Genomic DNA, 57,043 nt, shown 5'->3' on the forward strand with positions numbered 1-57,043 from the left:
GGAATCTTCTGATTCGTCAACTTCTCAGCGATCTTCCGGATCACCCACTTCGCCGGGATCCGCAACAACCGATGCGACCCCATCTCCGCCCTACGAGCCCCCACCACCTGATCGATGTCCGCATCGAAATCAAGCATCTCCACCAACTCGGGGATCCGCTCATTCGGATACGACATATCCGCATCCGTCCACACCACGATCTCACCCCGGGCCATCTTCGACCCGATCCGCCGCACCGTCCCGGCCCCACCGTTCCGGTTGAACGCCACCACCTTCACCGACGGATACTCGATCTCAGCCTTCCGCAACACCTCCAACGTCCCATCCGTGGAGGCATCATCGATCGCCAACACCTCATAGGGGTACTCCGTGGCATCCAACGCCGCGCAAATCCGCTGGATCTCCAGCAGAACATGCGCCTCCTCGTTGTAACACGGCAGAACCACACTGACATGGGGAGGAAGCTGCTCGGGCTCCAAGGATCCAGCCCCTTTCATCAGGCATGGTGCGGACTCGTCTCGAGTAGGGGAGATCAGTCTCCGCGAGGACTCTTAGAGTTTCGTGAAGCCCGTCAAACCGAAGTAAAGAACGCGTCAGGGCCTCCGAGACCGGATACCCGGTTTCGGAGGCCCTGATCACTTCGCGTCCTCAGCTGGTCAACGGCCTCTTCCGGCCAGCGCGTTTCCCGCCACGGAACGTATGTTCGTCGTCACTTCAGGCGATCACAGCTCGACGGTCGCGCCCTTGGCGGCCGAGTCCAGCGCGGCCTCGGCGACCCGCACCACCTGCAGGCCCTGGCGCATGCTGACCACGCGCTCGCGGCCGCCGTCGACGTCCAGGACCGCGTCCCGGAACGCCTCCAGCTCGGTGCGCAGGGGCTCGGGCTTCGGGATGGCGAAGCGCACCATGTCGCCCTCCGATACTCCTCGGAAGGCTTGCATCGCCTCCCAGGTGGGGATCGTCGGGGCCGAGGCGTTCGCGTAGAACGTCAGATCGGCGGCCAGCGTGTCGGCGACGAAGCAGCCCTTCTCGCCGGTGACGATGGTGACCCGCTCCTTCATCGGCGAGAGCCAGTTCACCAGGTGGTTGACCACGGTGCCGTCGGCCAGCCGGCCGGTCATCGCGATCAGGTCCTCGTGCTCGCGGCCCGAGCGGTACGCGGTGTGGGCCGAGATCGAGGTGTAGGGCTGCCGGGTCACCCAGGCCGTGGAGTCGATGTCGTGGGTGGCCAGGTCCTTCACCACGCCGACGTCGGCGATCCGGTTCGGGAACGGGCCCTGGCGCCGGGTCACGACCTGGAAGACCTCGCCGAGCTCGCCGTGCTCCAGCCGCTTGCGCAGGTTCTGCAGCGAGGGGTTGAAGCGCTCGATGTGGCCGACCGCGCCGACCAGGCCGGCCCGCTCGAAGGTCTCGGCGAGCTGGGTCGCGGAGTTCACGTCCGGCGCTAAAGGCTTCTCGATCAGGGTGTGCACGCCGGCCTCGGCCAGCGCCAGGCCGATCTCGGTGTGGAACACCGTGGGCACCGCGACCACCGCGAAGTCGATGCCCGCGGCGATCAGCTCCTCGACGTTCCCCAGCACCTGGCGGCCGTTGGCCACGCCGTGCGCGTCGCCGCCGGGGTCGGCGATCGCGACCAGTTCCACGCCGTCCAGCGAGCCCAGCACCCGGGCGTGGTGCCGGCCCATCATGCCCAGGCCGATCAGGCCCGCGCGCAGCTTCGTGCCATTCGTGCCGCTCACAGCGCGTTCACCCCGGCCACGATCCGCTCCAGCTCGTCCTGGGCCAGGGTCGGCATGACCGGCAGCGACAGCGCCTCGGCCGCCGCCTTCTCGGTCTCGACCAGCTCGCCGGCGACGCGCGAGGCGACGTCGGGGCGCTGGAAGGACGGCAGGCGGTGGATCGGGATCGGGTAGTACATCCCGGTGCCGATGCCGCGCTCCTTCAGCCGCTCGGCCAGACCGTCCCGGCCACCCTCGACCTCGTCCGTGACCCGGATCGTGTACTGGTGGTACACGTGCTCGGCCCCGGCAACGACCGGCGGAACGCCGACGCCCTGCAGGTGCGCGTCGAAGTACCGCGCGTTCTCCTGACGCTGCTTGGTCCAGGCCGCCAGCTTGGTCAGCTGCACCCGGCCGACCGCCGCGTGCACGCTGGACAGCCGGTTGTTCAGGCCGATGACCTCGTTCTTGTACCGCTCCTCCATGCCCTGGTTGCGCAGCAGGCGGACCTGGCGCGCGACCTCGGCGTCCGGGGTGACGACGATGCCGCCCTCGATGGAGTGGATGTTCTTGGTCGGGTACAGGCTGATGCACGCGGCGTCGCCGAAGGTGCTGATCGCCTTGCCGTCCAGCGTGGCCCCGACGGCCTGCGCCGAGTCCTCGATGACCTTCAGGCCGTGCTTGCGCGCGATCTCCATGATCGCGCCCATCGCGGCCGGGTGCCCGTACAGGTGCACCGGCATGATCGCCACGGTCCGGTCGGTGATCGCGGCCTCGATCGCGGCCGGGTCGATGTTGAACGAGTCCCGCTCGATGTCCACGAACACCGGCACCGCGCCGACGATCGCCACCGAGTTCGCGGTCGCCGCGAAGGAGAACGAGGGCATGATCACCTCGTCGCCCGGCTTGACGCCCAGCGCCAGCACCGCCAGGTGCAGCGCGGAGGTGCCGGAGTTCACGGCCACACAGTGCAGGCCGTCGACCAGCGCCGAGAACTCCTGCTCGAAGGCCTCGACCTCGGGGCCGGCGGCGACCTGGCCGGTCCGCATGACGCGCACCACGGCCTCGATCTCGTCCTCGCCGGTCACCGGCCGGGCCGGGGGAATGAACGGGAGCGTCATGCCTTCTCCTTCAGAACACCGTCGATCTCTACGTACTCAGAGCCGTCTTTGGGGCACACGAACAGACCGTCGCCGCGGTCCTCCAGCGGCTCGCCGGCCTTGCCGACCCAGCGCAGGCGCCTGGCCGGGACGCCGGCCACCAGCGCGAAGTCCGGGACGTCCTTGGACACCACGGAGCCCGCCGCGACCAAAGCCCAGCGGCCGATGGTGACCGGCGCGATGCACACCGAGCGCGCGCCGACCGAGGCGCCCTCGCGCAGCGTGACGCCGACCGGACTCCAGTCGTGGGCCGACTTGGGGGTGCCGTCGGCGTTCACCGCGCGCGGGTAGTGGTCGTTGGTCAGGACCACCGCCGGGCCGATGAAGACCCCGGGCTCCAGCACCGCCGGCTCGTAGACCAGCGCGTGGTTCTGGATCTTGCAGTTGTCGCCGACCGGCACGTTCGGGCCGATGTAGGCGCCGCGGCCGATCACGCAGTTACGGCCGACCCGCGCGCCCTCGCGCACCTGGGCCAGATGCCAGACGCTGGTGCCCTCGCCGAGCTCGGCGCGGTCGTCCACGTCGGCGCTGGGCAGGATCCGCACGCCTTCCCGGCTACCCTGCTTCTGTTCAGTCACTCTCGGTTCTCCGGCGATCGTACGTGCGAGCGGTCGGGTCGCGGCCCGCTGGACCGTGGGCACGGCGACCCACTATGGCTTTAGAGCGTCAGTGCTTGACCAGCCCGCGGATCTCCTCCGCGAGCTTGTCGTACGGCGAGGCCCCGGTGAGGTGCTCCGCAGCCCACTTGCGGGCGTTGTGGCGCGCCTGTTCCAGCTCGTCGTACTGCTCCGACCACCGCCGCAGCGTAGCCGACGCGGCGGCGGGGTCCGCCACCACCTCGCCCGCACCGGAGGCGGAGATCAGCTCGGCCATCCGCGGCAGCGGTGTCGCCACCACCGCCAGGCCGACGGCCAGGTACTCGTACAGCTTGCTCGGCACCGCCTCGCGGAAGGCCGGGGTGTCGTCCAGGAGCACGAGCCCCGCCCACGCGCCGTCGGCCAGCGCCCAGGCCTTCTGAGGGTCCAGACGCCCGTGAAACCTGATCCGGTTGCGCACCTGCTCGCTGGACGTCGCGTGCCAGGTGTCCAGCCAGGCCTGGTCGCCGGGCTGCACCGGGCCGACCACGTCGAGCTCCCAGGTGTAGGTGCCCTCCACCGCGGCCAGCATCGCCTGCAGGCCGCGCGAGCGCCGCACGTCGCCGATGTAGATGGCGCGCGGGGCGGAGTGGTCCGGCTCGCCGGCGGCCGGCAGGAAGGAGAAGTCCGGGAGGTTCTTCACCACCAGGCGGTTGCGGCCCTTCAGCGGCGGCACGTGGTCGTCGGCGACCACGGTGATGTTCGCGCGCTTGGTCCAGAACGTGCAGATCCGGACCGCGAAGGTGGCCGCGCTCTTCTTCCACGAGGCGCGGGCCCAGGCCCGGTCCTTGAGCAGCTTCAGGTAGTCCTCGTGGACGTCGGCCACGACCTTGCGGCCCTTGAACCAGCGGGCCAGCGTCGCGCCCGGGACCATGTCCGGGTCGACGGTCAGCAGGACCTTGCCGCGGGCCTTGAACGGCAGCGTCAGGTCCGCCTTGAGCCGCTTCTTCGCCGAGCGGGAGCCGAGGGTGCGCACCAGGCAGTCGGCCGGGCCGGCCTCGGGGAGCCCGAGACCGACCACTTCGACGCCCAGGCCGGCCCGGCGCAGCGCGGCGGCCAGGCGGTGCAGCCGCGCGTCCGCCACGTCGTGCCCGCCGGTGATGATCGACACGTCAATACTGCTGCTGTTACTGCTGCGGTCAGCGGCCATGCCTTGCTCAGACGTCCTCTCCGATGGCCTTCTGCAGCGCTTCCTTGGTCTTCTCGGCCTTGGCCGCGAGCGCCTGGTCCTCCTGGACCTCCTTGGCCTCGGCGGCGGCCTTCTTGGCGTCGGCCGCCTCGCGGTCCTTGCGCTGCTGCTCGATGTAGGCGTCGATGACCTCGTCGGGGTCGCCGCTCTGCACCAGGTTGCCGTGGTCCATCCAGATGCAGTGGTTGGACATGTGGCGGACCGTCTCCAGGCCGTGCGAGACCAGCACGATGGTGCGGGCGTTCTCGCACAGCTCCAGCATCTTCTCGGTGGCCTTCTCCTTGAACCGCGCGTCACCGGCGGACAGGGCCTCGTCCACGAGCAGGATGTCCGGGTCCATGTGCACGCCGACCGCGAAGGCCACGCGCGCGTACATGCCCGAGGAGTACGTCTTCATCGCCCGGTCGATCGCGCCCTCCGAGAGCGTGTCGAGGTCGGCGAAGTCGATGATCGCGTTTTCCTTCTCGCGGATCTGGTCCTTGGACCAGCCCTGCGCCAGCCCGCCCAGGACGATGTTCTCCCGGCCGGTGAGGTTCTGGTTGAAGCCGACGCCCAGGGCCAGCAGCGTCGACACCCGGCCGCGCACCTCGACGCGACCCTGCGTGGGGGGCAGGATCCCGGAGAGCGCGCGCAGCAGGGTGGACTTGCCGGCGCCGTTGTGGCCGATGACGCCCAGCACGGTGCCGTGCGGCACCTCGAAGGAGACGCCGTTGACCGCCTTGATGACCTTCTGCTCGACCTTCTGGCGCTTGGCCTTGCGGATCAGCGCGGCCTTCAGGGTCGGGTTCGCCTCGGCCTTGGTGCGGTAGTACAGGTGGAGATCCTCGACCTTGATGGCCAGGCGGGGCTCCAGCTGCTTGTCGACGAGCTTGGCCGCCGGCTGCTCGATCGGTGCCGGGGTGGCCTCGGCGGACTCGGCAGACTTGGCGGTGTCCACGGTCTCGACGGTTTCAGAGGCGGACAGCGAACTCACGCTCCCTCGACATGAAGTACCAGGCGCCGACGACCAGGGCGACGATCGCGAACACGGCGCCGACCAGGATCTCGGTCAGCTGCGGGTTATAGGAGGCGGCGGCGTAGAAGTGGCCGTTGATCGTCCCGCCCTTCCAGAACGGCCGCGGCCCGTCGCCGACCAGCGCGGTGTTCCAGGAGTTGATGATCGGCGAGAACGGGTCCCACTTGTAGACGGCCTCGATCGCGTGCGGCAGCTTCCCGGCCGCGACCTCCGACTTCACGTAGGACAGCGAGAACAGCACCGGGGTGATGTACATCCAGATGCGCAGCACGTAGGGCAGCAGCGTGGACATGTCGCGGAAGTACAGCGTCACGGCCGCGAACAGCAGCCCCAGCCCGAAGCTGAAGACCGTCTGGATGATGAAGATCGGGATGATCCACAGGATCCCGACCGCCACCGCATGATGCACGAAGATGTAGAAGCACGCGTAGACCAACAGCGTCGGGAAGTACGTCAGCATCGCCGTGAACGTCGTCGACAGCGGCAGCAGGATCTTCGGGAACGACATGTTGATGATCATCTTGCCGCCGCCGGTGATCGAGCTGGCGGCGAACTGGATGACGTTGCGCGTGTAGAAGAACGCGAACAGGCCCGTCAACAGCCCGACGAAGTGGTTCATCGCGCTGGTGCCGGCTCCGCTCTGCCCGCCCAGCACGCTGGTCAGCAGGAAGTACACCAGCGCCAGCAGCATCGGGTTCAGCACCAGCCAGAACTGGCCGAAGAAGCTGTCGAAGTGCTGGCCCTTCAGGGTCGAGGACGCCATGTGGGTGGCGAACTGACGCCGGGCCCAAACGTCCCGGAAGTACGGTCCCAACTTGGGCAGCGCGTATCGGTAGGGCTCGAAGACGTGAACCTGCTCGGTCGCGCGCGGAGGCTCGGGGGTCTTCGTCCGGGTCTCCTCCACGGATCCCGTCTCACTGGTGGCGGTCGCCACTCTCACACTCCACTTGCTTTAGGTTGCACCTGTTTGGGGGGTCAGGGTTGTGCTGTAGATCGGTCACACTATCGGGCAACGCTTTGCGGTCCGCCGAATGTCCCCGTGGTTACACCCTAAGCGTTCGGCTCATCCGTCTCACCGAACGCCCGGACCCCCGTCCGCGGTTCCGGTTCCCGCCCGAGCAGTCGCGCGTAGACCCCGCCCAACACCTCGGCCTGGCCCTCCCAGGAGTTGGCCGCCAGCAGGTCGTCAGTGTAGCGGGACGCGTAGGCGGGCCGGTCGGCGAGAACCTTGGCGACCGCCTGAGCGTACTCGTGGGCGTCCTCGGCGGTGAAGACCTCGCCGTTGCCCAGCTCCCGGGTGAAGTCGGCCATGGCCTGCACGTCGGAGACCACGATCGGCAGCTTGGCGTGCATGTACTCGTAGTACTTCGTGATCAGCGCCACCTCGTGGTTCGGGGTGTGCAGGATCGGGATCACGCCGATGTCCGCGGAGGCCAGGTACTGCGGGACCAGGTGCGGCGCGACGTAGCCGACCATGTGCAGCCGGTCGGCTACGCCGAGTTCCTCGGCCTGCTTCTGCAGTGCCCGGGTGAACTCGGTGTCGGCGCCGCGGACCACGGCCACGTGCACGTCCGGCAGCTCCGGCAGGCCGGCCACCATGGTCGCGATGCCGCGCATCGGCGAGACCGCGCCGGAGTAGACGAGCAGCGGGACGTCGTCGGCCAGACCGCAGGCCTTGCGCAGGCTCGGCGCCTCAGCGGAGTCCGTATCGCCCGATTCGCCATGTTCGTCACCGGGGACGTGCAGCATCGGCGCGTTGGCCACGACGCCGGGCGTCTCGGTGAGGTGGTAGCGCTCCTGCAGCCACTGCGCGAGCAGCGGGGAGACCGTGATCACCGCGTCGGCCTTGCGGACGTACTCGCCCTCCAGGCCGACGTAGGCCAGCCGGCGCTGCTCGGGCATCGAGACGCCGGCCACGAACTCGTGGGCGTCGTAGAGCACCTTCGGCCGCGTGCCCTTGCGCCCCAGCTTGTCGGCGACGCGCACCGCGATGCCGGGGGTGTGCATGTCGTGGGCGTGGATCAGGTCCGGCTCGAACTCCTCGATCAGCGCCGACCAGCTCGACTCCAGCCACAGCAGGTGCCGGGCCGTGCGCCGCCAGTCGCCGTCGCGGAAGTAGACCTTCCAGAGCATCTCCTTGGCGCGGTGCTTCATGCTGCCGTCGCCGGTGCCGGGCTCCTTGATGCGCTGCACGATGCGGCGCCGCGCCTTGTAGTCCAGCGACGACGCGAACGACAGCGCCCGGAACGGCATCAGCCGCAGGCTCGGCGCGCCGTCGTCCTTCAGCGGCCACTGCGCGATCTGCCACTTGTTGTGCAGTCCGGTGCGCACGACCTGCGCCGCGCCGATGTAGGCCGGATCCGATGGACGCCCCTTGCGGTTCGGCTCGTAGCCGAGCAGGAGGACGTCGTAGCCGGCCTCCGCGGCGCTGTATGCGGCTTTCTGCACCCGCGAGTCCAGACGGACGTCGTTGGCGACGAGCATCGCCAGGCGTGGGCGCCGAGCACTGGGGCGGCGGTCGTTTGTCACATGGGAATGCTAGTGGGGCGGCGCCCCGGGGCGGGAAAGCCGCCACCATGCCGGACGGGTGACCCCGGCTACCCGCGGCTCACGGGCGTCTCCCGGGGCACGTAGACGTCGATCCAGGACCCGGCTGTGAATCGTGCCGCAAGTCGGTAACGGCTCATGATCGCCCGGTACGCGGCCGCCTCGCCCGGGTGGTGCGCGGGATCGGCGAGGAAGCGGCCGGCGGCGTGCTCGGTGAGGATGAGCGCCCGGGCCCGGACCCCCGGCCGGTCGGTCGCGAAGGTGAGCGGCACGAGGTGGTAGCGCGCGGGGTCCAGCCAGGGGCCGTAGCTCTCCACGGCGACCGGCGCGTGCCCGGGGACGTGCGCGGCGACCCACGCCGCGGCCTGGACCCGCGAGTGCTCGTCGAGGCGGGGGTAGAGGCGGACGGCGGAGGCGAGCGGGAGGAACGCCGCCGCCACGGCCACGGCCCCGGCTGCGGCGCCGGCCGCGGCGCCGACGACCCGCCGTCGCGTCCACGGGGCGGCAGCCGGGACGACAGCCGGGACGACAGCCGAGACGACGGCCGGCACGGCCACGCCGGCGAGGACGGCGAGCGCCGGGGTCAGCGGGACGAGATTGCGGTCGAAGCGGACGGTCATCACCGCCAGGAGAAGGAACTGCGGAATCACATAAGCGAAGACGATGATCAATGTCCTGCGAATGAGCTCGGTCGCGCGGAACAGCGCGACGAGTGCCACCGCCACGGCGGCCAATGGCAATGGCTGATCGCGGAAGAGGGCGCCGAGGTAGTAGCCGGGTGCGCCGCCCTGCGCACCGACGTGGCCATCTTGATAATGGACGGCTTCCGATCGCACGCCGTCCAGAACGGAGAGGGGGTCCGTGAGGATCCCCGGCGTGGTCAGCGCGAACACCGCTGCCGCGACGGCGGCGGCTTGCGCGATTCGGATCACCGGCTTGTCGCGCCGGGGACTCAACACATAGGCGACAACTACCGGAAGAGCTGCGACGGCCGCGTATTTGGCGCCTAATGCGATCCCCACGCCGAGACCGCAGAGAAGGTCTCCATAGCGCGCGTCACGGAGAACCCGAGTAGCGCCGTACAAGGTAAGCGCTACGGCGAGCCCGACATATACGTCCGGCGTCGCGTAAACACTGTTGGCTGCCGCTAAGGGGGAAACCGCTACGGTCGCCGCAGCGACGGCGGCAGCGATACGTCCCCATCGCTCCGGCAGCTCTGCCGCCTTCAGTACTTCCCGTACGGCGGCCCACACCAGTAAGCAGGTGGCTACCGCGGCGAAGACTCCGACGAACCGGACCGCCACGATGAACGCGCGGGCGTCCGTGTGGGCCACGCCGAGGTTCTCGATGCGCATCGCGCCGTGTGCCGGTACGTGGATCCCTACCGCGCGGAAGGCGGTCGTCACTCCGGCGATCACCTCATAGAGGAGTCCCGGGTAACGGTAGGTGTGCGCGTTCAGCATCCCGTCCGACGCCATGCGCAGCCCGACGGAGATGTTCAACGGCTCGTCCGAGTTCCCGTCTCCCGGCAGCGCGGCCATCACCAACGGCACCCGCAGCGCCAGGGCGAGCACGGCCACCGCCGCCGCCAGGGGGTCGATCCTCCGCAACGCCATTCGCATGTCGGGTCAACGATCGACCGGGGTGGTCGGAAACGCACTGACGGTCACATATGGGTTCACAACGCACAAGAGGTGCGCTCCACATATAAGAGGTGCACCCCGCTGAGAGTTTCAGAGGGGCACACCTCCTACAGCCGGGTGCCGGGCCGGCCACACACTCAGTTGTGCAACGGACTCCGGCGGTCCTCGAGGTCGTCGAGCCCACCCAGGAGCTCGTACCCGTAGGGGCCCTCGACCCAGTCCACACTCCAGTCCTCCAGCATCGGCGAGGTGGTCAGGGCGCGCCGCACCAACGCGGTCGCGGTGTCACGGACCGAGTACGGAACGTCCGGATCGGACGCGAGGTACAGTCCGGCCACGAGGCGGGCCGGGAAGACGCCGGCTTCGTCGACTACTACGTGAGCGTGCTCCAGGGCGCGGGGAGAGTCGCCGGAGACCGCCTGCAGGGCGTAGCGGAGAGTTGCCGCTGCCAGACCGCGGTCTCCCGCGAAGCCGGCGCGCTGCACCGCAACCATGATCAGATCCATGATCTTCCTTTCTCCTTTTCAGCTTCCGCCGAGCTCCCAGCAGCCCCCACAGTCCGTCGTGACGACCCCGGCGGCCGTGGCGGCCGCGCTGGTGACGGAAGCGGTGGGGGCGGCGGTCTGCCGGGCGAGAGCAGGGACGGCCGGTACCGCGACAAGGGCGACCGCAGCCGCGGCGCCCATGAGGGCATGCTTGAATCGAGACACGGCGAATCCATTCTTCGGGGCGGGTTTTCAGGGCCCGAACAGATGCGTGGGGCGGGCCGTTGCGCCTGGATCTGGCGCCGGTCTGAGTCTCGCCCGGGGCGGGTGTCGCGGGGAATGGAGCAGGCCCGTCCGCCTTAGGACAGGCCGGTCCCGGCCAGAGTCCGGCCACAGCCCGCCCGAAGCGCGGCCACAGCCTGTATCCGGAATGGTGCGGTATCCCCCTTGATCGCCAAGGGTCCTGCTGCGAGCATGGGTCCGGCACGGGAGACCGGATATTCCAAAGGGGGTGTGCCGTGCTTGGTTCGCTGGGGCTCGATCCGCTTGCACAAGCGGTCTACAGCGCGATGCTCGCCGACCCTTCAGTAGGTGTCCGCGAGCTGAAGGAGCGTCTGGGCCAGGAGGAGGACCGGATCCGGGACACCCTGGACCGGCTCGTCGAGCTGGCCCTGCTCCGCCCTTCCCGCGATCAGCCCGGCGAGTTGTACCCGGTTTCGCTGGTGGCCGGGATGCAGCGGCTGGTACAGCGGCAGGAGGAGGAGCTGGCCGCCGGGCGCGACGCCGTGGCGGCGGGCCGGGCCGCGGTGGCGGACCGCCAGCCGGCCCAACAGCTGCTCGGGCTGGACGCGGTGCAGTCCGAACTGGAGCAGCTACTGGCCGGAGCCACCGTCGAGGTGCTCTCGATGGTCCCGGGCAGCGCGGTGCGAGCGGCGACCCTCAAAGCGGCAGAGTCGCTGGACGAGGACATGACCCGCCGCGTCCGCTCCCGCATCCTCTACCACTCCACGGTCCGCCAGGACCCTGCCACCATCGCCTACGGCCGCTGGATGGCCGAGCGGGGCAGCGAGGTCCGGCTCTCCCCCTCCGTGACCCGCCGCCTGCTCATCGTGGACGGCAAGACCGCCGTCGTCCCGCTCAAACCGAACGAAACCAGCGTCGGCGCCCTCTGCGTCCGCGAACCCGGGCTGATAGACCAACTCACCGCCCTGTTCGAACTGATCTGGACCGACGCCGTCCCGCTGGGCATGCCCGCCAAGTCCGATTCCCCGGCCGGCCTGACCCCCACCGACAACCACCTCCTGCGCCTGCTCGCCGACGGCCTGACCGACGAAGCCGCAGCGAAGCGCCTGGGCATCTCGGCACGCACGGTGCGCCGCATCATGGCCGATCTGATGGTCCGCCTCGGCGCCGAGAGCCGCTTTGAGGCCGGGGTCGAGGCGGCGCGGCGCGGCTGGCTCTGAAAAATCGGCGCTGCTGACCTGTGTGTGGGTGCTGGTGGCTGGGTGTGGGTGGCTGGTGGGTTTATAAGAGCCTTTTTACGGCTTCGCCCAAGGTTTGGTGACCTCGCTGGGTGGCGGCCCACGACACGCGACCGCCGCCCGCCCGCCTGACGCGTGCGCAGTGACTCGGACCCTCGCGCGGTCGTGAACGCCCCAACCAGAAGCGCCAAAAAATCCGGTCACCAGATTGCGGCTTCCGTAACCGCCCGGATACAGCTCATGAGCGGACGTGAGACGTCCGCCGCACTCACATAGAGTTGGCGCGACGCTGCGTCGCTTCGGCGGCGCGTGGCGGGATTCGACGGGATTCGACCAGACGGAGTCATCATGCACGTAGTCGTCGCCGGCCAGGGGTACGTCGGCCTGCCGCTCGCGGTCCGCGCGGCCGAGGTGGGGCACCGGGTCGTGGGCTACGACGTGGATCCGCACCGGGTGAAGCAGCTGGCGGCCGGCGAGTCGTACGTCGAGGACGTCGCCTCCGAGCGGATCCGCGCCGTGCTGGACTCCGGTGCCTACTCCGTCACCTCCGACGCCGCCGCGCTGGCCGGCTTCGACCTGGCCGTGATCACGGTGCCGACGCCGCTGCGCGACGGCGTGCCGGACCTGAGCTACATCGAGTCCTGCTCCCGCACGCTCGGCGCGCATCTGCGTCCCGGGGCGACCGTGGTGCTGGAGTCCACGACCTACCCGGGCACCACCGAGGAGCTGATGGTGCCGATCCTGGAGGAGCTCTCCGGGCTGGCCGCGGGCCGCGACTTCCACGCCGGCTTCAGCCCCGAGCGCATCGACCCGGGGAACCAGAACTGGCCGTTCGAGAAGACCCCGAAGGTGGTCTCCGGCGTCGACGCGGACTCGCTGGCGGTGATCAAGGGCTTCTACGACGACCTCGTCGAGACCACGGTCCCGGTCTCCGGGCCGAAGGAGGCCGAGCTCGCCAAGCTCATCGAGAACACCTTCCGGCACGTCAACATCGCGCTGGTGAACGAGATAGCGATGTTCGCCAAGGCGCTGGACGTGGACGTCTGGGAGGCGATCGGCGCCGCGGCGTCCAAGCCCTTCGGCTTCATGAAGTTCACCCCCGGCCCCGGCGTCGGCGGGCACTGCCTGCCGATCGACCCGTCGTTCCTGTCCTGGAAGGTGGAGCGCACGGTCGGCGTCCCGTTCCGCTTCGTGGAGCTGGCGAACGACGTGAACAACCACATGCCGGACTACGTCGTGCGGCGCCTGATGGAGGGCCTGAACGCCCGCCGGCAGACGGTCAACGGCTCGCGCGTGCTGTTGCTGGGCCTGGCGTACAAGCCGAACACCTCCGATGCCCGCGAGTCGCCCTCGACCCGGGTCGCCGAGCTGCTGCTGAACCTGGGCGCGCAGGTGCGCGGGGCGGACCCGCACGTGGTCGACGACATCCACGCCGACGCCCGGCTGGTGCGCGTCGAGGCCGGCGCCGAGGAGATCGCCGCGGCCGACGCGGTGGTCCTTCTGGCCGACCACGCAGAGTTCGATTACGACCTCGTAGCGAAGCACGCGAAATATGTCCTCGACTGCCGGAACCGGATGGCCGGCCCGAACGTCGAAGTGTTGTAGGACGCGCGACCGCGCCGGCGTTGTGGGGCGCCGAACCGGTCGCCGTGACACGGGTCGAGGCCCGGCTTCCCCAGTGGGGTGGGGGGCCGGGCCTCGACGCGTTTTCCGTTGTCCTTCCGGTGTTTTCGACTGGTCAGCGTTCTTGGCTGGTCGTGTTCTCAGCTGGTCAGCGCCTCACTTGGCGGCGGCCAGGCGCTGCACGGCCTGGTGCGCGATCTGCCGCACCCACGCGTCACCGCCGGGGATCGGCTGGTCCGCCGACGAGCCGCCCGCCAGCACGTCGAAGGTGATCAGCTTGCCCCCGACCCGGATGGCGACCGTGACGCCGCCCCGCTCCCCGGCCCAGTGCTTGATCCAGGCCTGGTCGCCGAGACCGGACAGCGGCTCGGACTTGGCCTTCGTCTGCTGCGTGGACTGGTCGTAGGCGGCGAGGCCGGTCTGCGCGGCCGAGGCGTCGGCGAACGTGTAGACGCCCTCGTTGACCAGGAACTCGCCGTCGCCACTGGAGATCGTGCCGCGGAACATCATCCCGGAGACCGCCGTGGCTCCGATGATCTGGCTCTGGCCCGACTGCCAGGCGTCCTGGGTGTCCGCCCCGAAGGACGGTCCGAGGTCCGCCGGGGCGAACAGGAAGCCGTCCACCGGCTGCGAGACCGGGAGCGGCGCGGACGAGGGCACGGACGAGGGCACGGACCCGGGCGCCGAACCGCCGGTCGGCGGGGAGGTCGGCTGCGTGGTCGCCGGCACCGGCTCCGGAACGTCGGTCCGCGGCGCGTTCCGCACCCGGTCCGCAGCCTTCTTCGACACGGCCGTCAGCCAGTCGGCGGACACCCCCCACACCGCCTCGGCGGACTCGGGCATGAGCTCGTTCACGACGACGACCTGTCCTTCGAGGACGACGGCGCTGACGGCCATGGTCGGACCCCCGTAGTTCCGCTGCGTGAACATCGCGTCCCCGGCGCCGCCGACGTCCTGGAAGGACGACACGGCTCCAGCCCCGTCCCGACACCCGCCGGCCTGCGCGGCCGACCGGACCTCGGAGAAGGCCGCCTTCGCCGAAGCCGCGTCCGGGAACTGGTACAGATGCTCGCTTTCCACGATCCCGTTCTCCTTCGAAGAGGGGTGGGCGAACTCCCGCTGGGCCGTGGAGCCGACGACGGAGACCGGCGCGATCGGCGCGCAGAACAAGCCCCGGAAAGGCCCGGGCGGCCCGACGGTCCCCGCGGTGGTGTAGTCGGGGCCCAGATCAGCGGGCTGCATCAGGGCCTCGCTCACCTTCACGTAGCGGCCGGGCGCGGCCGTGGTGGACCGGCCGGCGGTGACCGCGCCCGGGCCGGGGGCCGACCTCCCGGTGGCCAGCCCCGCGCTCGTCGCGGCGACCGCCGCCGCCACTATCGCGACGCCCGCGGCCGACGTCGCGGCCACCCGCCGGCGCCGCTGGTGGCCGCGCCGGCGCACGGCCGCGCCGGGGCCCGCGTATCCGGCCCAGGCGCGGCCGTCCAGCACGTCGGCCAGGACGCCGCGGAAGTCGTCGTTCATCTCGTCGCCGATGGTGCTGACATCGCCGGTGTCGCCGGCGCCGATGCCGCCGATGCCGCCGACACGGCCGATGTTCGTCTCGCCGATGTTCGTCTCGCCGCCCACACCGTCGTTCCTCATCGCGTCCCTCATCTCAGGCATGCGTCATCTCCCAGCCCTCGGTCCCGGCCGGGTCGGCCAACAGCCCGGCGAGCGCCGCCCGGCCCCGGGCCAGCCGGGCCTTGACCGTGCCCTGCGGTATCTCCAGCGCCTCCGCGACCTCGGCCACCCGCAGCCCGCCGAGGTAGTACAGGACCAGCGCGGCGCGCATGCCCTTGGGCAGCACGGCCAGCGCGTCGCGGACCGCGATCGCGTCCGCGGACGGCGGCGGCAGGTCCGGCGGCACGCCGTGCCGGGCCATGGCGCGCAGGCCCGCGGTGTAGTGCCGCCAGCGCGAGATCGCCAGCCGGTAGGCGGTGGTCTTGACCCAGCCCACCGGGTCGGCGCCGTCCCGGGTCAGCCGGTCCCACCGGGTCCAGGCCCGGGCATAGGCCTCCTGGACGCAGTCCTGGGCCTCCGGCAGGTCGCCGATGACCAGGTACAGCTGGCCGATCAGACGCGGCGCGGTGGCCGCGTAGACCTCGTCGAATTCACTCGGCGACGCCAAGTGCCGCTCCCCTCGGTGCGATCTTCGGGCAGCCACGATGCTCGTGCCCGCCCCCGGTTCCGAGCACTGCACGCGCTCAGCCCCGATCGGGTTGCATGCGGGCATGTTCTACAGTTGCCGGGTCAGGCAGCGGAACGAGCATGGACGGCGGCAGCCTTGAGGATCATCTGCGTGGCGGGGGCCCGCCCCAACTACATGAAGATCAAGCCGGTCATGGACGCCCTGGAGGCGCGCGGGGCCGAGGTGGTGCTGGTGCACACCGGCCAGCACTACGACGAGGCGATGAACGACGTCTTCTTCCGCGACCTCGGGATCCGTCCGCCGGACCGCTACCTGGGCGCCGGATCCGGGAGCCAGGCCGAGCAGACCGCGCGCATCATGCTGGCCTTCGAGCCGGTGGTGGCCGAGCTGGCGCCGGACGCGGTCGTGGTGGTCGGCGACGTCACCTCCACCGTGGCCTGCGGCCTGGTCGCAGCCAAGGCCGGGACGCTCCTGGCGCACGTCGAGGCGGGCCTGCGGAGCCGCGACTGGTCGATGCCCGAGGAGGTCAACCGGGTCGTGGTGGACCGGCTGTCGGACTACCTGCTGGCCCCGTCCCCGGACGCCGTGGACAACCTGCGCGCCGAGGGCTACCGCGAGGACCAGGTGCACCTGGTCGGCAACGTCATGATCGACACCCTGTTCGCCAACCGCGACCGCGCCCTGGCCGCCGGCGCCCTGGAGCAGCTGGCCCTGACCCCCGGCGGCTACGGCCTGGTGACCCTGCACCGCCCGGCGAACGTCGACTCCCCCGAAGCCCTGGCCCCCCTGGTCGGCGCCCTGACGAAGGTCGCCGAGGAACTGCCGCTGATCCTCCCGGCCCACCCCCGCGCCGCCACCGCGCTCCGCGAGCTGGTCACGACCGACCGCATCCGCCTGATCCCCCCGGCCGGCTACCTGGACTTCGTGGCCCTGCAGGCCGGGGCCCGCATCGTGCTCACGGACAGCGGCGGCGTACAGGAGGAGACGACGGCCCTCGGCGTCCCCTGCGTGACACTGCGCGACAACACCGAGCGGCCGATCACGGTCAGCGAGGGCACGAACATCCTGGCCGGGCTCGACCCCACCCGCATCGTCGAGATCGCCCAGCGGGTGCTGGCCGACCCGCCGCCGCCGCGGCGCCCCGCGCTGTGGGACGGGCACGCCGGGGACCGGATCGCCGAGGTGCTGTTGAGCGGCGGGAGCGCCGCTACGCGGCTGCGGCCCACGGATCTGGCGTAACGCGCTTCACAAGAACACAGCAGTCCCCGCCACCCGACCTGTGGCGGGGATTTCGCGTTTGCGGGGGCCGTACCGCACCAGTCAAGGTTCTGCTTCGAAACCGCTTTATTGTTGACTTGTCGCGAATATGCCGCAATCTTTGATATTGCTCGGCAATACACGGGGAAAGAGGCGCCGCCGAGGCGCCAACGGGGGTGAGCACACGTGTCCAGCACGACGTTCGACAATTCCGTCTGCCCTGTCTGTCTGGCCATGGGGGACGAGCACGACCGCTCGGAGCGTCCTGCGGAGCTGTCGCAGCGTGAGCAGGAGGTCTTCGCACTGCTGGCGTCCGGGCCGTCGAACAAGGACCTCGCCGAGGAGCTGCACCTGACGGAGCGGACCGTCAAAGCGCACATCGCCAGCATCCTGCGGAAGCTGGCGATGTCCCGACTCCAGGCGTGCCTGCTGGCACAGGCCTACCGGCACGCCCGGGTCTGCCGATCGGAGGACTGAACCGGACTCAGCTGTAGTAGAACGCCGGCCCGCACGCGTAGTACGCGGACAGGTCGGGAGTGACGAAGCAAGCCTGCAGGCTGTGGACGCCGTCACCGAAGTACTCGGAGGCGCCGGCCGGGAAGATCTTCGAACCGCCGCTGTTGTGGTTGATCTGCAGGATGCCGATCCCGCCGCCGCCGCAGCCGCCGTATCCGGTGGCGTAGGCGTAGTTACTGCTGGTCGCGACCAGGTAGGCGTCCCCGCCGCAGGCGTAGACGTCGCTGCCGGAAAGGTAGCTGCCGGCGAAGGCGTCGGTCGTCCCCATCGCCAGGGCCCCGGCCGCCGCGGCGGCGACGATACCGCCCTTGACCTTCTTGCTGATCCTCATCGTGTCTCCCCTTGAACGAAGTTCGGTGGTCGACTTCCAGGACCATTCCAGCCGAACCGCGCCGGGACGGATATTGTCCTCGGGGACATAAATCAGGGCCCTCATTCGCTCACGAGGACCCCGGATCCGCGCGACGTCAGGCCGCCGACCCGCCGCCGGCGTGGGGCTCCACCACACACAGCCGTCGGCCGTCCCGTTCCGGGGAAATGAGGATCTGGCGTATCGCCTGGTGACACGACGTGTACCGGACGCCGTCCCGGGCAACCCTGGTCGGCCGCGTGACGATCCATTCCCAGCGGCCGTTGTTGCCGATGCCGTGACACCGCTCGTTGCCGTGTTCGTCCAGCTCCATTCCCATAAGCTCGGCGAAAGATGCTGTGACTAGACGGCCGCCGCGCCGTCGCTCAGCCGCTACGGCTTGCCGGTCAAAGCCGCTACCCCTTGCCGGTCACCTCGCGGTACAGCCCGAGCATCGTCTCGGCCTGCCCCTCCCACGAGTACTGGCGCAGCGTCTCCTCGCTGTAAGCCTTCGTGTACGCGGCCGGGTCCTTGAGCACCTTGCGCGCCGCCTCGACGAACGACGGCACGTCGCCGGCGGTGTAGACCTCGCCGTTGCCGAGCTCGCGGGTCAGTTGCGAGGTGGCCTTGACGTCGCTGGCGACCACCGGGAGCCCGGCGCTGATGTAGGACCAGAACTTGGTGGTGATGGTGAGCTCGTGCAGCGGGATGTGGAGCAGGGTGTCGATGCCGACGGTGGCCGAGCGCAGGTACGCGGTCAGCTCCTCGCTGGGGACGTAGTCCAGGAGGTGGAAGCGGTCTGCGACGTCCAGCTCCCGCGCCCGCGCCAGCAGTTCGGCGACGTAGCCGTCGCGGCGGCCGACCAGCAGGGCGGCGTGCACGCCTTCGAGCTCCGGCAGGGCCTCGACCACGGTCTGCAGGCCGCGGACCTTGGTGACGCTGCCCGGGTGCACCAGGAGCGGGACGTCGGCGGCCAGGCCGAGGGCGCCGCGGACGCCGGGCACGTCGTCGCCGGAGGCGGCCAGGTCGGCCAGTGCCGGCATGTTCTTGACCAGCACCGGGGCCTTGCGGCCGGGGAACTTCGCGATGCCGTGGAACTCGACCATGGCCTCGGCGTAGCCCTCGATCGGGCTCATCACCGCGTCGGCCAGCGGCAGGTACTTGGCCTCCTGGGCGGCCATGGCCGGGGCCCAGGTCGGGTTGTCGCGGGTGTCGCCGGCGAAGAACTCGTGGGCGTCGTATATGACCTTCACCGTGCGGCCCCTGGCCTTGGCCCGGGCCGCCGCACGTACCGCGACGCCGAGCATCTCGGCGTCGTTGGCGTGTATCAGGTCCGGCTCCAGCTCGTCGGCGGCGCGGCCGAAGGAGTCCTCGAAGTCGACCAGGCGCGGCTGGGCGTTCCACACCGCGCCCTCGCCGCCGCGGCGGACCCGCAGCTTCTCCAGCGAGGTGCTCGGCGAGTCCTGCACGATGTTGTAGTTGTGGTCCAAGGCCTGCTTGCGGGCCGAGATCCAGTAGCCGGCGGCCTTCACGCCCAGCGACTTGGCCGCCAGCACCGCTCCGTCGACCAGCTTGGCCGCCGGGTTCAGGCCGTCGGCGGACCGGCGGGACAGCAGCTCGCGCTCGACCGCCAGGTTGGACTGGCGGATGCGCTGGCGCTGGTGCTTGACCTTGCCGAGCTCGACCGTGGAGTAGGCGATCAGACCGCTGACACCGCTGCGGCGCGGGTGGTAGGTGCGGTACTTCGTGGCCGCCATGCTCTCGGCCGGGCGCAGGATCGTCACCTCGCCGAACTGGGACTCCTCACGCTTGCCGCTGCGCGAGCGTCCGACCAGGTAGGTGTCCCAGCCGGCCTCCGCCGCGGAGCGGGCCTCCTTCTGGACGCGGGAGTCCCCGTCTATGAAGTTCCCGACCAGCATGACAACGCGTGGGCGCACATCAACGCGGCGCTGGTCGGGAGTGGTCACTGTTCCTCCGGGGGCAGGTGTGGACTGGCTCGGATTCTAGCAACGGTAAATATGACCTTCACCCCGACGGGGATATGGCGGGATGCGGCCGGGACACGTCCTCAGCCGCGCAGCCACGGCTCCAGCGCCGCGGCGGACTTGCGGCCGTCGTGGTACTCGCGGACGAACGCCCGGCCGGTCGCGGCCACGGCGCGCGCCTTGTCTCGGTCGGCGAGCACGCCCTCGATGACCTCGGCCAGGGAGTCCGGGTCGGCCTGGAGCGTCGGGATCTCGGCCGGGACCCGGTCCCGCACCCGCTGGTCGATGTTGGCGATGCTCACCCGGCCGGCGGCCATCGCCTGGCAGGTCATCACCCCGTAGTTGCCGATCACGAAGTGGTCCAGCACGATGTCCGCGTCCTGCACCACGCCGACCAGCTCGGCCTGCGGGATGTGCTCCAGCCGCCGGTACTCGATCAGGCCGCGGGACTCCAGGTCGCGCAGCGTCGGCTCGATCAGGTCCGAGCCCTTCATGAACGGCCGCGACGGCGCGTGCACGACCACCGGCACCTCGCGCTCCAGCGGCGTGCGCGTCCCCTCGGTCCACTGCTCCAGGTCCACGACCACCGGCAGCCAGGTGGCGCGCGGGACGTCGTCGATCAGGTCCGGGGTGGAGACGAAGACCGGGCCGTCGAACTCCTCGACCCACTTGGCCATCTCGGCGGTCTTGCCCCGCAGCACCTCGGTGAGCTTCTGGTCCTCCTCGCTGACCGGTGCGCGGAACGGCGAGAACTTGTAGAGCTCGATGTGCCGGTCGGGCGAACGGATGTCGGAGCCGTGGAACAGCAGCGCGGTCCGGATCCCGGCGCGCCGCAGCTCGGGCAGGTCGTCGGCGAGCTGGCCGCCGTTGAGCCGGCCCAGGACCGCCAGGCCGCTCTCGGACAGGACGTGCGTGACGGTGTCCAGGGTGTCGGCGACCCGGCCCAGGCCCCACACCGGGTCGACCCAGTCCTTGTCCTCGGCCTTGATGTCGGAGCCGTAGGCGAAGGCGTAGCTCTTCTTCTGGAGGTTGCGGGACGGGATCCCGGCGTGCTCCCGCACGGCGACGGCCCAGGCGTGGCCCATGCCGGCGTTGTTGTTGGAGCCGATGAGCAGCGAGGTCTGCGGGCTCTTGGCGGCCGGCTGCGCCTGGCCCGGCGCCACGGCGGCGCGGCCGAGCTTGGCCACCGCCTTCTCGGCGGTCTTGTCGCAGGCCACGACGACGTCGGGGGCGAAGGCGTCGAGATACCGGCCGATCTCGCCGGCGACGTCGGCGGCGGACCAGGTCGCGGCCGGGTTGCCCAGGGCCTTGCCGCGGGCGTTGCGCGTGGTCAGGACGGCCTTGCGGCCGAGCTTGCCGAGGGCGCCGGGCGCGGAGTCGAAGGAGGTGCCGACCCGGACCTCGACGACGTGCACCCCGCCGCGCGACGGATCGGGCTTCCGCTTCCCGAACGCCGGCGTGAGGAACAGGACGCTGTACCCGGCGGCGAGGAGCCGGTCGGCCTCGGCGCGCGCGGCCGTGGCGGCGGCCGCCGGGGCCGCGGAGACGACGGCGGCGCGGCTGCGCGCGGCGGCGGGCTGGTCCTGCTCAGACATGGCTCGGCGGCTTTCTGGTGGGGCGGGCTGGGGCGCCGCGCCGTGGTACGGGTCGCACGAAGCAGCGCCGCCACGTTAGCCGATTCGGGTGAGGCGGGTGGGGTCGACGGCCGGTCCGCGGCGGCCGGATGGGCGAGTGCACGCCGGGGCTTGGCTCGCCGCAGTCGGCCAGCTCGCTGCCGGCTGCCCGCCGCGCAGGAGCCAACAGCCCTGCACCAAGCCGTTCGCACGCCGCCGCCGCGCACCAGCGCGCCGCTAGCCGCGGGCGACGCTCCCCGCCACCTCGGCGGGGTCCGGGCGTGAGGTCGGCACCCGGCCGCCGCCCTCGCCGTCCCCGTCCTCCTCGTCCTCGCCGCTGTCGCCTCCCGCGCCTCCCGCGCCGCCCGACACCGGCCGCAGCCCGCTCACCCGTTCGTACACCTCCAGCAGCGCCGGCACCTGCCGCTCCCAGCTGTGCGCCGCCAGCATCTCGTCCGTGTAAACCGCCGCGTACCGCTCCCGCTCCGCCGCGACCTTGCGCACCGCCGCCGCCAGGCCGTCGACGTCGTCGACCTCAAACACCTCGCCGTTGCGCAGCCGGCGGGTCAGCTCCCCGGCCGCCTTCACGTCGCTGACCACCACCGGGAGGCGGGCGCCGATGTAGGACCAGTACTTGGTCGTGATCGTCAGTTCCTGCGTGGGGATGCGGCGCAGCGTGTCGACGCCCGCCGTCGCCGAGGCGATGAAGTCGGTGAGCTCCTCGACCGGCACGTAGTCCAGGACGTGGAACCGCTCCGCCACGCCGAGGCGGGCCGCCAGCTCGGCCAGCTCCGCGACGTGCCCGGCCCGCGAGCCGACGAGCAGGGCCAGGTGCGCCTCCGGCAGCTGCGGCAGTGCGCGCACGGCGGTGTCCAGGCCGCGGATCGGCGTCACCGAGCCCGGATACACCAGCAGCGTCGCCTCCGGCCCCAGTCCCAGCCGCCCGCGCAGGCCCGGGCCCCGGCCGCCGGGCACGCTGAACGTCGCGGCCTCCGGCATGTTCCGCACCACCGTCGGCCGGACCGCGAGGCCGTGGTGCTCGACCAGCTTGTCGGCGAAGTTGTCGACGGCGGTCACCACCGCGTCGGCCATCGGGATGTACTTCGCCTCCTGGGCCGTTATCACCGGCGCCCAGGTGACGTCCTCCGGCCGGATGTCGCCGGCGGTGTACTCGTGCGAGTCGTAGACCACCGCGACCCGTCGCCCGGCGCCCCGCGCCCGCACCGCCGCCCGCACCGCGACACCGAGCATCTCGGCGTCGTTGGCGTGCAGCACGTCCGGCATCAGCTCGTCGGCCATCCGCCCGAACGAGTCCTCGAAGTCCGCCAGCCGGGGCTGCGCCGCCCACGCCGCCGCCTCACTGCCCCGCCGCACCAACAGCCGCTCCAGCATGCTGCTCGGCCCGCCTCCGGCCGCCGCCGCGTAGTTGCGGTCGAAGGCCTGCTTGCGCACCGCGATCCAGCGCCCCCGCAGCCGCACGCTCAGGACCCGAACACGCAACACCAAACGCGCCCCCAGCACCTCGAGCGCACCGGCCCCGTCCGCGACCCGCCGCGCCAGCAACTCCCGATCCGCGCCCAGATCCCGCTGCCGCAACCGCTGCCGCTGATGCCGCGTCCGGCTGAGCTCCGCCGAGCGATACGCGACCAGGCCCCGAACGCCCCGCCGATGCGGATGCGAGGCGCGATACCGCGTGGCGGTCATGGTCTCGGCGGCGCGCACGACGGTCGCACCGCCCAGCGCGTACTCCTCCCGCCGCCCGCTCGGCGACCGCCCGACCAGATACGTGTCCCAGCCTGCGGCAGCGGCGTACCGCGCCTCCTTCTGGACGCGCGAGTCGCCGTCCACGAAGTTGCCGACCAGCATGACGACGCGGGGTTTGTGGTCGCTGGGAGTCATCGTGCCATTGCATCATGGTGACGCGGGAAGGTTCGGGGACCGGCGCGCGGGTTGCTCAGGGCTTGCCAGGGAAGATGGTGATTACTCGTTCGAGCGGAGCTCATGGGCCGAACGGGTGAATTAGAGGAAAAGAAAGGGGCTGATCCCCGATGGGTTCACCGGATGATGGCAGGCGAACCGAAGGAGGTTTCGACTTGAACTCCATCTTGTACACCTCCGATCCATTCACCACCAAAGAGTTCTTCGCCCTCGATGTGGACGAGAAGCTCAAGGTGGAGCTCTTCGGAGGTGCACTGGCCGTGAGTCCTTCACCAAAGCATTGGCACGGGCTTGTCTCGCTCAAGCTCCGTGATGCCTTGACCACAGCGCTGGGCGAGTCATTTATTGTCTACCTCGACCTCGACGTCATCGTGGATGAGGAGAACGTCCCCCGCCCAGACGCCTTCGTCGTACGCTCCGAGCCGTACGACCCCGATCGCGTCACGGAAGCCGCCGACGTACTGCTGGCCGTCGAAATCATGTCGCCGGGCTCACAGGTGAACGACCGCCGTATCAAACCCTCGCTCTACCGCGACGCCGGCATCCCGTCATGGCGCATCGAGCGCAGCGGAAAGCACCTCGTGCTCTTCGAAATCCCGCTCAGTGGCGAAGAAGTAACTCACCTCGACCAGGTCACCCTCAAAGTCGCGGGTATCGATGTCCCGATCGACCTCGAAGCCATCGCCCGCTACGCCCTCGGCGGATAGCCCTACTTCAGCTTCTTCCGCAGCCCGCGATAAGCCCGGTCCGCCTTCCGCACCGCCAGATGCAGCCCCGGCCGCTCCTCCAGCCGGTCCCGCCGCGTCAGCCCGGGCAGCGGCTCGCCGTTCGGGCCCAGCTGCGCGCGCAGGCGCTCGATCTCGGCCTCCAGCTCCCGCACCCGCTTCTTGCCGGTCGACTCCGGCCACTCCGGGTACGCACTGACCACACGCCCCCGCTCACGCGTGTACGCGGCCAGTAGCTGCGCCGCCACCACCTTGCTGTCGTGGCGCTGCGTCACCCAGGTCAGGCCCTCGGCGCGCAGCCGCGTGCGCTCCGCCGGGTCGCCGGCCAGTTTGCGGACCACCTCGGCCAGCGTGGCGCCGGTGGCCTCGACGATCGGCACCTCCGACACCGGCGCGCCGGGCATCGTCTCGCGGGCTCGGACGCGCTCGTGGATGTGCGCGATCGCGATCGCGCCGCTGGCCATCGCCTCGCAGGAGACCACGCCGTGGTCGCCGATGGTCAGCGAGTCGACCACCAGGTCCGCCTTGGCGAACTCCGCCTTCACCTGGTCGCGGGTCAGGCCGGACAGCGGGCGGTAGACGATCACGCCCTCGTCGTGCAGCGGCCGCAGGGCGGCGTCGACCAGGTCGGAGCCCTTCGTGGCGCGGCGGGAGGGCATGTGCACCACGACCGGGACGGCCGGTTCGGAGCCGCGCGCGGTGTGCCAGGCCGCGACGTCCAGGGCCAGCGGCACCAGCTCGGCGTCCGGGACGTAGTCCGGCAGGCCCGCGGTGGAGACGAACATCGCGTCACAGAAGCGGCGCGCCACCGAAACGCGGGCCAAGATGGCGTCCTCGTCGACGACGGCGCCGGCCAGATAGGAGTCCGCCTCCCGCTCGGCGTGCACCGACGGCAGCCGCACGTCCGAGCCGTGCCAGTGCATGTAGACCCGCTTGCCGAGCGAGCGCAGGAGCGGCAGGTCCCACAGCTCGGGCAGCACCGGCTCCCTGGCGTCCAGCAGCCCGCGGCCGTACTGCAGGTGGAACACGTCGAACCCGTGCACCGCCTCGTCCAGCGCCTGCCACCGGTACATCGGATCGGCCAGCAGCCGGTCCTGGTCCCACTCGCGGTCCGGCCGCAGGCCGAACGCCGGCTCGCCGAACGACCACACCTGCGCGTCCACGCCTTGCGCGCGCAGCGCCTTGGCCCACTCGGACGGCTGGCCGGCGATGTCCCTGGGGGCGTACAGGACGCGGAGCTTCGACACGGACCGACCCTACTGCTCCGGCCCGGGCCGGAACCACTCCGGAACCACTCCGGAACGACTCGTCAGTCGCCGCGCGGGGTCAGGCGCCCGTAGATCCCCTTCAGCACCTCGGAATCGGCCTCCCAGCTCAAGGCCGGGGCGGCCGCGCGCACGTTGACCGCGTAGGTCGCGTAGTTGTCCGCGACCTCCTGCAGCGCGGCGGCCAGCGAGGCCGCGTCGCCCGGCGTGTACAGCGCGCCGAGCTTGTGCTCCTCGACCACGCGCCGCAGTTCCTGCACGTCGGTGCCGACCACCGGGACCCCGGCGCGCACCGCGTGGAACAGCTTGTTCGGCATGGCCAGCCGGTGGTTCAGCCACTTGTCGGAGTGGGTGACAAGCGAGATGCCCAGCTCCCGCAGCAGCGCGTCCACCTCGTCCACCGGACGCGCGCCGACCACCTCGGCGGCCTTGGAGTCGTAAGAGCCCAGATACGTGTCGTCGGCCGGGCCGGCGATGACGATCCGCAGCGGCTTCACCAGCTCCGACGCCCCGGCGATGGCCTCCAGCTCGCGGAACGGCGCGATGCGGCCCGCGTATACGGCTCCTGACACCGACTTCGGCGGGTCCACCGGACCGCCGGCGGGCATCGGGAAGGTGTTCCGGACGACCTCGACGTGCCGCCAGCCGTACGCCTCGTGCAGCGCGTCGGCCACGCCCTGCCCGACGGTGATCACGGTCGCCGCCCGCGCGCCCCACGCCTGTTCCTGCCTGGCTTCCCGGCGCTTCTGCAGCGGCGTCGGCCGGCCGACGCGCGGTCGGCCCTGCCACAGCTCGTGCGTGTCGTAGACGAGCGGCACGCGGTGCTCCTGCGCCAGCTCCACGCCGAGCGGCAGGGTGTTGAAATCGTGCGCGTGCACGACGTCGAACTCCTGCCCGGCGGCCAGCTGCCGGGCGTTGGCCCGCCACCCGGCGAACGCCGAGTTCCGGTGCTGCGGCAGCAGCAGCCAGCGCGCGGCCCGCAGGTGCGGCGGCAGCTTGCGGCGCGCGCCCAGCGATTCGGCGCCCTCCTTGCGGAACGCCGACCCGGCGCCGACGCTGGCCACCGTGACGCCCTCCGGCGGCTCGTAGCCGGTCGAGACGTCCTTGCCGATCACGTGGACCGCGTGGCCGGCGCCGGCCAGCGCCGCGGCCTCGCGCATCACCCGGGTGTCGGTGGCGACGTTGGAGATGACGAGCATCAGGATGCGCATGCGCGGCTACTTCTTAGGGGTCTTGGAGGATTTGCCGGTGGCCTTGGCCAGCCGCGCGGGGGAGGTGAGGAAGCCGTAGCCCCAGGAGCCGTGCATGGTGGCCAGCACCAGCGGCAGCCGGGCCCGGACGCCCGCGGGCAGGCCGCGGGACTCGTAGAGCGCGCCGGCGGTCAGCGCGCCGAAGTAGCCGGCGGGGATCACGAAGCCGAGCGCGGCGATCCCGGGACCGCCGGTGACGCCGGCCAGCCCGACGACCGTGCCGGCGGCGACGGCCAGCAGCGCGCCGGGCGGCGCGAGGTAGCGCAGGCTGGCGGTGCCGGCGTGGGTGCGCATCACGACGCGGCGCCAGCGGCCGTACTCCTTGTACTGCTTCGCCAGCGCCTTCAGGTTCGGGCGCGGCCGGTAGGTCACCGACAGGCTCGGGTCGAACCAGATCAGCCGGCCGGACTCGCGGATCCGGTGGTTCAGCTCCCAGTCCTGGGCCCGGGTGAAGTGCTCGTCGTAGCCGCCGAGCTCGTCGAGCACGTCGCGCCGGAAGACCCCGAGGTAGACGGTGTCCGACGGGCCGCTCTGGCCGCCGGTGTGGTTGGGGGCGTTGCCGACGCCCAGCTTGCTGGTCATGGCGCGGGCCACGGCCTGCTCGAAAACGGTGACGCCCTCGGCGCGCATGACGCCGCCGACGTTGGCCGCACCGGTCTCTTCGAGGAGCCGCACCGCGGTCTGGACATAGCCGGGGACGAGCTCGCCGTGGCCGTCGACGCGGACCACGATGCCGTGCTTGACCTCGGCCAGGGCCGCGTTCAACGCGGCCGGGGTACGGCCGGTGGGGTTCGGCACGCTGCGCACCCGGGGGTCGGCGGCCGACAGTTCGTCGGCGACCTCCTGGGTGCGGTCTGTACTGGGGCCGATCGCCAGGATCAGCTCCATCTCGCCGGGGTAGCCCTGGGCCAGGACTCCGTTGACGGCGAACGCGAGGTGGCGCTCCTCGTTGAGGACCGGCATGATCACCGATACCGGGGGCCAGGCGGTCCTGGTCTCCTCAACGGATCCCGCGGTGGGTGCGGAGGGTTCTGAGACGTTCATCGTCGGTCAGATTACCGGCCTACTCTGAACCCTCGGGGCAGATGCACGGACTGCGACCATCCGGTGACCAAACAGATCTTCAGTCGACGGCATGTCCGGCCGCCCGCAACGCCGCGACCGCCCGCTCGGTGTCGGATTCGGGCACCAGCACCAAATCGGCGTGGAACGTGGAGGCGACGAACACCGGCACCGCTGCCGCCGCCAGCGGCTCCAGCAGCGCGGCGAGCATGCCCGGCAGGTTCAGGCCGTGCGCCGTGTCGCCGCCGTAGAGGGCGCGCCACAGCTCGGCGTCCGCGCTCTCGTGCTCGACGACCTCGCGGACCACGGTCAGCCCTTCGGGGGCGCGGACCTGCGCGATCCAGCCGCTCGGCGGCGCGACGGCGGCCGGCAGGTGCTCGACCGCGAAGCGTCCGGGCACCAGGCGCAGGCGCTGGGCCCGCTGGCCGGCGGCGCTCACCGGGCGGCCTCGGGGCTACTCGCCGGGCCGCTCGCCGGGCCGCTCGCCGCGGCCAGCGCGGCCTCCTCGGCGGCCCGTCCCGCCTGGTCCCGCCCGGCCTGGTCCCGCGCGGCCTGGATGGCGCGGCGACGCGCCAGCCGGTGGCTGCGCCGGATCTCGGCCTCGCCGTGCCGGCGCCGGTCCAGATCGGTCTCCAGCACCAGCGGCGGCACCGAGCGCGGCTGGCCCTTGTCGTCGACGGCGACGAACACCAGGTAGGCGCTGGCCACGTGGCGCGGCGCGGTGCCGGCCTCGTTCCAGGGCTCGGCCATCACCCGGACGCCGACCTCCATCGAGGTGGCGCCGACCCAGTTCACCTGCGCGTAGGCGTGGACCAGGTCGCCGACCCGGACCGGGTTCAGGAACTGCATCTCGTCCATGGCGGCGGTGACCGCCGGTCCGCCGGAGTGCCGCCCGGCCACGGCCCCGGCGACGTCGTCGACGAACTTCATGACCACGCCGCCGTGCACGGTGCCCAGAAGGTTCACCTCGGTGGGCCCCATGATGTGGGACAGCATGGTCCGCGAGGCGGCGGTGGTGCGGGGCGCGGGCCCGGGGGTGCTGCGCGAGGCGTCATCGGTCACCCCTTCAGCGTAGATCGTCCCGGGACGTGCCTCGATCCGGGCATCGGTCCCGAAGTGCGACCGGACGATAGCGCCGGTGAGACCCGGGTAAGGGGGCTATCCACGCCGCGCTCCCAGGGACAAAATCGCAGGGAGCGGATACTAGACAGGGGGCGTCCGGCATGACACACAACATCTCCGCGAGACGCGGGGCGAAGATAGCGGTTTTCCCGGCACTGGTGCTCTTGATCCTCGTCGCCGCCTTCGACAACCAGTGGACCCGCCACTGGCGCGACGGCAGGTCGGCCGAGGGCGGCAACGCGATGCACAGCTGGATCGCCGGTCCCGTCAGAGGGCTGAGCGCGCTGGCGTGGCGGGCGACCAAGGAGGCCGGCGAGCCGGCCCGCGTCTTCTTCGGCATGATGGCCGAGCCGGTGATCACCGTGGTCCTGACGTTCCTGCTGCTGATGGTGGTCTGCCGCGGCGTGGCCGCCCGGCGCGGACGCTGGACCCTGTTCCTCGGCTCCTGGTTCGTCACCGGCCTGGCCGCGGCCGTCGCGCTGATCGCCGGTTCGGCCATCGCCGGCACCGGCATCGCCAACGGCGTCACCGACGGCACCGGGAACACGCAGTTCGGGCGCGGGGACACCTACTACACGCTGATCGCGATGGGCCTGGCGTTCGGGCTGTTCGCGGGCTGGCTGGTCGGGTTCGTGGCGGTGCTGGTCTACGGGTCGACGGAGCTCTCGGAGCCGATGAGCACGACCCAGGAGTACGAGGCGCCCTCGTACGCCGACTACACGTCGTCGGCGATGTCCTCGGCGGCGCCGTCGTTCGGAGCGAGCTCGAGTGAGGACTACTCGTTCACGCCGACGTCGCCGTACTCCTCGGGTCCCCCGGTGCCCACCAGCGGGAGCGGGGGCTACGGCGGCTATGAGTCGGAGCCGACGAGCACCACGACGGAGCTCACGCCGCCGCACGAGAGCGACCCGTACGGCGGCGCGCGGCCCTACTGAGCGCTCTCTAAGTGCTCTGAGCGCGCTGACTGCTCAGTCCTCGGCCGGGCCGTAGACGACGTGCAGGGTGCCGGACTTGAAGACGTCGCACTTGATCAGCCGCAGCTTGATCGGCTCCTCCAGGTCCTCCGGCCACACCCGGAGGCCCTGGCCGAGGGCGATCGGGTGGATGAACAGGTGCAGCTCGTCCAGCAGTCCGGCACCGAGCAGCTGCCGCACCACCGAGACCGATCCGGACACCGCGACCGGGCCGCCCTCGCCGGCCTTGAGCTCGCGGACGAAGTCCAGCAGGTCGCCCTCCAGCTGCTCGGAATTGCGCCAGGTGAGCTCCAGCTTCTCGTGCGAGACGACGATCTTGCGCGCGTCGCCGAGAATCCTCGCGAACTCCAGGTCCTGACCGGCCTCCTCGCGGGCCGGCCACGCGGCGGCGAAGCCGTCGTAGGTCGTGCGGCCGAACAGCAAGGTGTCGGTGAGCTGCTCCGTCACCGCGGCGCCGAGCTCGTCGCTGAAGTACGGGAAGTGCCAGTTCTGGGGCTCGGCCACGACGCCGTCGGCGGCGGAGAAGAAGCCCGCGGTGATGGTGCGCATGATCTGACTCCTGTGAGGTCCTCGGTGCCTTCGACGGGCTCCGTGTCGGTCGCTTCACAGGGTCAGACGGAGGCGCGGCGCCGAACTCATCGCCGCCCGGCGCGGATTTTCCGCCACGTTTTCGCCGCGACGATGAATCGCGGCGCCGGAGCGGGTCTGTCATGGCGTGGGACGCATCGAGCGGTACGACGTGTCGTCGATCGAGCAGCCGACCAGGGCGGACCTGGAACGGCTGGCCCGGCGGCGGCTCGAGGCCCGGCGCCGGGGCTGCCGGCTGGTGCTCGTCGGGGTCGGCGAGCGGCTGCGGCTGCTGTTGGCGCTGACCGGGTTGGAGGAGGTGTTCGTGATCGGCGGCGCGGCTCCGCCGGAGGAAGGAGCGGAGCTGGAGCCTGACCGCTGAGACTGAGCCCGACAGGCGGGCTCAGGCCGGCGTGCCGTCGGCCCGGAGCCGCGCGGGCATGCCGAACAGCGGGAACAGCCGGTCGGTGTCCAGGTAGCTGCCGATGCCGGCCAGCCGTCCGTCCCGGATCTCCAGGATCATGATCGCCCACGGCGTGAACCCGTCGCCGTCCTCGGCCGGACGGTACTGCGCGAACGCCGGGGACCCGTTGGCCTCGACGGCGAACAGCCGCGAGCCGCGGCAGCCGCCGCCGGCGCCGTTCCACCAGGCGCGCAGTTCGTCGACGCCCCGGAGCCACAGCTGGTAGGGCGGCATGTTGAGCGAGACGTCGGCGCGCAGGAGCTCGGTCAGGCCGTCGATGTCGAAGGACTCGAAGGCCTTGACGTACTTGCCCAGGAACTCGCGCTGCTCCTCGTCCAGCGGCTTGGCCGTGTCCCCGCCGGCGGCGCCGTCCTCGGCCAGCGTGGCGCGCGCCCGCTGCAGCGCGCTGTTCACCGAGGCCACCGACGAGTCCAGCAGTTCGGCGGTCTCCGCCGCCGACCACGCCAGCACCTCGCGCAGGATCAGCACGGCCCGCTGCCGGGGCGCGAGCTTCTGCAGCGCGGCGACGAACGCCAGCCGGATGCTCTCCCGCCCCACGGCCACCTCGGCGGGGTCCCCAGCGAGCACCCGCTCGTCCGGGATCGGCCCGACCCAGATGTTCTCCTCCAGCTGCGCCAGGTTCGGCGCGGTCGCCGACCCCGGCGAGCACAGGTCCATCGGCCGCGCCCGGCGCTGCGCCGCCGGCGCCATGTCCAGGCACACGTTCGTCGCGATCCGGTACAGCCAGGTCCGCAGCTGCGACCGCCCCTGGAAGCCGTCGAACTTGGACCAGGCGCGCAGCAGCGTCTCCTGCACCGCGTCCTCCGCCTCGAAGGCGGAGCCCAGCATGCGGTAGCAGTAGGCGGTCAGCTCGCGGCGAAAGGGTTCGAGCTGGTCGGCGACGGCGTCGCGGTCGATGGTCGTGGACACGCTTTTCACCCTAACCCGGGGTTCTGACAGCCGGGGCGGTCCTCGACGAATCCGGGACGGCGAAACGCGCTGATCACGGGCCCGGCAGCGGATGGCCACGGGCCCGAGGGCGCCGCGCTCACGCCTTGTCGAGCAGCCCCGCGTCCCGTCCCACCAGGGCCGCCTGCACCCGGTTCGCGACGCCGAGCTTCGCCATCACCCGCGACACGTGCGCCTTCACCGTCGCCTCGCTCAGATACAGGTTCTTGCCGATCTGCGCGTTCGACAGCCCGCGCGCCACCTCGGCGAGCACGTCGCGCTCCCGCGGCGTCAGCTCCGCCAGCAGCTTCACGGCCTGCTCGGCGCGGTCCGCGACGCGCAGCCCGGTGTAGTGGTCCAGCAGCCGCTTGGTCACCGGCGGCGACAGCATCGCGTCGCCGCGCGCCACCACGCGCATCGCCGAGATCAGGTCTCGCGGCGGGGTGTCCTTGAGCAGGAAGCCGGTGGCACCCAGGCGCAGCGCCTCGAAGATGTACGCGTCCAGGTCGAAGGTGGTGAGCATGACCACCGGCGGCGGGTCCGGGGTGGCCTGCACGCGGCGCAGCGCCTCCAGGCCGTCCACCCGGGGCATGCGGACGTCCATCAGGACCACGTCCGGGCGGTGCGCCGCGAGGGCGTCGACGACCAGCGAGCCGTCCTCGGCCTCGGCGACCACCCGCAGGTCCTCGGCGGACTCCAGGATGGTGCGCAGGCCGGCGCGGACCAGGCTCTCGTCGTCGACGAGCAGGATGCGGATCATGCGGCGGGCTCCGGGGAGGGGATCAGGCGAGGGGCGTCCGGGTCGGCGGTGCGGCCGGCGCGGTCCCTCTCATCATCGGTGACGCAGGCCGTTCCGGCAGTCGGCCCCGTGCCGCGCTCGCGGCTCGCCGGGGACACGATGACACCGTAGTCCGCCTCGTCCTTCGCGTCGGCCTGCGGCCACGGCAGCCAGGCCAGCACCAGGAAGCCGCCGCGCAGCGTCGGGCCGGCCTCGAACGAGCCGCCGGCGACCTCCACGCGCTCGCGCAGCCCGGCCAGGCCCGAGCCGGCACCGGGCAGCGAGGTGCCCACGACCCGCGGCGCCTGGTTCTCCACCCGCACCTCTAGGCCGATGTCGGGCGCGCCGGAGAGCCGGACCGTGGTGGCGGCCGAGGCGGCGTGCTTGTGGATGTTGGTCAGCGCCTCCTGGACCACCCGGTACGCGGCGCGGCCCACCGCCTCGGGCACCGGGGCGTCCAGGCTCAGGCTGCTGTTCGGGACCAGCCGCACCGACACCCCGGCCGCGGCCGAGCGCTCGACCAGCTCGGCGATGTCCGCGAACCGCGGCTGCGGGGCCAGCGGGGCCGAGGTGTCACCGCTGGCCAGCACGCCGAGCACGTCGCGCAGGTCCTCCAGCGCCGAGCGCGCGGTCTCCCGGATCAGGCCGGCGGTCTGGCGGGCGGCGGCGGGCTCGGGGCGCTCGGTGATCTCCAGGCCGCCGGCGTGCAGCGCGATCAGCGAGATCCGGTGCGCCAGGACGTCGTGCATCTCGCGGGCGATCCGGGTCCGCTCGGCCAGCCGGGCGGCCTCGGCCCGGACCTCCTGCTCGGCCTCGGCCCGCTCGGCGCGCTCCTGCAGGCCGACCAGCCGATCGTGGCGTGCGCCGAAGTAGGCGCCGAACAGCACCAGGACCAGCACCCACAGCACGTTCACCAGCACGTCGGTGAAGGTCAGGTCGCCGTGGTTCTCGATCGCGGTCTGGGCCAGGAAGGCGGCGCCGCCGAGCGCGGTCAGGCCCCACATCACCCGGTCGCGGCGCTTCACCGCCAGCGCGAACAGCATCATCGCCAGCGGGACCGACACCTGGCCGATCACGGCCAGCGGCATGGTCAGCACGACGACGCGCTCGGTGCGCGAGCGCCGCCACCACAGCGCGACGGTCCCGATCAGCGCCATGGAGCCCTGCAGCGCGGCCATCGGGAGGTCGTGCTTGTCCACGCCGTCCGTGTACAGGTCCGTCAGGCCCTCCAGCAGGGCCAGCGCCATGACCGCGATGTCGCGGGCGCGCGGGAGCCAGGCCGGGGATTTCACCCCTTCAGCGTAGGTCGGGTGCGGAACGGCGCACGTCCGACTTTCGTAGGGGAACGATGGGGAACTAAGGCATCATGACCGCGGACTCGGCCGGCCGGCCCACCGGCGCGTATCTCGGCGCCACCGCCGCGGAGCTGGGGCACACCACCCCGCAGGAGACGGCGCAGGCCGGGTCGGCCAGCGCGCGCAGTTCCGGCGGCGCGGCGTGATCATTCTCACCCCGCGCGAGCTGGTGCTTTCCGGCTGGTCCGGGCAGTGCCGGGAGGAGGCCCTGCGGCTGCGCCGCGAGGACATCGTGAGCGTGGACGCGCGGTACACCGAGCTCTATGGGAGGTTCGTCGGCGGGATCCTCAACGCCGGAAAGCCTTTGATCCTCAGCACCCGCACGGAGGGAGTGATCTACCTGTTGATCGACTGGAAAGAGTTCACCGAGACGACGCGCGACCGACAGTGGGCGGCGGATATAAAAGCCTGGCTGGCTTCCGATCCGCTGGACACCGCTGCGAAGGGCACCGCCGATGGCGACTGAGGAAGGCGCGGCGGTCTCGATCGACGACATCGCCTACGACGCGCTGCTGGAGTGGATCGCCGACGAGGTCGCGCCGTTCGTCGGCCAGGGCCGCGTCGCCGACTACATCCCGGCGCTGGCCCAGGTCCCGCCGGACCGGTTCGGGATGGCCCTGGCCACGGTCGACGGGCACCTGTACGGCGTGGGCGACTTCCGCGAGCGCTTCTCGCTGCAGAGCATCTCGAAGGTGTTCACGCTGGCGCTGGTAATGGCCGGCGACGCCGGGGCGCTGCGCGGCCGGGTCGGGGTGGAGCCCTCCGGCAACGCGTTCAACTCGCTGATCCAGCTGGAACTGGAACGCGGGATCCCGCGCAATCCGTTCATCAACGCCGGGGCCCTGGTCGTCACCGACATCCTGCAGACCCAGACCGGCGACGCGGCCGGCGCGGTCCTGGACTTCCTGCGCACCGAATCCGACGACCACACCGTCACGATCGACGGCGTGGTCGCGGCCTCCGAGGCCGAGCACGGCGATCTGAACCTGGCACTGGCGCACTACATGGCCTCGTACGGGAACATCGAGAACCCGGTCGGTCTCACCGCCGAGCACTACTTCCGGCACTGCTCGATCTCGATGAACTGCGCCGAGACCGCCATGGCCGCGCTGTTCCTGGCCCGGCACGGCGTGCGCGCCGACGGCACCCGGCTGCTGCCGGTGCTCGGCGCCAAGCGGGTCAATGCCCTGATGATGACATGCGGCGCGTACGACGCCGCGGGCGACTTCGCGTTCCGCGTCGGGCTGCCCGGCAAGAGCGGGGTCGGCGGCGGGATCGTCGCGGTGGTGCCGGGGCGGGCCGCGCTGTGCGTGTGGTCGCCGGCGCTGGACCCGCACGGGAACTCGGTGGCCGGGGTGGAGGCTTTGGACCGGTTCAGTGCGGCCACCGGGTGGTCGGTGTTCTAGGCGTTACCCCGACGACAGCGGCGCCACCGGATCCGCAAGGACCCGGCGACGCCGCTCCGCTGAAGAGAACGCGGCCCGGGCTAGCCGAACCGCCCGTTCACGTAGTCCGAGGTCCGCTCGTCCCGCGGGTCCTCGAACAGCTGCCGCGTCGGCCCCGCCTCCACGATCCGCCCCGGCGTGTCGTGCGTGGCCAGGAAGAACGCGCAGTTCTGCGACACCCGCGCGGCCTGCTGCATGTTGTGCGTGACGATCACGATCGTCAGCCGCCCGCGCAGGTCGGCGATGGTCTCCTCGACCCGGCGCGTGGACGTCGGGTCCAGCGCGGAGCAGGGCTCGTCCATCAGCAGCACGTCCGGCTCCACGGCCAGCGAGCGCGCGATGCACAGCCGCTGCTGCTGGCCGCCGGACAGCGCGCCGCCGGGCGAGCGCAGCCGGTTGCGCACCTCGGTCCAGAGCCCGGCCTGCGTCAGGCTGGTCTCCACCAGCTGGTCGCGCCGCGCCTTGCCGGCCTTGATGCCGGCCAGCTTCAGGCCGCTGACCACGTTGTCGTAGATGGACATCGCCGGGAACGGGTTCGGGCGCTGGAACACCATGCCGACCCGGGCCCGGACGTCGGCCGGACGGCGCCCCGGCGCGTAGATGTCGTCGCCGGCCAGCAGCACCTGCCCGGCCAGCTGCGCCGACTTCACCATCTCGTGCATGCGGTTCAGGATCCGCAGGTACGTCGACTTCCCGCAGCCGGACGGCCCGATCAGCGCCGTCACCTCGCCGGGCTCCATGGCCAGCGACACCCGCTCCAGCACCTTGTGGTCGCCGAACCAGGCGGACAGGTCGCGGGTCTCCAGGCCGACCAGCCGGCCCGGGCGGCCGGCGCCCGGGTCCCGGCCCGCGCCGGGGTCGTCCGGACCGCCCGGGACGGCCGGCAGCTGCTCGGTCGGAGCGTCCGCGGTCGAGGCCGTCGCCACGCCGCCGTACTCGTCTATCTCGGTCATCGTGGTCCCAGATTCAGTAGAGGTTCGGCAGCAGGACGGTGGCGTTCTCGTACACGCACCACAGCAGCGCGGCCAGCACCGGCGCCATGGACAGGTACGCGGCCCGCCGGTTCCACACCACCGCGAGCGCCACCGTGGCCACCACCGCCAGGGCCAGCGCCAGCGCCCACAGCTGCAGGGCCGGCCAGGCGTCGGTGTCGGAGGCCAGCGGCTTGTCCAGGTCGGTGCGGGCCCCGGTCTGCCCGGAGCCGGCGTCGGCCGGGCCGTCCAGCCGCGCGCCGACGTAGACGGCGTGCGTCGGGATCCACGTCGAGTCCCCGGTGGCCAGCACCAGCCGGTTGGGGAAGGTGTCGGCGACCGGCTTGCTCCCCTGCCCGAACGCGTTGACGGTGTAGGTGTAGGTGCCCTCGCCGGTGGTGACGGTGATCTTGTCGCCGATCTCCAGCTTCGGCAGCCCCGCGAACGGCGCGCCGAACGTCCCGCGCCGACCCATCAGCACACTGACACCGGGCTGCCCGGGCAGCACCGTGTACCGCACGTGCCCCGGCCCGCGCGCCAGATCCGCGCCGGTGGTGCCCTCGACGACGACCGTCTGGTGCAGCCCGAGCCGGGGGATGTCCAGGATCATCAGCGGTGCGCCGTCGGGCGCCGGCCCGGTCGGTGCAGTGGCCTGGGCGAGCTCGCCGGCGAGCGCCCGGTACAGGTTGGCCTGGCTGTGCTGCTCCTGGAGCCCGCTCAGGCCGAACGCGTAGACGCCCCAACCGAGCAGCAGCACCGCCGCCAGGCTCGCGGCGGTGGAGGCCATCCGGACGGCGCGCAGACCCCGGCCCTCGCGCAGCCCGGCGCGCAGCGCGGCGAGCGACGGCCGCGGCACGGCCGGCTCCGCAGCGGGCCGCGGCTCGGCGGCGGCGGCGCCGACCTCCGGAACGGTCTCGGTCTCGGACTCAGACTCGACCTTCGGGACCGCCGGCGCGATCGGCTCCTCCGCGGCCGGGTCCACGGCGGGTTCCGCGGTGGGCGCGGTCATCTGCCGCGCCCCTTCTCCTCGCCGCCGGACTGGGACACCCCGGTCATGAACGCCGCGTCCCGCTCCGCTGCCGCGAGCTTGCGGCGCCGCACCAGCATGCTGCCGAACACCGGCGGCACGATCACCACGGCCAGCAGTTCCAGCGAGGTGAGGCCGGCCATCAGCTTCGGATCACGGTGCTGGGGCACGTCGGCGACCACCGACGCGGCCCCGCCGACGGACCCTCCGCTGTCACCGCCGGTGCTTCCCGAGCTGTCGGTGGGCAGCCCGGTCAGCGGGTCGACCCCGCCTGCCGTGCCGCCGCCGGTGCCGCCGGCGGTCCCGCCGGTGGTGGTGCCGCCGGTGGTGGTGCCGCCGGTAGTGCCACCCGTCGTCCCGCCGGTGGTCCCGCCGCTCGACCCGGACGAACCACCGCTGGACCCGCCGGACGTCCCACCGCTCGTGCCGCCGGTGGTCCCGCTCTTCTTACCGCCCGACCCGCCGGTGGTACCGCCGGTCGACCCGCCCGAGGTGCCGCCGCCGGTGCCGCCGCCGACCGTGCAGTTCAGCGGCGCGCCGGCCTTGTCGCACGGGCTCGGCTGCGGGGCGTCGACCAGCACGGTCAGCTGACCGGCGGAGTTGAACGTGGGGTTCTGGCAGTTGGCCAGGGTGTTGGGATCCACACCCGTCGCCTGTCCGGGGACGTGCGACAGCTGCAGCATCCCGCCGCGCACCAGGTTCCGCGGGATCGGCGAGTACCCCAGCCGGTCGGCTTCGGCCTGGCCGGCGCACAGGATGTAGGCGGCGTACTTGGACAGCGCGGCGCCGTGGTCGGTGCTGGCGCGGGGCAGTGCGGGCAGCGTCCCGGTGTCCCTGGGCACGATGATGTAGCTGTAGCTGGAGATCGGGTAGGACCGCGGGTCGGTCATCGTGTAGACGCCGTCGAGGTTCTGCTGCAGGTAGTTCGGGTCGCTCGGCGACGTGGTGTCGTCCACGCCGCGGATCTTGGCCGCGGTCAGCGCGATCGCCACGTTCGACGCCGTCGGGATCGTGTAGTACCCGGCCGGGTTCAGCACCTTGACGACCGGCCAGTTGTTCAGCTTGGCGTACGCGTACTCGTCGTAGCCGATCGCGCCCTCGCCGGTCGGGGACATGATGAAGTTGGCCACCACGTCCGAGCCGTTCTCGCTGTGCATGTTGCTGGTCGGGGGCGTCGGGAAGAACTCCGTGTAGTCGCCGCACGGGACGCCGTTGATCGAGGTGCAGTAGGCGTCCCACTGGGCCTTGTGCGTGTGCTCCATGTACCGGGTCCACTGCGCGGTCGCACCGGAGCCGTCGGAACGCACCACCGGGGTGATCGGCTCGTGCGGCAGGTTGCCCGGGTACTCGGCCTTGATCCGCGGGTCGTCCCACATCGTGATCTGGTTGGTGAAGATGTCGACCAGCACGTCCGGGGACAGCCGCAGGTTCGTGACCTGCTTGCCGCCGATGTGCAGGTTGTACATGAAGGTGGTGCCGCCGGCGGTCACCGGCACGTAGGAGTAGCGCCACGTCGGGTTCTCGACGGTGCCCTGGCCGTTCGAGTGCTGCGACTGGCTCAGGCCGGCGTCGTCCACGCTGCGGAAGGGCACGTCGGTGGCGGTGAAGTCGTCCAGGCCGTTCGTCCAGTCGGTGCGGCCGGCGGCCGAGCCGTTGGGGGCGTAGTTGATGTTGATGCCCAGCGGCAGCACGTCTCGGCGCCACTGGTCCAGCGCGGGCCCGCTCCAAGAGGAGCCGGAGCCGCTCAGCGCGGTGTCGGCGTGCGCCGGGGTGGCGGCCGGCAGCCCGGCGGTGGCGGCCAGCGCCGCGACGCCGACGGCGGCCGCGAACAGAAGCGGATTTCGAAATCTCAAGGCACGTACTGTCTTCACGAGGCGGGCTCCGGTTCCGGATGGATGACGGCTGGGGCGGCGGGCACGGGGCGCTCCGCCGGCGGCCGGGACTCGACAGTCACCGCCGCCACGGCCCGGTCGCGGGCCATCTGCCGCAGACGGCGCCGCGACAGCTCTCCGGGCCGGCGGCCGCCCGCGATGCGCGCGGCGACGAACAGGATCATGACGATCGTCATCAGCGCCAGCGCGGCGCCGAAGGCCCGGACCTTCATGTCGGCCTGCGGGTAGCGGACGTAGTTCCAGACGTACAAAGGCAGGCTGATCTGTGCACCGCTGAAGGGATTCGCGTTCTTGCGCGGGGTGAAGCCGGCGGTCAGCAGGACCGGCGAGGTCTCCCCCACCGCACGCGCCATGCCGAGCAGGATCGCGGTGGTCAGACCGGAGCGCGCGGTGGGCAGCACCACTTGCCAGACGGTGCGCCACTGGCTGCCGCCGAGCGCGTAGGAAGCCTCGCGCAGGGTGTTGGGGACCACCCGGATCACCACCTCGGAGGCGCGGGTGACGATCGGCATCATCATCACGGTCAGCGCCAGCGACGCGGCGAATCCGCTGCGGTCGAAGCCGAAGGCCAGGATCCACGCGCCCAGGACGAACAGGCCGGCGACGATCGACGGCAGCGCGGTCATCGCGTTGACCACGGTGCGCACCGGCTGCGCGAGCCGGCCGCCGATCTCGGACATGAACACCGCGGCCGAGATGCCCAGCGGCACCGCGAACAGCGTCGCCAGGCCCAGCTGCTCCACCGAGCCGATCATCGCGTGCAGCACACCGCCGCTGTTCAGGCCGTCCAGCGGCCCGGTCTTCTGCATGTCGGTGGTCAGGAAGTTGCCGTGTCCCAGCACGTCGGACCCGCGCCAGGCGACGTAGGCGATCTGGTCCGCCAGCACAGCCAGCACCAGCAGACCGGCGCCGGTGAACACGGCGGACGCGAGCTTCTCGCGCACGTGCCGGGCCTCCCACTGGGTCCGGGCGATCCCCCAGTAGAAGGACAGGAACGCCAGGTACCAGCACAGCCAGAAGCCCAGGGCGCCGGAGAAGGGCATGATCCGCTCGTACACCAGCCAGACCAGCCCGAGCGCGCCGGCCGCGGCACCGGCCAGGGTCCCGACATCGGCCGCGGTGACCGAGCCGGGCCGGACCTGGACCTGGCCGGCGTTGTCCAGGTAAGCGGTGCGCGCGCCGGAAGCGGTGGGGTCCACAGTGAAACTCCGTCCGGCGGAGTCGACGTACGTCATGGCGGCGTCAAACCTCTCACTCATTGGTCGCGGCGCCGGAGCGCGAGCGCGAGATGACCGCGGCCGCGACCAGGTTGACCAGCAACGTGATCGCGAACAGCACGAGCCCGGCGGCCATCAGGGCGGACAGCGCGAGCTTGTCGGACTCGCCGTAGCGCAGCACGATCAGCGAGGAGATGGAGTTGGCTCCGGCCTGCAGCGGATGCGTGGTGATGACGAACACCGGCGAGATGATCAACGCCACCGCGATGGTTTCACCCATGGCCCGGCCGAATCCGAGCATCACCGCGCCGATCACACCGCCCTTGCCGAACGGCAGCACGACGGTCCGCACCATGCCCCACCGCGTGGATCCCAGGGCGTACGCCCCCTCGCGCTCCCCGACCGGCGCCTGCGAGAAGACCTCGCGCGACAGCGAGCAGACGATCGGTATCACCATCAGGGACACCACCACGCCGGCGATGAACGCCGACTGGGTGTAGGAGGCCGCGATGCCGCCGTTGCGCACTTTCAGGAACGGCAGCACACCGCCCAGATGGGTGGCCGCCCAGCGCTCGATCCCGATGATGCGGGGCGTGAGGAAGAACAGCCCCCACAGGCCGTAGACGATGCTCGGGACCGCCGCCATCAGGTCGATCAGCGAGATCAGGGCCCGGCGCGCCCCGGAGGGCGCGTACTCGGAGATAAACACCGCCGCGGCCAACGCCACGGGCACCGCGATCAGCAGCGCGATGCCCGCGATGATGATCCCGTCCAGCAGCACCGCGCCGACACCGAACCGGTGCGCCGCTGTCTGCCACCGCTGCTCGGTCAGGAACGACCAGCCCGTGGCGTGCAGAGCCTGCGCACCCCGGGTGGCCAGGAACAGCGCGATCAGGCCCATGATGGCGAACACGGACAGACCGGCGGCCCGGAAGACCACCCGGAAGATCCGGTCCCCCCGGGAAACCCCGGGGATGATGTGGATCGGCGTCTGGTCCCCGGCGGCCGGATCACTCCCGGAGCCGGGATCGGACGGCGGCACGGGCGGTGCGCCGAAGATCTCGTCGACGAGGCCCTCGGCCCCCGCCGGACCGGCGCCGGCCATCGCCGGCCGGCGCCCCGTCGAAGCCTGCACCGCGCTCACTTCCCGAAGCGGCGCTTGGGCCGCGGCAGTCGCAGACCTCTGACCCGCGCGCCGAGTCCGCCCGGCGCCGACAGGAACAGCGCGGCCGGACCCGCGGCGACCAGCACCAGCCCGATCACGAGCAGGATCGGCAGGACGAGTCGGCCCGGCCCGGCCTTGTCGGCGGTCGCGTTGCCCACCGCGGCCGCCGCGGTCGTGGAGCCGCCCAGGCTCCGGACCGGACCGCTGCTGCTGACGGCGCCCTTCGAGGAGGAACCGGTCAGGCCGCTGGTGACGCCCCCGCCGCCGGCACCGAGGGTGCTGGTGAGGTAGGACACCGAGGGCGTGCCGTTCTTCGTGACCGTGACCGGCGTGACCACCAGGCTGCCCGAGGTGGTCGGCGAACCCGTCACCGTCGGACCGGAGCCCGTCACCGTGGTGGTCGGCCCGGGGCCTCCCTTGGGCCGGATCGCGGCGATCGCGACCCCCGCCTGGTTCTCCTGGGTCGGGGTGTTCGCCACGTAGCCGGGCGCGAGCTGGCCGGGCGCGGTGCCCGGCGACTGGCCGCTGCGGTTGTCGGTGACCGCGGCCAGGAAGTCGGCGATGTGGGTGGCCTTGGCGTCGGAGACACCCGAGGTCGGAGCCATCGCGTAGGCCGGCATGGTCAGCGGGTACGCGGCGGTGTCACCGGCGTAGGCGGTGTGGGCGACACCCCACGGCAGCGACTGCGTGCCGGTCTTGGGATCGGTCACGTAGTCCAGGGCCGCGGACGCCATACCGGGAGCGGTCGGGCTCACGTAGGACCCGGCGTCGTTGAGCAGGGACGCGGTCGGCAGGCTGAAGGCGGCCGCGCGACCGGTGTCCATGATGGCGATCACGCCGCGGGAGCCCAGGTTCTCCGCCGCGCACTTGGGGTGCCCGCCGGTCACGTTGGACAGGTAGCCGGCACCGACGCACGTGGGCGTGGCCGCGAGCAGGTGCCGCAGCACGTCGTCGAGCCCGTCCTGGATCGGGTTCCACTCGAAGCTCTTGAGCACGCCGTAGTCCCGGGAGGTGCCCTGGGGGTCGACCGGCTGTCCGGTCGCCGGGTCGATCGCGCGGCCCGTGGTCGGGTCGATCGGCTCGCCGGTGGAGTCCTGCGGAACCAGGTTGTCGATCGGGTAGGGGTAGACCGACGTCCGGTACTTGGTGTCGACGTGCATGCCCCACTGGTCGGGCGTGCCGCTGAGGAAGTCCCGGGCGTTCTTGTCGGACATGATCCAGGTCGTCAGCTGGTGGACCATGTCGGTCTTGCCGCCCATGACGATCGGCAGCGTGTCCGGGCCGGACAGCCCCGGGCACACCGGCCAGGAGAAGGCACCGCCGGTCGGGTTCAGGGCCAGGAACTCGGGGTCGTTGTACAGGCACGTGGGGTTTCCCGCCACCGACTGCACGTCGGCCTTCTGGCCGGTGAACGCCTCGAGGTCGTAGGACTGCGTCAGCAGCTTGGCGAGCAGCCGGGCGTTGAGCTTCATGTTCCTGATGGGCAGATGCGTCACCGGATCGTCGACGGCGAATGTGATCGCGATCCCGTCGTTGGCCAGCGGTACGTAGGTGTAGGGCCGCGCGCTGCTCGCCGCCGGATCGGCCGGCAGCGACGTGAACGCCACGTCGGCCCCGGGACCGCCGGTGAGGAAGTCGGTGCGGGCCTGCGGTTCGGTGAGACCGCTGGCGTAGTTGACCGTCACCGGGTTGTTCCCGGCCAGGCAGGAGCCCACCACCCACTGCGTCAGCGCGCGGTCGAGCATCGGCATGCCCTCGGCCGAGATACCGGTCGCGCTGGCGGCGCAGGCGCCGGGCACGGGGGCGAAGGAGATCGGGACGACCGTGCGGTTCTGCCAGGCGCACTGCTCGCCGCCGGAGAAGTTGAGACCGTCGAGGGAGTCGAAGGTCACGTCGGACGCCTCGTTGCCGCCCTGGACGGAGCTGGGGACGTCGAAGTCGTGGGCGTGCGGCCCGTTGCAGTTCGGCGAGAAGTCGGGGGTGCCGTTGCCCAGCGGGTCGCCGCCGTAGTTCGGCTCGACGACGATCGAGCACTGATGGGTCGCGTCGCAGCCGAGGGTCGGGCTCTGGCTCGCGGTGTAGACCTCGAAGTCCAGGCTGCCGGTGCCGTCGCCGTTCGTGACCGCCGCCAGCTCGTTGTTGGGGAAGTCCGGCGCGTTCAGCCCGGTGGCCACCGCGTTCTGCTCGAAGCCGTCGACGGTGCCCGGGGCGGCGGTCTGGCCGTAGTGGTTGGACCCGTAGCAATCGGTGATCTTCGGGTTCGTGCCCTTGCATTCGTAGACGACCACCGGATAGGCGACCGTGTTCCAGCCCGGGGCCGCGCCGACGACGACGTACGAGCCGCCGGTGCTGGGGGTGAACCCGGTCCAGGACACATGGACCACCTGGTCGACCAGGTTCTGCGTCTGGGAGACGGTCACGGTCCCGTCGGGACCGGTCGTCTGCGTCGCCGGGAGCCACACCGGCGGTCCCTGGACGGTGACCGACGTGGCGTCGGCATGCGCGACGGCGGTGGTGTGCGCACCCGGAGGCAGCAGTACCAGGGCGGTCATGAAGGTGACCGTCCAGGCGAATACCGCGACGGAGTAGGCCCTCAGGCCTTTGCGACGCCGGGCTCCCGCTTCACGGGGCGACATAGGGAGGTACCTCCGAGATCGAAAATCAGGGGACGCACATCATTGGCTCGCCCGAGGGCGACCAACGCCCGGCCACAGAGCGGCCAAGGCGGAAACGCTGGCCGACCGCGAGTCGGCGCCGAGGGGAAAAAGCGGCGCTCGGCCCGCGGTCGGTGACGGGTGGGGCGTCTTCAGGAGGCCGGCGTGTAGCTGACGTTCAGGGAGCCGACGGTCTGCCCGGCGGTGAAGAAGGTGGTGTGCAGCGCGCTGTCCAGGTACGCGGCGCCGGCCGAGTCGAGGACGGCGTCGCCGTTCAGCGTCTGCGGCGTGGTGCCGATGCCGCTGCCGATGGTGTTCAGGCCCAGGTCGAACAGGGCGACCGGCGCGGTCGCGCCGTCGGGAACCGCGGCCAGCGCCTCGGTGTCGCCGCCGAGGGTGACCTGGTGCAGGCAGACGATCCGGCCGGTGCGGGCGTCCGCGAACGCCAGCCCGCCGCCGAGGGTGACGGTGCCGGTGAACCGCGCCAGGTCGGCGTTGCCGCCGGTGACCGGGAAGGTCACGGTGGCGCCGGTGGTGCTGTTGTAGCTGCCGGTGGCGGACGGGAGCGGCACAGCCGCGATGCCGGACTGCAGCGCCGAGGTGATGAAGGCGTTGGAGGCGGTGAGGGCGACGGTGCCGGAGGCCGGGGTGCCGGTGGCGCTGGCGGCCGGGAGGGCGAACGCGGTCGCGGCGAAAGCGGCGGCGGCGGCGAGCGAACGCACGGCGATGCGGTTCATGGGAACTCCTTGATTCTGGGACGGGAAAAGGAAAGACCGGGCCCGCCAGCTCGTCCGCGGACGGTCCGACGGGCCCGATCGTTACTTCAGGTACTTCGGGTGTTTCAGGTGCTTCAGGTGCTCAGATCAGTACGGATCCGATGCTCAGTCGGGCACAGAGCCCTGCTGATGTCAGATACCGGCCTGGGGCGTACCGCAGCCGCTGCCCAGCTTGTGGAAGCCGAAGCTCGTGACCACGGCCTGACCGGTGGTGCCACACAGCCAGCCGCCGGTGGTGCCGTTGTTGCGGCCCAGCAGGCCCTTCAGGCGCGGGCCCTCGGTGGCGTCGGACCAGTCGCTCTGACGCACGACGTGGTAGACGCTGCGGGTGTAGGTCCCCGACAGAGCGCTGTTCCAGTCCTGGCTCGCCGTCAGGATCTGCGCGGTGGTGTCCAGGGTGCGGACGGGGGACAGGTAGCCGGGCAGGTCGCTGCCGCCGCCCTTGCTGTCGTAGGCCTGGCCGACGTAGTGGCTCAGGGAGTACGGGTAGATGACGTCGGGGTCGTTGAACACCGCGTCAGTGCCCTCGTTCTCCTCCGGGCCGTAGGACTCCCAGCACGGCTCCGTCGTCGCCGTGATGCCCAGCGCCTTCAGGAAGAACGCGCGGGTGCCGGAGCTGGCCTGCGGGAGGTAGACCTTGATGGTGTCGGTGGAGGCGGTGTGGTTCGTGGGCAGGCTCGCCCACGTGGTGTAGGTGCAGTTGTAGATGCCGGTCAGCTCCGCGCTGGTCAGCGTCTTCGGCCCGTTGGTGTCGGCCGGGGAGGTCGAGGTCGGGGTCTTCGACGACCAGCCGACGCCGTCCACCGCGAACGGGATGAACCAGTCGGTGGAGCCGGTGTTCGGGCCCCGCGAGGAGCGGGCGATGTCGACGGTGGAGTTGGTGGTGGCGTTCAGCTCGGTGATACCCGCACCGGAGCCGTTCGGCCGGGCGATGCTGCCGGCGCCGGACTTCGGCGTGATCGAGGCGGAGCCGGTCGCGTCCCAGCTGTAGTACTTGCCGGTGCCGTCGGCCAGGCCCGGGTAACCGCCGGTCCGGTCCGACGAGATGCCGTTGTCGAGCGCCTGGATGGTGTCCGAGCCGACCGACACGATGTCGGTGGAGTTCGGGGTGACCGTCGGGTCGGCCGAGGCGGTGCCCATGGACGCCGCGACGACGCCCAGGCTGACCGCGGCGACCGCCGAGGTCATAGCAAGCTTACGGGTGACAGAGCGCATTACTTTCCTCCTGCAAGGGGGACTGGTCCTTGCGGGAATGACATTCGCCGAACGGCTCCGTCCCGACCAGGGTTCAAGGTCTTTACGGCCCGCGGCCGAGCGCGCCGCGCCCCGCACAGATGTGCTGCTGAGGGGGTGTGTGAGGACCCTGAAACACAGCGGGGCGGAACCCGGTGTGCTTCCGGCAGTGGCGCGGTAGTGCCGTCTTCGGGGCCCCGCGTTCATCTCCGGACGTGCCGGTAGCCGCACTCGTCGGTGATCTGGTTCCATCCGCGCACGGTGCCGTCGAAAATGCGCTGAAGGTCGGCGGGGCTCAGAACGCGCGGGGCGTCGCCGCCGGCGTACGCTGTGGGCCCCCGCATTCCGGGACGTATTCAGTCATCCTCCGATGAGTCGGTAACTGCGTACCGACCACCATCACCGAAGGCGACTGATCGTCACAGCCCCCTCACCCACGGTCGCGGAAGCGCGCAAAGTCGCGCACGGGTACCCGCGAGCGGCGAACGGGCAGACCACAGCACACCCGCCGACCGCTCCCCCGCGGTGTCGCCCGCACCACGAGTGTTTCCCTCAGTACCGTCCCGGCGCCGTCCTGGACACGCCTCGTTCATCTCCCGCGGCGGGCGAATCCCGACAGGGCGTTCAGGAATCCGGTCGCTCCGCCGCGGCACTGGTCCGGGCGGAGGTAGCCGCGGGCGCTGCGGGCCACGATCACGCCCGCGCTCATGCCGGTGCCGGTCACGCGCACCGGCAACGCCGCCGACCACCACCAGTCCGGACCGTCGGCGTCCCGGCCCAGGCGGATGCTCAGGGCGTCCCGGTCGGCGACCAGTTCGCGCCAGGCCGCGTCCAGGGCCTCGTCGCTGCGGTAGGCGCCGGCGGAGCGGGCCAGGGGGCGGCCGTTCGCCGCCAGCAGGACCCAGACCAGCTCGCCGTCGCCACCGCGCACCACCAGCGCTCCGGGCATCTCAGCCGTCGGCGGCCAGCAGCGCCAGGAACTTGGCGACCGCGATCTGGCAGGTGGCGTAGCGCTCGTAGGACCGGATCGACCTGGCCAGCGGGGTTCCGCTCGGGGACTGCAGGACCCAGGTCCAGCCGGCTCCGTCCTTCACATGACTGATGCGCGCCGACAGGTTGGGCGCGTCGCGCCGTAAGCGGGAGTAGGCCCGGCGTGCCTCGTCCGCGGCGGAGTACGCCGGGGCGGAGATGGCCACGATCCGTCCGTTGCTCGCCTTCGCCCGCCAGCGGTAGCGCCCGTTCTCAGCGCGGTCCACCAGCACCCGTCCGCTCTCGTCCCGAACAGTGTCCATGGCATTCCGCCCAACACTCGAGCTCAATTTTGAAGGTTCTCGAGCGATCAATCTAGGCGTGCTAAGCAAACCAAGCGCCGGGAAACGTCCGACCATGGACATCTGTTCGCCTACCCGTTGCGCCTTAGTCGCTTACGAGGCGTGATCACCTGTCAGAGCACTGAATCACCGGTGAGGAGCGCCCGGCCCGCGAGCCCCAGTCAACCGCTTCAGCAAACCGCCCGCCACCCGCCGTTCGGCCGTTCACAACCAGCCGAACCGGCGGACACCGAGCGAAGCCGGGCGCACACCCGGCGCGACCGATTGCTCGGCTCGATCACGGGTATGGCGGCATACCCGCAAAGAATTGGTGCTTTCACGGGACCGTTCCTCATAGCATCGACGTCTACGCTGGCTTGGTTCGACAGGACACCCACCAGATCGGAGACACACGTGCGGATCACCGTGATCGGCACCGGCTACCTCGGTGTCACCCACGCCGCCTGTATGGCCGCCCTCGGCTTCGAGGTGATGGGGCTGGACGTCGACGTGGAGAAGGTCGCCGCCCTGGCCTCCGGCCACGTCCCGTTCTACGAGCCCGGGCTCGAGGAGCTGCTGCGCGAGCAGATCGCCGCCGGCCGGCTGTCCTTCACCTCCGACTACACCGAGCTGGCCGAGTGGGCCGGCGACGGCGCGGTGCACTTCGTCAGCGTGGGCACACCGCAGAAGAAGGGCGAGTACGCCGCCGACATGGTCTATGTCGACGCCGCGTTCGAAAGCCTCGCCCGGGCGATCGCGCACCAGGGCCGCTCGCTGCTGGTCGGCAAGTCCACGGTCCCGGTCGGCACGGCCGGCCGGATCGCCGAGCTGGTCGCGCAGCTCGCACCGAACGCCGAGCTGGCGTGGAACCCCGAGTTCCTGCGCGAGGGCTGGGCGGTGAAAGACACGCTGCACCCCGACCGCCTGGTCATCGGCGTGCGGTCGGAGCAGGCCGAGGCGGACCTGCGCCAGGTCTACGCTCAGCTGCTGGCCGAGGACGTGCCGCTGATCGTCACCGACTTCCCGACCGCCGAGCTGGTCAAGGTCTCCGCCAACTCCTTCCTGGCGGTCAAGATCTCCTTCATCAACGCCATGGCCGAGGTGTGCGAGGCGGCCGGCGCCGACGTCATGCAGCTGGCCGAGGCACTGTCCCACGACCCCCGCATCGGCGGCCGCTACCTGGTCCCCGGTCTCGGCTTCGGCGGCGGCTGCCTGCCCAAGGACATCCGGGCGTTCATGGCCCGGGCCGGCGAGCTCGGGGTGGACCAGGCGCTGGCCTTCCTCAAGGAGGTCGACGCCATCAACATGCGCCGCCGGGCCCGGACCGTGGACCTGGCCCGCGAGCAGTGCGACGGCTCGCTGCTCGGCAAGCGCGTGGCGGTCTGGGGCGCGGCGTTCAAGCCGGACTCCGACGACATCCGCGACTCCCCCGCCCTGAACGTCGCGGCGTCCATAAACCTGCAGGGCGCGCAGGTCACGGTCTACGACCCGAAGGCCACGGACAACGCCCGGAAGATGTTCCCGACCCTGTCCTACGCCGACTCGGCGATGGAGGCCGCGGACCAGGCGGACGTGATCCTGCACCTCACCGAGTGGCAGGAGTTCCGGGACCTCGACCCGGTGGCGGTCAGCGCCCAGGTGCGCCAGACCAGGATCATCGACAGCCGGAACGCGCTGGACGCGGCGGCCTGGCGGACCGCGGGCTGGACCTACCGGGCCCTGGGCCGGCCCTAACGGACCAGCTCGGACTCACTAGCCGATCAAGGGCGGGCGCCGCGAGGCGACCCGCCCTTCTTTACATCTCTTTCACCGCGGTCCCGCGTTGTAAGACATCCGAGCAATCCCACTACCGCTTAGAGAAACTTACCCGCCGTAGCATTGGTAGTGCGCGCAACCTAACTTCTCACAACAGGGCGGGTTCCCCATGACCAAGCAGGTTGAGAAGGTAGACCGGGTCATCATCCGTTTCGCCGGCGACTCCGGCGACGGTATGCAGCTCACCGGTGACCGGTTCACCTCCGAGACCGCGGCGTTCGGCAACGACCTGTCGACGCTGCCCGACTTCCCCGCGGAGATCCGGGCCCCCGCCGGGACCCTGCCCGGCGTGTCCGCGTTCCAGCTGCACTTCGCCGACCACGACATCCTCACCCCCGGCGACGCGCCGGACGTCCTGGTGGCGATGAACCCGGCGGCGCTGAAGGCGAACCTGAAGGACGTCCCGCGCGGCGGCACGATCATCGTCAACACCGACGAGTTCACGCCCCGCGCGCTGACCAAGGTCGGCTACCCCGCCGACCCGCTGGAGGACGGCTCGCTGGACGGCTACAAGGTGCACAAGGTCGCGCTGACCACGCAGACCGTGAAGGTGCTGGAAGGCCACGACATCTCCCGCAAGGACGCCGAGCGGGCCAAGAACATGTATTCGCTCGGCCTGCTGTCCTGGCTCTACCACCGGCCCACCGAGGCCACGGTGGCGTTCCTGGAGAAGAAGTTCGCCAAGAAGCCGGCCATAGCGGCCGCCAACGTGGCGGCGTTCCGCGCCGGGTGGAACTACGGGGAGACGACCGAGGACTTCGTCGTCTCCTACGAGATCGCCCCGGCCCCGATGCCGAAGGGCACCTACCGGAACATCCACGGCAACCTGGCCCTGGCGTACGGCCTGATCGCGGCCAGCCACCAAAGCGGGCTGCCGCTGTTCCTCGGCGCCTACCCGATCACCCCGGCCTCGGACATCCTGCACGAGCTGAGCAAGCACAAGAACCACGGCGTGCGGACCTTCCAGGCCGAGGACGAGATCGCCGGCATCGGCGCGGCACTCGGCGCCAGCTTCGGCGGGTCGCTCGGGGTCACCACCACCTCCGGCCCCGGCATCGCGCTGAAGGGCGAGACCATCGGCCTGGCGGTGAGCCTGGAGCTGCCGCTGGTGATCTGCGACATCCAGCGCGGCGGCCCGAGCACCGGCCTGCCGACCAAGACCGAGCAGTCCGACCTGCTCCTGGCCATGTTCGGACGCAACGGCGAGGCCCCGGTGCCGATCGTGGCGCCGCGCTCCCCGGCCGACTGCTTCGACGCCGCGGTCGAGGCCGTGCGGATCGCCGTCACCTACCGCACCCCGGTGTTCCTGCTCTCCGACGGCTACCTGGCCAACGGCTCGGAGCCCTGGCACATCCCGGACGTCGCCGACCTGCCGGAGATCGCCCCGAACTTCGCCGCCGGCCCGAACAAGGTGCTCGAGGACGGCAGCGAGGTGTTCTGGCCGTTCCTGCGCGACCCGCAGACCCTGGCCCGGCCGTGGGCCGTCCCCGGCACCCCGGGCCTGGAGCACCGGATCGGCGGCATCGAGAAGCAGGACGGCACCGGCAACATCTCCTATGACCCGGCGAACCACGACCTGATGGTCCGGACCCGCGCGGCCAAGGTGGCCGGCATCGACGTCCCCGACCTGGAGGTGGACACCGGGCCCGATGCGAATTCAGGCTCCGGCGAGGCGAAGGTCCTGGTCCTGGGCTGGGGCTCGACCTACGGCCCGATCCAGGCCGCGTGCCGCCAGGTCCGGCGCGACGGGCAGGCCGTCGCTCATGCGCACTTGCGCCATTTGAACCCCTTCCCGGAGAATCTCGGGCGCATACTGAAGGAGTACGACAGAGTGCTCATCCCCGAGATGAACCTCGGGCAGCTCTCCATGCTCATCCGCGCCCGCTACCTCGTGGACGCGGTCGGCTACAACCAGGTGCGCGGCCTGCCGTTCAAGGCGGCCGAGCTGGCCGGAGTGATCAAGAACCTGATCGGGTCGGACGCGGTTGCCCAGGAAGAAAAGGCGGGGGTCTGAATGCCGGAACTTCTGAAACTGACCACCAAGGACTTCAAGACCGACCAGGAAGTGCGCTGGTGCCCCGGCTGCGGGGACTACGCGATCCTGGCGGCGGTCCAGGGCTTCATGCCGTCCCTGGGCATCTCCCGGGAAGACATCGTGTTCGTCTCGGGCATCGGCTGCTCCTCGCGCTTCCCGTATTACATGAACACCTACGGGATGCACTCCATCCACGGCCGCGCCCCGGCGATCGCCACCGGGCTGGCCGCCTCCCGGCCGGACCTGTCGGTGTGGGTGGTCACCGGCGACGGCGACGCGCTGTCCATCGGCGGGAACCACCTGATCCACGCACTGCGCCGGAACGTCAATCTGAAGATCCTGCTGTTCAACAACCGGATCTACGGCCTGACCAAGGGGCAGTACTCGCCAACCTCGGAGCAGGGCAAGATCACCAAGAGCACGCCGTACGGGTCGCTGGACGCCCCGTTCAACCCGGTGTCGCTGGCCCTGGGCGCCGAGGCGACCTTCGTGGCCCGGACCATCGACTCCGACCGCAAGCACCTCACCTCCGTGCTCCAGGCCGCGGCCGAGCACCAGGGCACGGCGCTGATCGAGATCTACCAGAACTGCAACATCTTCAACGACGGCGCCTTCGAGAACCTGAAGGACAACTCCGTCCGGGACCGGCACCTCATCCGTTTGGAGCACGGGCAGCCGATCGCGTTCGGACCGGACGACGAGCGCTACGGCATCGTGCGGATGCCGGACGCCACGCTGAAGGTGGTGCCGCTGGAGCAGGCCGGGGATGCCGTGCTGATCCACGACGCCCACACCCCGGAGCCGGACCTGGCGTTCGCGCTGTCCCGGCTGCCGGACCCGGCGACGCTGTCCCCTACGCCGATCGGGGTCTTCCGGGACGTCACCCGGCCGACGTACGACCAGCTGATGGCCGACCAGCTCGACGACGCCGCGCGCACCCTCGGCTCGGGCAAGCTCGACGAGCTGCTGACGGGGTCCGACACGTGGACGATCTCGTGAGAGGTCGATGACACTCCCCCGTTCGGCCCTGCCGAGCGATGAGTTCGACCGTGATGCGACAGTCCTGGTCGCAAACGCAGAGCTCATGATCGTGAACGCCCCTTCCCGCGTGCGGGCAGGGGCGTTCACGCGGGCGCAAACGAAATGCAAACGCCCTCAAGTTGGATGATCTGATCTCCGAGGTGATAGGACAGACCTTCGGCATGGGCATAGGGACCATGTTGGTCCTTTGTATCCCGCCGAGATGAGGCAACTTGCGATGAGCAGAACCAGCACGGCCGCGCCGAAGCCGGCCGGCGCGGGGGCGAGCGCGGTACCTGTCGCGGCGCCCGGGGCCCTGGCCCCGGACGTCAACCTTCCCGAGAGTCTCAGCTACCGCGTCAAGAAGCGTCTGCTCGGCCAGCCTCTGGTGAACGACCAGCTGCACGGCGAGAAGCTGTCCAACCCGGTGGCGCTCGGCGTGCTGGCGCCGGACTGCGTGTCGTCCTCGGCGTACGGCACCGAGCAGATGCTGACCCAGCTCGTGCCGTACTTCGGCACCGTGGGCTTCATGCTGGTCATGCCGGTCACCGGGGTGATCCTGGGACTGCTGCTCCTGCTCACCCTGTGCTACCGCGACGTGGTGCGGCACTACACCAAGGCCGGCGGCGCGTACGTCGTGGCCCGGGAGAACTTCGGGCAGAAGGTCGCGCAGATCGCCGCGGTCGCGCTGCTCATCGACTACATCGTGACGGTGGCGGTGCAGATCGCCGCCGGCACGGACGCCATCGCGTCCTGGATGACCTTCACCTTCCATGTCAACATCGACAACTGGAAGATCTACATCTCGGTCTTCGTGATCATCCTGCTCTGCTTCGGCAACCTGCGCGGCATCCGCGAGGCGGGGCGCTCGTTCGCGGTGCCGGCGTACTTCTACATCGTGATGGCCGGCGTGACCGTGCTGCTCGGCCTGGTCAAGCTGGCCACCGGCAACCTGGCGCACTCCACGAGCGTGCACGACCAGGCGAACGGCGCGCTGCACCTGGGCGGCTACACCGGAACGCTGTTCCAGGTCACCGCGATCCTGTGGATCCTGAAGGGCTTCGCCAACGGCGGCTCCTCGCTGACCGGCCTGGAGGCCATCTCCAACGGCGTGTCGGTGTTCAAGAAGCCGGCCGGCAAGAACGCCGCCAAGACGATGATCTGGATGTCCACGGCGCTGGGCTCGCTGGTGCTGGGCATCTCGATCCTGGCCTGGCAGCTCAAGACCGACCCGTACAGCAGCGGCAACCCCACGGTGCTGGCCCAGATCACCAAGCTGACCTGGGGCGGGCACGGCTTCGGGACGGTGATGCTGACCCTGGTGCAGCTGGCCACGGCGCTGATCCTGTACACCGGCGGCAACACGTCGTTCAACGGGTTCCCGTTCCTGACCTCGTTCGTCGCCGAGGACAACTTCCTGCCCCGGCAGTTCCTGGTCCGCGGGCACCGGCTGGCGTTCTCCAACGGGATCATCGTGCTGACGATCCTGTCGCTGGCGCTGCTGATCGGCACCGGCGGCAACCTGACGTCGCTGGTCGCGCTGTACGCGATCGGGGTGTTCACCGGCTTCGTGATGGCCTCGGCGGGTCTGTTCAAGTACCACCTGTCGCGCAACGAACCGCACCGCCTTTGGAAGATGTTCGTGGCCGGGTCGGCCTGCGTGATGTCGTTCGCGGTCGTGGTGATCTTCGCGACGGTGAAGTTCACCGAGGGCGCGTGGATGGTCGTCATCGTCTTCCCGCCGGCGGTGTTCGGCCTGATCCAGCTGAACAAGCGCTACCGCCGCGAGGCCGAGGCACTGGCCAAGGCCCCGGCCTCGGCGGAGCTGCCGACCCGCACCCAGACCTCGATCCTGGTCCTGGTCGACTCGGTGGACCTGGCCGTGATCAAGACCCTGCGCTACGCCCGCTCCCTGCGCCCGACCGAGGTCCGCGCGGTACACCTGATGGTCGACAACCTGTACGCCGAGCAGCTGCGCAACCAGTGGGACGCCTCCCAGGCGGCGGACATCCCGCTGGAGGTCATCGAGGTCCCGGACCGCCGCATCCGCCGCGCGGCGATGGAGCTCGCGGCACGCGAGACCTCGGACAGCTACGAGGTGACCGTGCTGCTGCCCCGCCGCACGTACTCCCCGGTCGTCGGCCGCCTGCTCCACGACCGCACAGCCGACCGCCTGGCCGAAGTCCTCTCGACCCTGCCGCACGTGGTGGCCACGATCGTGCCCTTCGACGTGGTCGAGGCCATCGAGGAACTGGAACTCGCCGAGAAGGGCCGCAAGAGCAAGGTCCGCGAAGCCGAGGGCACCGGAGCCGCCAAGCCCCGCTCCACGAAGAAGATGCTCCTCGACGCCGAATGCGCCAGCATCCCCGACCCCGGCCACGGCGTCCCGGTCCCCCTGACCCCGATCGGCACAGTCCAGTGGCGCCAGCGCGCGGCGGTCGAGGGCCGCATCCGCTCGGTGGCGGTGTCCCCGGTGAAGGGCTCCCCGGCACTGGAAGCCGAACTCTACGACGCCTCCGGCGGCATCACCCTGGTGTTCTACGGCCGCCGCTCCATCCCCGGCATCGAGCCGGGCGCGAGCATGCGCGTCGAGGGCATGGTCGGCGAGATGGAGGGGCACCTGGCGATGGCGAACCCGACATACAAGCTGCTGCCGCGCGAGTACGGGGATGACGAGTAGCGGGTGGTTGTGGTGAGGCGCCCTTCGGACTTCGGTCCGGGGGCGCTTTGCTTTGGGGCGGGGCCGGCCTAGCTGCCGCGGGCGGCGGGGGGCGGCGGCATGAGTGCAGCTCGACAGCACGGCAAGTGCACGGCAGCAGCTGGCCAGCCACCGAGCACACAACCCTGGCATGGCGCGGCGGCACTCGGCAGCGCAGCGGCACTCGGCAGCGCAGCGGCACTCGGCAGCGCAGCGGCACTCGGCAGCGGCTGGGCCGGCCGCCGAGCGGGGGGGCGGGTGTGCGTGTGCCTTGGCGGTTGCGTTGGCGTTGGCGTTGGCGGTTGGCGTTGGCGGTTGGCGTTGGCGTTAGCGGCGGTACTCGGCGTCGGCGGCGCGCAGCAAGTTGTCAGCGGGCAGGCCGCGCGCGGCCGTAATAGCCCAACCCCTGATCCACCTGTGACAGGAGCAGTTAGCCGCCCTATCCTTCCCTCATGGCAGAGAGCGGGAGCGCCGCTGAGCAGCGGCTCGGGGTGGGGTTCGGGGTCGCGGCTTATGGGGCGTGGGGGTTGTTTCCGCTCTACTGGCCGTTGTTGGAGCCGGCGGGGGCCGGGGAGATTCTGGCGCACCGGATGGTGTGGTCGTTGCTCGCTGTGGTGGTACTGCTTGGTGTGCGGCAGGTGCCGGGGGGCGCTGCGAGGTGGGGGTGGGTGCGGGAGTTCGTGCGGGCGCCTCGGAAGGTGGCGATTCTTGCCGGGGCCGCCGCTGCCATTTCTGTCAACTGGTTCGTCTACATCTGGTCCGTGAATCATGGGCACACCGTTGACACCGCGTTCGGGTACTTCATCAATCCGCTGGTGACCGTGCTCTTCGGGGTCTTCCTGCTGCGGGAGCGGCTGCGGCGGTTGCAGTGGGCCGCGGTGGGGGTCGGTGCGGTCGCGGTGCTGGTGCTGGCCGTCGGGTACGGCAAGGCGCCGTGGATCGCGCTGGTTCTGGCCGGGAGCTTCGGGACGTATGGGCTGCTCAAGAAGGTCGCGGCGGTGCCGGCCGCGGAGGCCATGGCGGTGGAGTCCGCGCTGCAGTTCGTGCCCGCCGTCGGCTACCTGGTGTGGCTCGGGACGCGGGGCACGCTCGACTTCGGGCACCACGGGGCCGGGAACACCGCGCTGCTGATGCTCGCCGGGCCGGTCACGGTGGTGCCGCTGATCTGCTTCGGGGCGGCCGCGAACCGGCTGCCGCTCTCGGTGGTCGGGCTGCTGCAGTTCCTGGCACCGATCCTGCAGTTCCTGTGCGGGGTGCTGGTGCAGCACGAGTCCGTGCCGCCGGCGCGCCTGGCCGGGTTCCTGATCGTCTGGCTCGCGCTGGTGCTGCTGACGGTCGACGCGCTGCGCACGGCCCGCCGACGGCCGGCTCAGCCCGCTCAGCCCACGTCCATGTCCACGTCCACGTCCGACAGCGCGTCCAGCATCCGCGACAGCACCTTTACGCAGGCGTCCACGTCGGCCTGAGTCAGGTCGCCGCCGCCGATCTGGCCGAGCAGCCCGTGCTCCCGCGCGATCACCGCCTCGATCGCGCCGCGGCCGGCGTCGGTGAGCCGGATCAGCGACGACCGCCGGTGCGCCGGGTTCGGGATCGCCTCGACGAACCCGTGCTCCGCCGCGTCGTTCACCATCCGCTGCACGAACTGCCGGCTCAGCGCCTGCGCCCGCCCCATCTGCGGCACGGTCATCGGCCCGCCGAGGCGCAGCATGTCCAGCACCGCGCGCACCCCGGCGCCGACGCCCTCGACCGCGTCGCCGAGCTCCACCTTGCGCAGCACGCGCCGGTACAGCGGCCCGACCAGCAGGTACACCTCGGCCAGCCGGGACGCCAGTTCCTCGGGCGGGAGCGGTTCGTCGGTCATGGCTCCAGTATGACACCTAGGTTGCCAACCTCCAGAGAGAATGGCACCTTAGGTGTCATGAACGAGATCACTT

Annotated in this window: 55 protein-coding genes (1 of these 55 cut by a window edge); 16 read left to right on the top strand and 39 right to left on the bottom strand. The window is 70.9% G+C overall.

Annotated elements, in window-relative coordinates; all coding sequences use genetic code 11:
• From ABH920_RS03605 to ABH920_RS03655, 11 genes are all read right to left on the bottom strand, one after another.
• Positions 1–497, bottom strand: a 497-nt coding sequence (locus ABH920_RS03605; RefSeq protein WP_370346752.1) for a glycosyltransferase family 2 protein, incomplete at its 3' end; no start/stop codon positions are given.
• Between the two features lie 225 nt (positions 498–722).
• Entirely contained in the window at positions 723–1,739 is a 1,017-nt protein-coding gene (locus ABH920_RS03610; protein WP_370346754.1) for a Gfo/Idh/MocA family oxidoreductase, read from the bottom strand.
• Complete coding sequence (locus ABH920_RS03615; RefSeq protein WP_370346756.1) at positions 1,736–2,839, bottom strand: DegT/DnrJ/EryC1/StrS family aminotransferase; 1,104 nt, start codon at positions 2,837–2,839, stop codon at positions 1,736–1,738. Before ABH920_RS03615 ends, ABH920_RS03610 begins: the two co-directional genes overlap by 4 nt.
• Positions 2,836–3,456, bottom strand: coding sequence for an acyltransferase (locus ABH920_RS03620; protein ID WP_370346758.1), 621 nt, complete (start codon positions 3,454–3,456; stop codon positions 2,836–2,838). The genes ABH920_RS03615 and ABH920_RS03620 overlap by 4 nt, the downstream gene beginning before the upstream one ends.
• Before the next feature lie 88 nt (positions 3,457–3,544).
• On the bottom strand, positions 3,545–4,663 hold the full coding sequence (locus tag ABH920_RS03625; RefSeq protein WP_370346760.1) for a glycosyltransferase: 1,119 nt from the start codon (positions 4,661–4,663) through the stop codon (positions 3,545–3,547).
• Positions 4,664–4,670: 7 nt separating this feature from the next.
• Entirely contained in the window at positions 4,671–5,675 is a 1,005-nt protein-coding gene (locus ABH920_RS03630) for an ABC transporter ATP-binding protein (RefSeq protein ID WP_370346762.1), read from the bottom strand.
• A complete protein-coding gene (locus tag ABH920_RS03635; protein WP_370346764.1) occupies positions 5,653–6,651 on the bottom strand; it encodes an ABC transporter permease in 999 nt (332 codons plus the stop codon). Before ABH920_RS03635 ends, ABH920_RS03630 begins: the two co-directional genes overlap by 23 nt.
• A gap of 116 nt (positions 6,652–6,767) precedes the next feature.
• On the bottom strand, positions 6,768–8,246 hold the full coding sequence (locus ABH920_RS03640) for a glycosyltransferase family 4 protein (RefSeq protein ID WP_370346766.1): 1,479 nt from the start codon (positions 8,244–8,246) through the stop codon (positions 6,768–6,770).
• Between the two features lie 68 nt (positions 8,247–8,314).
• Positions 8,315–9,880, bottom strand: a complete 1,566-nt coding sequence (locus tag ABH920_RS03645) for a glycosyltransferase family 39 protein (protein ID WP_370346768.1) — start codon at positions 9,878–9,880, stop codon at positions 8,315–8,317.
• Positions 9,881–10,044: 164 nt separating this feature from the next.
• Positions 10,045–10,413, bottom strand: coding sequence for a hypothetical protein (locus ABH920_RS03650; protein WP_370346770.1), 369 nt, complete (start codon positions 10,411–10,413; stop codon positions 10,045–10,047).
• 18 nt (positions 10,414–10,431) lie between these two features.
• Positions 10,432–10,593 (bottom strand): hypothetical protein, encoded by a 162-nt coding sequence (locus ABH920_RS03655; RefSeq protein ID WP_370346772.1) that lies wholly within the window; start codon positions 10,591–10,593, stop codon positions 10,432–10,434.
• Between the two features lie 317 nt (positions 10,594–10,910).
• Here ABH920_RS03655 and ABH920_RS03660 point away from each other — a divergent pair, with 317 nt between their 5' ends.
• Together ABH920_RS03660 and ABH920_RS03665 are read left to right on the top strand one after the other, a co-directional pair.
• Positions 10,911–11,855: a LuxR C-terminal-related transcriptional regulator gene (locus ABH920_RS03660; protein WP_370346774.1), complete on the top strand. Its 945-nt coding sequence runs from the start codon at positions 10,911–10,913 to the stop codon at positions 11,853–11,855.
• Positions 11,856–12,221: 366 nt separating this feature from the next.
• Positions 12,222–13,478, top strand: coding sequence for a nucleotide sugar dehydrogenase (locus ABH920_RS03665; protein ID WP_370346776.1), 1,257 nt, complete (start codon positions 12,222–12,224; stop codon positions 13,476–13,478).
• A gap of 174 nt (positions 13,479–13,652) precedes the next feature.
• Here the strand turns inward: ABH920_RS03665 and ABH920_RS03670 are convergent, their stop codons facing one another.
• Positions 13,653–15,158 (bottom strand): hypothetical protein, encoded by a 1,506-nt coding sequence (locus ABH920_RS03670; RefSeq protein ID WP_370346778.1) that lies wholly within the window; start codon positions 15,156–15,158, stop codon positions 13,653–13,655.
• Positions 15,151–15,663 (bottom strand): SigE family RNA polymerase sigma factor, encoded by a 513-nt coding sequence (locus ABH920_RS03675; RefSeq protein WP_370346780.1) that lies wholly within the window; start codon positions 15,661–15,663, stop codon positions 15,151–15,153. The genes ABH920_RS03670 and ABH920_RS03675 overlap by 8 nt, the downstream gene beginning before the upstream one ends.
• A 114-nt stretch (positions 15,664–15,777) precedes the next feature.
• Between ABH920_RS03675 and wecB the strand changes: the two genes are divergently transcribed.
• Both wecB and ABH920_RS03685 read left to right on the top strand, forming a co-directional pair.
• A complete protein-coding gene (gene wecB, locus ABH920_RS03680) occupies positions 15,778–16,923 on the top strand; it encodes a non-hydrolyzing UDP-N-acetylglucosamine 2-epimerase (RefSeq protein ID WP_370346782.1) in 1,146 nt (381 codons plus the stop codon).
• A 204-nt stretch (positions 16,924–17,127) separates the two neighbouring features.
• Positions 17,128–17,418: a LuxR C-terminal-related transcriptional regulator gene (locus tag ABH920_RS03685; RefSeq protein ID WP_370346784.1), complete on the top strand. Its 291-nt coding sequence runs from the start codon at positions 17,128–17,130 to the stop codon at positions 17,416–17,418.
• Between the two features lie 7 nt (positions 17,419–17,425).
• Here ABH920_RS03685 and ABH920_RS03690 read toward each other — a convergent pair whose 3' ends face one another.
• The 5 genes from ABH920_RS03690 to ABH920_RS03710 form a co-directional block, all read right to left on the bottom strand.
• Positions 17,426–17,788 (bottom strand): hypothetical protein, encoded by a 363-nt coding sequence (locus ABH920_RS03690; RefSeq protein ID WP_370346786.1) that lies wholly within the window; start codon positions 17,786–17,788, stop codon positions 17,426–17,428.
• 136 nt (positions 17,789–17,924) lie between these two features.
• Positions 17,925–18,140: a hypothetical protein gene (locus tag ABH920_RS03695; protein ID WP_370346788.1), complete on the bottom strand. Its 216-nt coding sequence runs from the start codon at positions 18,138–18,140 to the stop codon at positions 17,925–17,927.
• An 82-nt stretch (positions 18,141–18,222) separates the two neighbouring features.
• Positions 18,223–19,773: a glycosyltransferase family 4 protein gene (locus tag ABH920_RS03700; protein WP_370346790.1), complete on the bottom strand. Its 1,551-nt coding sequence runs from the start codon at positions 19,771–19,773 to the stop codon at positions 18,223–18,225.
• A 101-nt stretch (positions 19,774–19,874) separates the two neighbouring features.
• A complete protein-coding gene (locus tag ABH920_RS03705) occupies positions 19,875–21,386 on the bottom strand; it encodes a glycosyltransferase (protein ID WP_370346792.1) in 1,512 nt (503 codons plus the stop codon).
• Positions 21,387–21,641: 255 nt separating this feature from the next.
• On the bottom strand, positions 21,642–23,303 hold the full coding sequence (locus ABH920_RS03710) for a glycosyltransferase family 4 protein (protein ID WP_370346795.1): 1,662 nt from the start codon (positions 23,301–23,303) through the stop codon (positions 21,642–21,644).
• Between the two features lie 194 nt (positions 23,304–23,497).
• Between ABH920_RS03710 and ABH920_RS03715 the strand changes: the two genes are divergently transcribed.
• Positions 23,498–24,049, top strand: a complete 552-nt coding sequence (locus ABH920_RS03715; protein WP_370346797.1) for a Uma2 family endonuclease — start codon at positions 23,498–23,500, stop codon at positions 24,047–24,049.
• A 2-nt stretch (positions 24,050–24,051) separates the two neighbouring features.
• Here the strand turns inward: ABH920_RS03715 and ABH920_RS03720 are convergent, their stop codons facing one another.
• The 5 genes from ABH920_RS03720 to ABH920_RS03740 all read right to left on the bottom strand — a co-directional run bounded on the left by ABH920_RS03720 (position 24,052) and on the right by ABH920_RS03740 (position 28,706).
• Positions 24,052–25,314 (bottom strand): glycosyltransferase, encoded by a 1,263-nt coding sequence (locus tag ABH920_RS03720; RefSeq protein WP_370346799.1) that lies wholly within the window; start codon positions 25,312–25,314, stop codon positions 24,052–24,054.
• Positions 25,315–25,376: 62 nt separating this feature from the next.
• Complete coding sequence (locus ABH920_RS03725; protein ID WP_370346801.1) at positions 25,377–26,543, bottom strand: glycosyltransferase family 4 protein; 1,167 nt, start codon at positions 26,541–26,543, stop codon at positions 25,377–25,379.
• Positions 26,544–26,549: 6 nt separating this feature from the next.
• Positions 26,550–27,626, bottom strand: a complete 1,077-nt coding sequence (locus ABH920_RS03730) for a glycosyltransferase family 2 protein (protein ID WP_370346803.1) — start codon at positions 27,624–27,626, stop codon at positions 26,550–26,552.
• A 79-nt stretch (positions 27,627–27,705) separates the two neighbouring features.
• Positions 27,706–28,083 (bottom strand): ACT domain-containing protein, encoded by a 378-nt coding sequence (locus ABH920_RS03735; protein ID WP_370346805.1) that lies wholly within the window; start codon positions 28,081–28,083, stop codon positions 27,706–27,708.
• On the bottom strand, positions 28,080–28,706 hold the full coding sequence (locus ABH920_RS03740) for an acyl-CoA thioesterase (RefSeq protein WP_370346807.1): 627 nt from the start codon (positions 28,704–28,706) through the stop codon (positions 28,080–28,082). The genes ABH920_RS03735 and ABH920_RS03740 overlap by 4 nt, the downstream gene beginning before the upstream one ends.
• A 161-nt stretch (positions 28,707–28,867) precedes the next feature.
• On the opposite strand from ABH920_RS03740, the gene ABH920_RS03745 reads away from it, so the two are divergent.
• Positions 28,868–29,701, top strand: coding sequence for a hypothetical protein (locus ABH920_RS03745; protein WP_370346809.1), 834 nt, complete (start codon positions 28,868–28,870; stop codon positions 29,699–29,701).
• A gap of 33 nt (positions 29,702–29,734) precedes the next feature.
• Here the strand turns inward: ABH920_RS03745 and ABH920_RS03750 are convergent, their stop codons facing one another.
• Positions 29,735–30,289: a dihydrofolate reductase family protein gene (locus ABH920_RS03750; RefSeq protein ID WP_370346811.1), complete on the bottom strand. Its 555-nt coding sequence runs from the start codon at positions 30,287–30,289 to the stop codon at positions 29,735–29,737.
• 166 nt (positions 30,290–30,455) lie between these two features.
• Here ABH920_RS03750 and ABH920_RS03755 point away from each other — a divergent pair, with 166 nt between their 5' ends.
• A complete protein-coding gene (locus tag ABH920_RS03755; protein WP_370346813.1) occupies positions 30,456–30,689 on the top strand; it encodes a hypothetical protein in 234 nt (77 codons plus the stop codon).
• A gap of 21 nt (positions 30,690–30,710) precedes the next feature.
• On the opposite strand, the gene ABH920_RS03760 is transcribed toward ABH920_RS03755, so the two are convergent.
• The 3 genes from ABH920_RS03760 to ABH920_RS03770 form a co-directional block, all read right to left on the bottom strand.
• Positions 30,711–31,700 carry a sigma-70 family RNA polymerase sigma factor gene (locus ABH920_RS03760; protein ID WP_370346815.1) on the bottom strand — a complete coding sequence of 330 codons (990 nt, stop codon included), beginning with the start codon at positions 31,698–31,700 and terminating at the stop codon, positions 30,711–30,713.
• A 118-nt stretch (positions 31,701–31,818) separates the two neighbouring features.
• Positions 31,819–32,478: a response regulator gene (locus tag ABH920_RS03765; RefSeq protein ID WP_370346817.1), complete on the bottom strand. Its 660-nt coding sequence runs from the start codon at positions 32,476–32,478 to the stop codon at positions 31,819–31,821.
• The gene (locus ABH920_RS03770; RefSeq protein ID WP_370346819.1) at positions 32,475–33,788 is read right to left on the bottom strand and encodes a sensor histidine kinase; all 1,314 of its coding nucleotides are present in this window, start codon (positions 33,786–33,788) and stop codon (positions 32,475–32,477) included. Before ABH920_RS03770 ends, ABH920_RS03765 begins: the two co-directional genes overlap by 4 nt.
• A 74-nt stretch (positions 33,789–33,862) precedes the next feature.
• Here ABH920_RS03770 and ABH920_RS03775 point away from each other — a divergent pair, with 74 nt between their 5' ends.
• From ABH920_RS03775 to ABH920_RS03785, 3 genes are read left to right on the top strand one after another with little or no spacing between them, the layout of a single operon-like run.
• Positions 33,863–33,997 (top strand): hypothetical protein, encoded by a 135-nt coding sequence (locus tag ABH920_RS03775; protein ID WP_370346821.1) that lies wholly within the window; start codon positions 33,863–33,865, stop codon positions 33,995–33,997.
• Positions 33,994–34,317, top strand: coding sequence for a hypothetical protein (locus tag ABH920_RS03780; RefSeq protein WP_370346823.1), 324 nt, complete (start codon positions 33,994–33,996; stop codon positions 34,315–34,317). Before ABH920_RS03775 ends, ABH920_RS03780 begins: the two co-directional genes overlap by 4 nt.
• Positions 34,307–35,257: a glutaminase gene (locus tag ABH920_RS03785; protein WP_370346825.1), complete on the top strand. Its 951-nt coding sequence runs from the start codon at positions 34,307–34,309 to the stop codon at positions 35,255–35,257. Before ABH920_RS03780 ends, ABH920_RS03785 begins: the two co-directional genes overlap by 11 nt.
• A gap of 80 nt (positions 35,258–35,337) precedes the next feature.
• On the opposite strand, the gene ABH920_RS03790 is transcribed toward ABH920_RS03785, so the two are convergent.
• The 11 genes from ABH920_RS03790 to ABH920_RS03840 form a co-directional block, all read right to left on the bottom strand.
• Positions 35,338–36,249, bottom strand: coding sequence for a phosphate ABC transporter ATP-binding protein (locus ABH920_RS03790; protein ID WP_370346827.1), 912 nt, complete (start codon positions 36,247–36,249; stop codon positions 35,338–35,340).
• Positions 36,250–36,262: 13 nt separating this feature from the next.
• A complete protein-coding gene (locus tag ABH920_RS03795; RefSeq protein ID WP_370346829.1) occupies positions 36,263–37,276 on the bottom strand; it encodes a sortase domain-bontaining protein in 1,014 nt (337 codons plus the stop codon).
• On the bottom strand, positions 37,273–39,147 hold the full coding sequence (locus ABH920_RS03800; RefSeq protein ID WP_370346831.1) for a substrate-binding domain-containing protein: 1,875 nt from the start codon (positions 39,145–39,147) through the stop codon (positions 37,273–37,275). Before ABH920_RS03800 ends, ABH920_RS03795 begins: the two co-directional genes overlap by 4 nt.
• A gap of 14 nt (positions 39,148–39,161) precedes the next feature.
• Positions 39,162–40,421 (bottom strand): phosphate ABC transporter permease PstA, encoded by a 1,260-nt coding sequence (gene pstA, locus ABH920_RS03805; protein WP_370346833.1) that lies wholly within the window; start codon positions 40,419–40,421, stop codon positions 39,162–39,164.
• Between the two features lie 16 nt (positions 40,422–40,437).
• Positions 40,438–41,547, bottom strand: a complete 1,110-nt coding sequence (gene pstC, locus ABH920_RS03810; protein WP_370346835.1) for a phosphate ABC transporter permease subunit PstC — start codon at positions 41,545–41,547, stop codon at positions 40,438–40,440.
• Positions 41,544–44,120 carry a hypothetical protein gene (locus ABH920_RS03815; RefSeq protein ID WP_370346837.1) on the bottom strand — a complete coding sequence of 859 codons (2,577 nt, stop codon included), beginning with the start codon at positions 44,118–44,120 and terminating at the stop codon, positions 41,544–41,546. The genes pstC and ABH920_RS03815 overlap by 4 nt, the downstream gene beginning before the upstream one ends.
• 254 nt (positions 44,121–44,374) lie before the next feature.
• The gene (locus tag ABH920_RS03820) at positions 44,375–44,959 is read right to left on the bottom strand and encodes a hypothetical protein (protein ID WP_370346839.1); all 585 of its coding nucleotides are present in this window, start codon (positions 44,957–44,959) and stop codon (positions 44,375–44,377) included.
• Positions 44,960–45,130: 171 nt separating this feature from the next.
• Positions 45,131–46,186 (bottom strand): hypothetical protein, encoded by a 1,056-nt coding sequence (locus tag ABH920_RS03825; RefSeq protein ID WP_370346841.1) that lies wholly within the window; start codon positions 46,184–46,186, stop codon positions 45,131–45,133.
• A gap of 248 nt (positions 46,187–46,434) precedes the next feature.
• Positions 46,435–46,575, bottom strand: coding sequence for a hypothetical protein (locus tag ABH920_RS03830; protein WP_370346843.1), 141 nt, complete (start codon positions 46,573–46,575; stop codon positions 46,435–46,437).
• A 245-nt stretch (positions 46,576–46,820) separates the two neighbouring features.
• Positions 46,821–47,180 (bottom strand): hypothetical protein, encoded by a 360-nt coding sequence (locus ABH920_RS03835; RefSeq protein WP_370346845.1) that lies wholly within the window; start codon positions 47,178–47,180, stop codon positions 46,821–46,823.
• A 1-nt stretch (position 47,181) separates the two neighbouring features.
• Positions 47,182–47,523 (bottom strand): DUF1508 domain-containing protein, encoded by a 342-nt coding sequence (locus tag ABH920_RS03840; protein WP_194908936.1) that lies wholly within the window; start codon positions 47,521–47,523, stop codon positions 47,182–47,184.
• 432 nt (positions 47,524–47,955) lie between these two features.
• Between ABH920_RS03840 and ABH920_RS03845 the strand changes: the two genes are divergently transcribed.
• From ABH920_RS03845 to rarD, 5 genes are all read left to right on the top strand, one after another.
• On the top strand, positions 47,956–49,275 hold the full coding sequence (locus tag ABH920_RS03845) for a UDP-glucose/GDP-mannose dehydrogenase family protein (RefSeq protein WP_370346847.1): 1,320 nt from the start codon (positions 47,956–47,958) through the stop codon (positions 49,273–49,275).
• Positions 49,276–49,465: 190 nt separating this feature from the next.
• Positions 49,466–51,370, top strand: coding sequence for a 2-oxoacid:acceptor oxidoreductase subunit alpha (locus tag ABH920_RS03850; RefSeq protein ID WP_370346849.1), 1,905 nt, complete (start codon positions 49,466–49,468; stop codon positions 51,368–51,370).
• A complete protein-coding gene (locus ABH920_RS03855) occupies positions 51,371–52,390 on the top strand; it encodes a 2-oxoacid:ferredoxin oxidoreductase subunit beta (protein ID WP_370346851.1) in 1,020 nt (339 codons plus the stop codon).
• A gap of 259 nt (positions 52,391–52,649) precedes the next feature.
• Positions 52,650–55,091, top strand: coding sequence for an amino acid permease (locus ABH920_RS03860; RefSeq protein WP_370346853.1), 2,442 nt, complete (start codon positions 52,650–52,652; stop codon positions 55,089–55,091).
• A 470-nt stretch (positions 55,092–55,561) separates the two neighbouring features.
• Positions 55,562–56,575, top strand: a complete 1,014-nt coding sequence (gene rarD / locus ABH920_RS03865; RefSeq protein WP_370346855.1) for an EamA family transporter RarD — start codon at positions 55,562–55,564, stop codon at positions 56,573–56,575.
• Here rarD and ABH920_RS03870 read toward each other — a convergent pair.
• Positions 56,488–56,970 carry a MarR family winged helix-turn-helix transcriptional regulator gene (locus tag ABH920_RS03870; protein WP_370346857.1) on the bottom strand — a complete coding sequence of 161 codons (483 nt, stop codon included), beginning with the start codon at positions 56,968–56,970 and terminating at the stop codon, positions 56,488–56,490. The two genes, rarD and ABH920_RS03870, sit on opposite strands and share 88 nt — an antisense overlap.
• A gap of 57 nt (positions 56,971–57,027) precedes the next feature.
• On the opposite strand from ABH920_RS03870, the gene ABH920_RS03875 reads away from it, so the two are divergent.
• Positions 57,028–57,043, top strand: the start of a protein-coding gene (locus ABH920_RS03875) for an alpha/beta fold hydrolase (protein WP_370346860.1). It continues 797 nt past the right edge of the window; the window shows 16 of its 813 coding nt (coding positions 1–16); the start codon lies at positions 57,028–57,030; its stop codon lies off the right edge, out of view.

Source organism: Catenulispora sp. EB89 (assembly GCF_041261445.1).
Classification (GTDB): Bacteria; Actinomycetota; Actinomycetes; order Streptomycetales; family Catenulisporaceae; genus Catenulispora.

Coding starts and splice junctions, on each gene's coding strand:
- ABH920_RS03615 (WP_370346756.1), bottom strand. CDS start 2,839: ATGACGCTCCCGTTCATTCCCCCGGCCCGGCCGGTGACCGGCGAGGAC.
- ABH920_RS03625 (WP_370346760.1), bottom strand. CDS start 4,663: ATGGCCGCTGACCGCAGCAGTAACAGCAGCAGTATTGACGTGTCGATC.
- ABH920_RS03645 (WP_370346768.1), bottom strand. CDS start 9,880: ATGGCGTTGCGGAGGATCGACCCCCTGGCGGCGGCGGTGGCCGTGCTC.
- ABH920_RS03650 (WP_370346770.1), bottom strand. CDS start 10,413: ATGGATCTGATCATGGTTGCGGTGCAGCGCGCCGGCTTCGCGGGAGAC.
- ABH920_RS03655 (WP_370346772.1), bottom strand. CDS start 10,593: ATGGGCGCCGCGGCTGCGGTCGCCCTTGTCGCGGTACCGGCCGTCCCT.
- ABH920_RS03665 (WP_370346776.1), top strand. CDS start 12,222: ATGCACGTAGTCGTCGCCGGCCAGGGGTACGTCGGCCTGCCGCTCGCG.
- ABH920_RS03670 (WP_370346778.1), bottom strand. CDS start 15,158: ATGCCTGAGATGAGGGACGCGATGAGGAACGACGGTGTGGGCGGCGAG.
- ABH920_RS03690 (WP_370346786.1), bottom strand. CDS start 17,788: ATGAGGATCAGCAAGAAGGTCAAGGGCGGTATCGTCGCCGCCGCGGCG.
- ABH920_RS03695 (WP_370346788.1), bottom strand. CDS start 18,140: ATGGAGCTGGACGAACACGGCAACGAGCGGTGTCACGGCATCGGCAAC.
- ABH920_RS03705 (WP_370346792.1), bottom strand. CDS start 21,386: ATGTCTGAGCAGGACCAGCCCGCCGCCGCGCGCAGCCGCGCCGCCGTC.
- ABH920_RS03710 (WP_370346795.1), bottom strand. CDS start 23,303: ATGACTCCCAGCGACCACAAACCCCGCGTCGTCATGCTGGTCGGCAAC.
- ABH920_RS03725 (WP_370346801.1), bottom strand. CDS start 26,543: ATGCGCATCCTGATGCTCGTCATCTCCAACGTCGCCACCGACACCCGG.
- ABH920_RS03730 (WP_370346803.1), bottom strand. CDS start 27,626: ATGAACGTCTCAGAACCCTCCGCACCCACCGCGGGATCCGTTGAGGAG.
- ABH920_RS03745 (WP_370346809.1), top strand. CDS start 28,868: ATGACACACAACATCTCCGCGAGACGCGGGGCGAAGATAGCGGTTTTC.
- ABH920_RS03750 (WP_370346811.1), bottom strand. CDS start 30,289: ATGCGCACCATCACCGCGGGCTTCTTCTCCGCCGCCGACGGCGTCGTG.
- ABH920_RS03765 (WP_370346817.1), bottom strand. CDS start 32,478: ATGATCCGCATCCTGCTCGTCGACGACGAGAGCCTGGTCCGCGCCGGC.
- ABH920_RS03775 (WP_370346821.1), top strand. CDS start 33,863: ATGACCGCGGACTCGGCCGGCCGGCCCACCGGCGCGTATCTCGGCGCC.
- ABH920_RS03785 (WP_370346825.1), top strand. CDS start 34,307: ATGGCGACTGAGGAAGGCGCGGCGGTCTCGATCGACGACATCGCCTAC.
- ABH920_RS03790 (WP_370346827.1), bottom strand. CDS start 36,249: ATGACCGAGATAGACGAGTACGGCGGCGTGGCGACGGCCTCGACCGCG.
- ABH920_RS03795 (WP_370346829.1), bottom strand. CDS start 37,276: ATGACCGCGCCCACCGCGGAACCCGCCGTGGACCCGGCCGCGGAGGAG.
- pstA (WP_370346833.1), bottom strand. CDS start 40,421: ATGACGTACGTCGACTCCGCCGGACGGAGTTTCACTGTGGACCCCACC.
- ABH920_RS03815 (WP_370346837.1), bottom strand. CDS start 44,120: ATGACCGCCCTGGTACTGCTGCCTCCGGGTGCGCACACCACCGCCGTC.
- ABH920_RS03820 (WP_370346839.1), bottom strand. CDS start 44,959: ATGAACCGCATCGCCGTGCGTTCGCTCGCCGCCGCCGCCGCTTTCGCC.
- ABH920_RS03825 (WP_370346841.1), bottom strand. CDS start 46,186: ATGACCTCGGCGGTCGCCGCGGTCAGCCTGGGCGTCGTCGCGGCGTCC.
- ABH920_RS03830 (WP_370346843.1), bottom strand. CDS start 46,575: ATGCGGGGGCCCACAGCGTACGCCGGCGGCGACGCCCCGCGCGTTCTG.
- ABH920_RS03835 (WP_370346845.1), bottom strand. CDS start 47,180: ATGCCCGGAGCGCTGGTGGTGCGCGGTGGCGACGGCGAGCTGGTCTGG.
- ABH920_RS03840 (WP_194908936.1), bottom strand. CDS start 47,523: ATGGACACTGTTCGGGACGAGAGCGGACGGGTGCTGGTGGACCGCGCT.
- ABH920_RS03850 (WP_370346849.1), top strand. CDS start 49,466: ATGACCAAGCAGGTTGAGAAGGTAGACCGGGTCATCATCCGTTTCGCC.
- ABH920_RS03855 (WP_370346851.1), top strand. CDS start 51,371: ATGCCGGAACTTCTGAAACTGACCACCAAGGACTTCAAGACCGACCAG.
- ABH920_RS03860 (WP_370346853.1), top strand. CDS start 52,650: ATGAGCAGAACCAGCACGGCCGCGCCGAAGCCGGCCGGCGCGGGGGCG.
- rarD (WP_370346855.1), top strand. CDS start 55,562: ATGGCAGAGAGCGGGAGCGCCGCTGAGCAGCGGCTCGGGGTGGGGTTC.
- ABH920_RS03870 (WP_370346857.1), bottom strand. CDS start 56,970: ATGACCGACGAACCGCTCCCGCCCGAGGAACTGGCGTCCCGGCTGGCC.